Here is a 55,434-nt window from a genome sequence, read left to right on the forward strand (position 1 = left end):
CTTCCTGAGGAGTGGCTATGACCTGGATGTGGCCGCGGCCTTCTTCCGGGTGCGCTTCTTCGGCGTGGTCGGTTGAGCGGCTCCGCGACCGGCGAGCATCGGCTTGAGGAACTGCCCCGTGTAGCTCGACGCGACCGCAGCGATGTCCTCGGGCGTGCCCTCGGCCAGCACCGTGCCACCCCGCGATCCACCCTCGGGTCCCATGTCGATGATCCAGTCCGCGGTCTTGATGACATCGAGGTTGTGCTCGATCACCAGCACCGTATTGCCCTTGTCGACCAGGCTCGACAGCACGCCGAGGAGCTTGCGGATGTCCTCGAAGTGCAGGCCGGTGGTCGGCTCGTCCAGGACGTAGACGGTGCGCCCGGTCGACCTCTTCTGGAGCTCGGCGGCCAGCTTGACGCGCTGGGCCTCGCCGCCGGACAGGGTCGTCGCCGGCTGCCCCAGCCGGACGTAGCCGAGACCCACCTCGACGAGCGTCTTCATGTGCCGCGCGATCGCCGGGACCGCTCCGAAGAACTCGAGCGCCTCCTCGATCGGCATGTCGAGGATCTCCGCGATGGTCTTGCCCTTGTAATGGACCTCGAGCGTCTCGCGGTTGTAGCGGGCGCCGTGGCAGACCTCGCACGGGACGTAGACGTCCGGCAGGAAGTTCATCTCGATCTTGATGGTTCCGTCACCGGCGCAGGCCTCGCAGCGTCCGCCCTTGACGTTGAAGGAGAAACGGCCCTGCTGGTAGCCACGCATCTTCGCCTCGGGCGTCTGCGCGAACAGCTTGCGCACGTGGTCGAAGACGCCGGTGTACGTCGCCGGGTTGGAGCGCGGGGTCCGACCGATCGGTGACTGGTCGACGTGGATGACCTTGTCGACGTGGTCGAGGCCGGTGATCTTCTGGTGCCGACCCGGAATCGCCCGGGCGTTGTAGATCTGCTTGGCGAGCGAGGTGTAGAGGATGTCGTTGACCAGCGTGGACTTCCCGGAGCCGGAGACCCCGGTCACCGCACAGAAGACGCCGAGCGGGAAGCTGACGTCGACGTCCTGGAGGTTGTGCTCGCGGGCGCCGTGGACGGTGAGCTCGCGACCGGCGGTCCGCGGACGGCGTACCTCCGGGACGGGGATCTCGCGGCGACCGGAGAGGTACTGCCCGGTCAGCGAGTCCGGGTGCTCGAGGAGCCCCTTCACCGTGCCGGAATGGACCACCTGTCCGCCGTGCTCGCCGGCGCCGGGGCCGATGTCGACGACCCAGTCGGCGACCTTGATGGTGTCCTCGTCGTGCTCGACGACGATCAGGGTGTTGCCGAGGTCCTTGAGCCGGACCAGGGTCTCGATCAGCTTCTGGTTGTCGCGCTGGTGCAGGCCGATGGAGGGCTCGTCCAGGACGTAGAGGACGCCGACCAGCCCGGCACCGATCTGGGTGGCGAGCCGGATCCGCTGCGCCTCGCCACCGGAGAGTGACCCCGAGGGACGGTCCAGCGAGAGGTAGTCGAGCCCGACGTCGAGCAGGAAGTTGAGCCGCTCCTGGATCTCCTTGAGCACCCGCTCACCGATCTGGCGCTCCCGGGAGGACAGGTCGAGGTCGCTGAGGTAGGCGGCGGCCTCGTTGATCGGCAGCGCGCAGACCTCGGCGATGTTCTTGCCACCGGCCTCACGAGCGCCGAGGGTCACCGACATCGAGACCGGCTTGAGCCGACTCCCGGCGCAGACCGGGCAGGGCACCTCGCGCATGAAGCCCTCGAAGCGCTCCCTGCTGGTGTCGCTCTCGGCCTCGCGGTGACGACGCTCGACGTACTTGCGGACGCCCTCGAACTCGGCGTAGTAGGAGCGCTCGCGGCCGTAGCGGTTCTTGGTGACGACGTGGACCTTGGTCGAGTGGCCCTCGAGGATCGCCTTCTGCGACTTCGCGGACAGCTGCTCCCACGGGGTGTCGACGTCGAAGCCCAGCTCCTCCCCGAGCGCGATCAGCAGCCGGCCGAAGTAGTCGGCGACGTGCGCGTGGCTCCAGGGCTGCAGGGCACCCTCGGCGAGGGTCGCGGTCTCGTCGGGGACGACCAGCTCGGGGTCGACCTCCATCCGGGTGCCGAGGCCGACGCAGGACGGGCAGGCACCGAAGGGTGAGTTGAAGGAGAACGAGCGGGGCTCGAGGTCGTCGGTCTCGATCGCGTGCTCGTTGGGGCACGCCATCTTCTCGGAGAACTTCAGCTCCTGGCCGGTGTCGACCATGTCGAAGACGACCAGCCCGCCGGCCAGGCCGAGGGCGGTCTCGACCGAGTCCGTCAGACGCCGCTTGGCGGAGGACTTGACCGCGAGCCGGTCGATCACGACGTCGATGCTGTGCTTGAGCTTCTTGTCCAGCGTCGGGGGGGTGTCGAGGTTGTGTGTCTCGCCGTCGACCCGGGCCCGGGAGAAGCCCTGCGACTGGAGCTGGCGGAAGAGCTCGACGTACTCGCCCTTGCGACCGCGCACGACGGGGGCCAGGACCTGGAAACGGGTGCCCTCCTCGAGGTCGAGCATCCGGTCGACGATCTGTTGAGGGGTCTGCCGCTCGATCGGGGCACCGCAGGTCGGGCAGTGCGCGCGCCCGGCGCGGGCGTAGAGGAGGCGGAGGTAGTCGTAGACCTCGGTGATCGTGCCGACGGTGGAGCGCGGGTTCTTCGAGGTGGACTTCTGGTCGATCGACACCGCCGGCGAGAGGCCCTCGATGAAGTCGACGTCGGGCTTGTCCATCTGCCCGAGGAACTGGCGCGCGTAGGCCGACAGCGACTCGACGTAGCGGCGCTGGCCCTCCGCGAAGATCGTGTCGAACGCCAGGCTCGACTTCCCCGAACCGGAGAGCCCTGTGAAGACGATCAGGGAGTCCCTGGGAAGGTCGATCGAGACGTCCTTGAGGTTGTGCTCGCGCGCCCCTCGGATGATCAACTGCTCCTGCACGACCGGTCCCTTGCTGTGTGTCGAGTTCGAACAAACGTTCGCCATGGTACGTCGCGGAGACAAGCCCCCACGCCCGGGATCCACCCTCTCACCCGGCGCCGACAGTCACCGTTTCGCGGGCATGATGGGGAGGTGACTTCCGAACTCGAGGCCGCCACCGGGCGCCTGCTCGCCACGGTCGACGCCCTTCCCCACCCCGACTGGACCGGTGCCAGCCACTGCACCGGGTGGAGCCGTGCCCACGTCATCGCCCACCTGGCGCTCAACGCGGAGGGGCTCGCCGGTGTGCTGCGCGGCATCGCGGACGGCGTGCCGACGACGATGTACGCCTCCGACGCGAGCCGTGACGACGACATCGACGAGCTCGCGCACGCCGGTCCAGCCGAGGTGCAGGAGAGGTTGCGCTCGTCGGCGGAGCTCTTCGACGCAGCGCTGGCCGCGGCGGGCGCAGTGCCCCGGGGCGCCACCTTCGAACGGACTCCGGGCGGCCGGGTGATGCCGGCAGACGCCGTTCCCTTCCTGAGGCTGCGGGAGGTCGAGATCCACCACGCCGACCTCGACGCGGGCTACACCGCCGCCGACTGGCCGACCGAGACGGCCAGGTCCTTCCTGAAGAACGACTCCCGGCAGTACCGCGGCCCCGGCATCCACGTCGTGGCCACCGATCACGACGCGCGCTGGTCGTTCGGCGACACCGGCGCCGACTCGCCGACCGTGAGTGGACCGCTGGGCGCCCTCGCGTGGTGGGCGACTGGCCGCGACCCGGGACCAGTACTGTCCAGCACCGAAGGAACGTTGCCGACCTTGGAGGGCCGATGAGCTACACCGGAGAGGTGACGCCGGGCGGCGCCGCCGACGTACGCGAACTCTCGACGCTGACAATCACCAAGGTCGCCGTCGACGACAAGATGTCGAACAACTGCTACCTCCTGCGGTGCAACGCCACGGGCGACCAGGTCCTGATCGACGCCGCGGACTCCCCCGACACCCTGCTCCCGCTGATCGGCTCCGCCGGGTTGACCTCCGTGGTCACGACCCACCAGCACTGGGACCACCACCGCGCGCTGGCGGCGGTGCGGGAGGCGACCGGCGCGATCGTGGTCGCCGGCGAGCCCGACGCCGACGCGATCACCGAGCAGACCGGCGTGCCCGTCGACCGCCGCGTCTCGGACGGCGACGTCGTCAACGTCGGTGCCTGCGAGCTCGAGGTCATCCGGATCACCGGCCACACCCCCGGTTCGATCTGCCTGGTCCACCGCGACCCCGCTGGCACGGCCCACCTCTTCACCGGCGACTCCCTCTTCCCGGGAGGCGTCGGCAACACCTTCGGCGATGCCGACGCCTTCGTCAGCCTGGTCAACGACGTCGAGGCGAAGATCTTCGGCACGCTGGGTGACGACACGTGGTTCTACCCCGGGCACGGCAACGACTCGACCCTGGGCGAGCAGCGGCCGCACGTGGCGGAGTGGCGCGAACGCGGCTGGTAGCCGGAGGGACCGAAGCCGACCTAGGCCGGTGGCGTGAACGCAGCCCGCGCCTTCGCCACCTGCTCTCGGGTCACGCACCCGACGACGTGGTCGTTCACCAACCCCATCGCCTGCATGAACGCGAAGGCGGTGGTCGGGCCAACGAACTTCCAGCCTCGCTTCCTCAGGTCCTTCGACAGGGCGATCGCGGCGGGAGTGGTCGTGAGGGTCTGGGGCTCCCCCAGCTCGTCGAGAGACGGCTCGAAGGTCCAGAAGTACGCCGCGAGGGAGCCGCGCTCCGCGATCAGGTCGATCGCCCGCCCGGCGTTGGTGACGACGGCCTCGATCTTGCCCCGATGCCGCACGATGCCCGCGTCACCGAGGAGTCGCTGGACGTCGGCCTCGTCGTAGCCGGCGACGGCCTGCAGGTCGAAGTCCGCGAAGGCCGCGCGGAAGGCGGGACGCTTCACCAGGATCGTGCGCCAGCTCAGGCCCGACTGGAAGCCCTCGAGGCTGACCTTCTCGAACAACCGCACGTCGTCGACGACCGGGAAGCCCCACTCGGCGTCGTGGTAGGCGGGGAACTCAGGAGCGCTCACGGCCCAGGGACAGCGAGGGAGCCCATCGGGACCCGGCACGGCGATGCTCATGGCCGAAGCCTCCCAGAGCCCACCGACACCGTGCGCGAGGGGAAATGGCCGACGGCCTCGCGGCAGGGCCGCGAGGCCGTCGTACACAGATGCCCTGACGGGCAGGCGATCAGATCGCGCGGACGTTCTCCGCCTGCAGGCCCTTCGGGCCCTGGGTGACGTCGAACTCCACGCGCTGCTCCTCGGCGAGGGTCTTGAAACCCGAGCCCGCGATGCCGGTGTGGTGAACGAAGACGTCGCCGTCGCCACCGTCCTGGGCGATGAAGCCGAAGCCCTTGGTGTCGTTGAACCACTTCACGGTGCCAACTGCCATTTTCTTGCTCCTTGTGTCTGTCCTGCGAGCCGCGACGGCACTGCGCCGACGCGGGCTGAAACCAACTGAATACCGCGCCTCGAGGATTGACCAGGTGGAGCTACAACAGTGAACCGGATCCAGCCTTTTCAGGCCGGGTTCGGGAGGACCGTGGAACACGAGCCCCTTCAACAACACCAACGCTACCACCGCGTCCCTCCCGTGAGCGCATCCGAACCCCTAGAGTCCACGCATGTCCTTCTCAGCGCGGCAGGTCAGGGCGATGGGACTCATCGCCGACACGTTCGCCACAGGCGGCGACGGAGTCCCCTCACCGACCGAGGTGGGCTCCCACGAGCTGGCCCTGAAGATCGCGGCAACCAATCCGCGTGTCGGCGAGGTCCGCCAGCTCAAGGGCCTCCTGGACCTGTGGGACACGCGGTCGCTGGGTCTCGCGCTGACCGGGAGGCCCCGGCGCTTCTCCGATCTCAGCCAGGTCGAGCGCGAGCAGGTCCTGCTGTCCTTGTCGGACTCCTCGGTCGGCGCGAAGCGCGCGCTGTTCCAGGGACTCAAGACCGCGTCGCTGTTCCCCTACTACATGACGGGCGGCGCAGCAGTCTGGGACGAGATGGGTTATCCCGGCCCGCTCGGTGCGCGCACGGACGCCCCCGCCCCGGTCATCACCCCCCTGCCGATCGCGCGGGACACGACCCTCACCTGTGACGTCGTGATCGTCGGCTCCGGTGCCGGCGGGGGTACGGCGGCAGGCGTCCTGGCAGCGGCCGGGCTCGACGTCGTCGTGCTCGAGGCCGGCGGGCAGCACGACGAGCGCCACTTCGACGGCGGCGAGGAGACCGGCTTCCTCGACCTGTACACACTGAGCCCCCAGATGACGACGGAGGGCCAGGTCGCGCTGGTCGCGGGTCGCGGCTTGGGAGGCGGCACGGTCGTGAACTACACGACGTCCTTCCGCACACCGGACCACGTTCGCGAGGAGTGGGCCTCGATCGGAGCGACCCAGTTCGCGACGGAGGAGTACACCGCCTCCATGGACGCGGTCTGCAATCGGCTGGGGGTCAACACCGACCACGACAAGGCTGCTCCCCGCGATGCGATCCTCGAACGCGGCGCCCGGGCACTGGGCTGGGACGTCGAGGCCATGCCCCGCAACGTCCTGGGCTGCGACCAGGACATCGAGTGCGGCCGGTGCGGCATGGGCTGCCGGATCGGTGCGAAGCAGTCGACCGCGAAGACCTGGCTCGAGGACGCGGCGGCAGCCGGTGGCCGGGTCTGCACCGACGTCACGGTCCGCACCGTCACGACGAGCTTCGGCCGGGCGACGGGGGTCGAGGGCGTCACGTCCGGCGGCCACCACGTCACCGTCCGGGCCCGCGCGATCGTCGTGGCGGCGGGCTCCATCCAGACTCCTGCCCTGCTGCAGCGCAGCGGTCTCACCAACCCCAATGTCGGTCGCTACCTCCGCCTCCATCCCGCGACCGCGGTCTGGGGCCGGATGGAGGAGCCGGTCGACGGATGGGTCGGTGCCATGCAGAGCCGGTACGTCGACAAGATGACCGATCTCGACGGCAACGGCTACGGCGTCCTCTACGAGACGGCGCCACTCACTCCGGGCTTCGGCACCGGGTTCGTCAACTGGCGTGGCGCCGCGGACTTCCGTCGGCGGATGGTGGAGCTGGAGCACACCCTCGGCGTGGCACTGATCGTTCGGGACCGCGACCCGGGCGGCACCGTCCGCATCGGTCGCGACGGTGAGCCGGTCGTCCGCTACCAGCTCTCACCGGGCGACACCGACCACCTCATCCAGGGACTCGTCGGCGGCGCGCGCATCGCGGAGGCCGCCGGTGCGAACTGGATCGCCTCCACCCACCACCGCACGGTGAGCTACGAGCCCGGCAAGCGAGGCTCGATCGACACCTTCGAGAAGGATCTGCGCACGGCCGGCGCTGCGCCCGCGACGATGGCGATCGCCGCCCTGCACATCATGGGCAGCGCCCGGATGGGCGGCTCGGCCGCCAACTCCGCCGTGGACCCGAACGGGCAGACCTGGGACGTGCCGGGCCTCTACGTCGCCGACGCGTCCTGCTTCCCCACGGCGTCAGGGGTCAACCCGATGATATCGATCGAGTCGATCGCGCACATGATCGCGACCCGGCTGGCCGGGAAGCTCGCCTGACGCGACCACCCGGTGTCAGAGCTTGAGCAGGTGCTCCTCGAGGCTGTCGGCGACCTTGGACCCCAGCACCTGGATCCCACCGGCGATGACCGGGTTCGCCAGCTTGGCCGCGCCGTGCGGCGAGAACTCGGCGCGATAGGTGACCGTCGTGGTCCCCTGCCCCGCCTCGAACGTGATCGTGTCCCGCAGGCTGACCCCGTTGCCTTCTCCGGTGAGCTCGAAGACGTCGTACGGCTCGAAGCGGACGACCTCGTAGTCGACCTCCGCCTCGCGGCCGAGGAGCTTGGAGACGTTGTGGTAGGTCGTGCCGACTCCCCCGTCACCCGAGGTGCGCTCGGTCGACACCGTCGGCGGGTCCCACTGCTCGGTCGTGCAGAAGTCGGTGAGGTAGGCCCAGACGGCTTCGACGGGGCGGTCGACGGTGATCGTGCGTTCGACGGTAGGCATGCCCGTGCGTTACCCGGTCCGCGGGTGGACACACCGGGCCGCGTGGGCAGCGGTCAGGAGTAGGTGACCTTGACCGTGTCCGTGAGCGGCACTGCCTGGCAGCCGAGGCGGATGCCCTCGTCGAGGTCGTCCTTGTCGAGCACGTCGTTGTGCAGCATCTTGACGTCGCCCTCGAGCAGGCGGATGGCGCAGGCGGAGCACTCTCCCTCGCGGCAGGAGTACGGCGCCTTGACGCCCTTGCTCTCGAGGAAGTCGAGCAGCTTGGTGCGCGGGTCCCAGTCGTCGAAGGTGAACTCGTCGCCGTCCAGCTCGACCTCGAGCTTGACCGGGCCAGCGGGGGCGTCGGCGAACACGTCGGCGGCGGAGCCGTCCTCGTCGGACTCGGCGAGGGCGATCTCCTCCTCGGCCTGCTGGAGCTCGGCGAGGTCGCCGAAGGGGTTGCCGCCGAGGGAGACGAACTTCTCCTGGTGGCGCAGGCTGCGCGGGATCTCGAGGTTCTTCAGGACGGTGGTGACCATCTTCATGAAGGGCGCCGGACCACACACGAAGGAGTCGAAGCCGCCGTACTGGCTGCAGAACGCCTTCATCTGCTCCTCGTTGGGCAGGCCCTGCACCGACTCGAGCCAGTGGATGACCTGCAGGCGGTCGGGGTTCTCGGCTGCGAGACGGGTGAACTCGTCGGCGAAGATCACCGACGTCTCGTCCCGGTTCGCGTAGAACACCACGATGCGACCCTTGCCGTGCGCGAGCGCGGTCCGGGTGATCGACATGATCGGCGTGACCCCCGAGCCGCCGGCCAGGAGCAGCAGGTCGGCGTCGATCGAGGCGGGGGTGAAGATGCCCGACGGAGGCAGCACGCGCAGCGTGTCGCCGACCGAGAGGTTGTCGCAGATCCAGTTGGACGCGAAGCCCTCAGCAGTGCGCTTCACGGTGACGGTGAGCGGACCTCCGTCGTGCGGGCTGCTCGAGAGCGAGTAGCACCGCGCGGCGATCCCGGTCTGGTCGCTGGGGACCGCGACCGTCAGGAACTGGCCGGGCTTGTAGTCGAACCTCTCCTCCGCGCCGGCGGGCACGGCGAAGCTGATCGACTTGGCGTCGGCGGTCTCCTCGACCACACCGACGACATCCAGAACGAAGGACTCGATGTCCACGAAACTCCCTACAAGACTGTGCTGCTGAGCTGGGCTGCTGACAGGCGATCAGTAGCCGTCGAACGCACCGATCGGGACTTCTCCGGCCCGAACTGCGTCGTCGATGCTAGCCATCATGCGCGGGCACGGCTTGTGCACGTCCCGCCTTCCGGGCTGCTGCCCTCGTCGCTGGAACTCTTGACAATCACCCTGGGCGTCCGAGCTCCACTGCACGGAGGTCTGGTGCTCGCTGTTCTTCTTGACCCGCACCTTCGCGAGACAGTCGAGGCAGGCGACCTCCACGAGGCGCGCCTCGGTGTAGAGACGCTGGTCCTCGGTGGTGTCGGGACTGGTGGGGACGAAGGACGCCATCGCGGGACCTCAGTGCCCGACGGACTCGCCGTCGGCGGCCATCTTGGCGAGGTTGTCCGCCACCTCCGCCTGCCAGAACTCGTTGGCCTTGGTGGTGTCGACCTCGAACTCGAAGCGGTCCACCATCTCGGGGACGATGTCGGCGGCGTCGACGTAGAACTGCTCGTACCAGCGACGCAGCTGGTAGACCGGGCCGTCCTCCTCGCACAGCAGAGGGTTCTGGACCGGCACCTTGTTCTTCCAGATGTGCACGTCCTGGAGGAAGCCCGAGCCGAACATCTCGGCGTACTTCTCGGCGATGAAGTTGGCCGTGGCGTCGTCCATGCCCTCGGGCTTCTTCACCGTGATGCCATACTGCAGCAGGAACGAGTCCTGGCTGGTCGGGATGTGGGTGTTGATCAGGACGACCTCGGTCTCGAAGCCCTTGTAGTCGACGTCGAGCCAGTTGATCATGTACGACGGTCCGTAGTACGTCGCCTCGGACTTGAGGAACAGCTCGGCGGAGCCGTAGCCGCCGGCCTTGTCCGGGCGGCCCTTGGACTCCATGAACTGGGTCGCGACGTGACCTTCGAAGACGTTGCGGAAGCTCGTCGGGAACGAGAAGTGCACGTAGTAGAAGTGCGCCATGTCCACGACGTTGTCGATCAGCTCACGACAGTTGGAGCCCTCGATGTGCTCGGCGTTCCACACCCAGTCGGTGTAGAGGCCCTCGTCCAGACCGGGCAGCTGCAGCGGCAGGATGTCGCGATCGGCCGCCGAGCCCTCCGGGTCGTGCCAGATGAAGAGCTGGTCGTTGACGATCGCCGTCTCGTACCGCTGGGTGCGCGCGCGCAGCGGGACCCGCCGCGCGTAGGGGATCTGCTTGCACTTGCCGTCGCCGCCCCAGCGCCAGTCGTGGAACGGGCAGGCGATCTCGTCGCCCTTGACCTCACCCTGGGTCAGGTCACCGCCCATGTGACGGCAGTACCCGTCGAGGACGTTGAGCTCACCCTTCGAGTCCTGCCAGACGACGAGCTTCGTCTCGAACCCCTGGATCGCGTGCGGCTTGCCGTCACGGAAGCCCTCGGCGAGGCCGAGGCAGTGCCAACCGCGGGCGTAGCGGTTCGGCGCGGTGCCCTGATCCAGAAGTCGCGAGTCGGTCATGTAGAACACGTTACAGTTTTGGCGTTAGGCTGACAACAACCCAGCCCTTCGAGGAGACCCGATGCACATCGACCTGGAGCCGCAGCAGGTAGCGCTGCGCGAGGAGCTCCGCGAGTACTTCGCGCAGCTCGTCACCCCCGAGATCCGCGCCGGGCTCGCCTCGGCGACCGGAGAGTTCGGCGAGGCGGGCGTCTACCGCGACGTCATCCGCCAGATCGGGAGCGACGGGTGGCTCGGGATCGGCTGGCCCAAGGAGTACGGTGGCCAGGCCCGGTCGATGGTCGAACAGCTCATCTTCACCGACGCGGCCGCCAACGCCGGCGTACCGATCCCCTACCTGACGCTCAACACCGTCGGTCCGACGATCATGCGCTTCGGCAGCGAGGAGCAGAAGGAGTACTTCCTCCCCAAGATCCTCGCCGGTGACCTGCACTTCTCGATCGGCTACTCCGAGCCCGGCTCCGGCACCGACCTGGCCTCGCTGAAGACGAAGGCGACGCTCGAGGGCGACGAGTGGGTCATCAACGGCCAGAAGATGTGGACCTCGCTCATCCAGTACGCCGACTGGCTCTGGCTCGCGGTGCGCACCGAGCCGGACGCGTCGCGCCACAAGGGCCTCTCGATGATCCTGGTGCCCGCGGACGCTCCCGGGGTGTCCTACACGCCCGTGCACACCGTCGCCGGCGTCGGTACGTCGGCGACGTACTACTCCGACGTGCGCGTGCCCGCCAGCAACCTGATCAGCGAGCGCGGCGGCGGCTGGGCGCTGATGACCAACCAGCTCAACCACGAGCGGGTCGCGCTGACGTCCGCCGCGCCGCTCCAGCTCTCGCTCAAGCTGGTCAAGGACTGGGCCGCCGAGACGCTCGAGGCCGACGGCTCCCGCGTCATCGACACGGAGTGGGTGCAGATCGCGCTCGGCCGCGCGCACGCCCGGATCGAGGCCCTCACGCTCGTCAACTGGAAGCTCGCGGCGGACGCCGACCACGGCGTGGCGCTCTCCCCCGCCGAGGCATCGGCGACGAAGATCTACGGCTCCGAGCTCGCGACCGAGATCTACCGCTCGCTGATGGAGATCGTCGGGCCGAACGCCGGCGTCACCGGCGACTCCCCCGGCGCCGTCCTGGCCGGGCGTCTCGAGAGGTACTACCGCTCCGCCCTGGTGATGACCTTCGGCGGCGGCACCAACGAGATCCAGCGCGACATCATCGGCTACATCGGACTCGGCCTCCCGGCCGCCAAGCGGTAAGGCGACGACATGGACTTCCTCTTCACTCCCGAGCAGGACGAGGCCGCCGAGCTCGCCGCCCGGATCCTGGGCGACAAGACGGCCAACGACCGGCTCAAGCAGGTCGAGGCCGGTGGCGACCGCTTCGACCGCGACCTGTGGGCTGACCTGTCCGACGCCGGGCTCCTGACCCTGCACCTCCCCGAGGAGCAGGGCGGGGCCGGTCTCGGCCTGATCGAGCTCGCTCGGGTGCTGGTCGAGGTCGGCAAACGCGTGGCCCCGGTCCCGCTCGCGGTCCACGGCGCCGTCACCGCGGTGCTCGCCGAGCAAGGTGTCGACGTCGGCGACCGGTTGTACGCCGCCGCCGTGGCCGAGGAACGCGCCCACCTGCCCGCCGCCCCGACCGTCGCCGCTGACGCGTCCGGCGCCCTCACCGGCGTGAAGACGCTCGTGCGGGCCGGGATGTCTGCCGACGCGCTCCTCGTGACCGCGACCGGACCCGACGGACCCGGCGTCTTCCTCGTCGAGGTCACCGCCGACGGCGTGGACCGCATCGCCCAGAAGACGAGCGACGGCGACGTCGCCGCACTCGTGACCCTCACCGGAGCACCCTCCACCCGGATCGGTGGCGCGGACGTCGCCGAGCGGCTCGGCCACCTGTTGGTCACGCTCGCGGCGGCCGAGCAGGTCGGGGTCACCGAGGGCGCGCTGCGGCTCACCGCCGAGTACGCCAAGACCCGCGAGCAGTTCGGGCGACCGATCGGCACCTTCCAGGCGGTCTCGCAGCGCCTCGCCGACGGGTTCATCGACGTCCTGGGCCAGCGCCTGACGCTCTGGCAGGCCGTGTGGCGACTGCAGGAGGGGTTGCCCGCCGCGACCGAGGTGGCGACCGCCAAGCTCTGGGCCGCCGATGCCGGACACCGCCTCGCGCACACGACCGTGCACGTCCACGGTGGCGTCGGCATCGACCTCGACGGGGAGGCGCACCGCTACTTCACCACCGGCAAGCGCTTCGAGTTCCTCTTCGGAGGAGCCACCGAGCAGGCGCTGGCCATCGGCCGCTCCTTCGCCTGACCATGACCGTCCGCGAGCACCTGCTCGCACGTGCCGACGACCCACGACCGGGCCTCCTCTTCGAGGACCGGTCGTGGTCGTGGGCCGAGGTGGTGGCACAGAGCAACACCGTCGGCGCGGCCGTGTCCTCGTTGCTGGATCCCCAGCGACCGGCACACGTCGCCGTGCTGCTCGACAACGTGCCGGAGTTCCTCCTCGTCCTCGGCGGTGCGGCGCTGCACGGCCAGGTCGTCGTCGGCCTCAACAGCACCCGTCGCGGAGCCGCCCTGGCCGGTGACGTGGCGCGCACCGATGTCCAGCTGGTGCTCACGTCTGCGGACCTGCGCCATCTCCTGCCCGACGACCTGCCGGTGCCCGTGCTGGAGATCGACGGCGAACGCTGGGCAGCACTGCTGGCGGCGCATGCGGCGGACGTCGTACCTGACGGGGAGGCGGAGCCCGACGACCTGCTCATGTTGATCTTCACCTCCGGCACCTCCGGTGATCCCAAGGCCGTCCGGGTGACCCACCAGAAGATCGCCGGACCCGGCACCCTGCTCGGCGAACGGTTCGGGCTGAGCGCGGCCGAGACGCAGGACGTCGCCTACGTCGCCATGCCGCTGTTCCACTCCAACGCCGTGATGGCCGGCTGGGCGCCGGCGCTGGCGACCGGGTCGACCGTCGCCCTCGCCCGGAAGTTCAGCGCCTCCGGCTTCCTGCCCGACGTGCGGAGGTACGCCGCGACGTACGCCAACTACGTCGGCAAGCCGCTCACCTACATCCTCGAGACGCCAGAACGACCCGACGATGCGGACAACCCGTTGCGCCTGATGTTCGGCAACGAGGCGAACGAGCGCGACATCACCGCCTTCGCGACCAGGTTCGGCTGCGACGTCGTGGACTCCTACTCCTCCACGGAGAACGCCGTCATCGTCCAGCGCCGACCGGGGATGCCAGCCGGCAGCCTCGGCATGCCGCTCGACGGCATCAAGGTGCTCTCGTCGGACTCGCACGACGAGACACCCGACGCGGTGTTCGACGCCACCGGGCGGCTGACGAACCCCGACGAGGCGATCGGCGAGCTGGTCAACACCGCCGGCGCCGGCGCCTTCGCCGGCTACTACAAGGACGACGACGCCGAGGCCGACCGGATGCGGGGCGGGATGTACTGGTCCGGCGACCTCGCCTACCGCGACGCCGACGGCTGGGTCTACTTCGCCGGCCGCACGGGCGACTGGCTCCGGGTCGACGGCGAGAACCTCGCGGCCGCACCCATCGAACGCGTGCTGCTGCGCCATCCTGCAGTCTCAGAGGCCGCCGTGTACGCGGTCCCCGACGACAAGGTCGGCGACCAGGTCGCCTGCGCCCTCGTCCTGCGCTCCGAGCTCACCCCTGTCGACCTGGAGGCCTTCCTGTCCGCCCAGGCCGACCTGTCCGGCAAGGCCTGGCCGCGCTACGTGCAGGTCGTCGACACGCTCCCGCGCACCGCCACCAACAAGGTGCTCAAGAGGTCGCTGGCGGCCGCGGGCGTTCCGGCGCCGGGCACCGCGTGGGTGCGGGCGGCCCGCGGGACGTCGTACGGCTGATCCGTTGGTCGAGGAGGTCGCGCAGCGACCGTCTCGAGACCCGGTGACGGACCGTTGGTCGAGGAGGCCGCCCGCGGCCGTCTCGAGACCAGGTGACCTACCGTTGGTCGAGGAGGCCGCCCGCGGCCGTCTCGAGACCCGGTGACGGACCGTTGGTCGAGGAGGCCGCCCGCGGCCGTCTCGAGACCCGGTGACCGACCGTTGGTCGAGGAGGCCGCCCGCGGCCGTCTCGAGACCCGGTGACCCGGTGCCGGAACCAGCCACTCCCCATCCACAACGGGCCCTGGGGCGGGCGCTTTCCACAGCCCTGTTCGTTAGTGCCCCTTTCAGTCGGACCCCTCTGGTCCAATACCCGTATGAACACGCCGGTGCTCGAGCAGATGTCCAGGACCGACGTCCTGGACTACGCCGAGTCCGAGCACGCCCACCGCTTGCAGGCTGAGCGCAACCTCATGGCGGCCGCGTACCAGTGGGCGATGCTGCACCACCCCGACAGGTCCGCGTCGGTGTCGAAACGAGCCCGCGACCGCTCAATGCCGGCCGGTGCGGTCGGGACACCGCTGATCACCGAGTACGCCGCCTCAGCGTTCGCAGCCCGCATCCAGACCTCTCCCTATGGGGCGAAGAAACTCATCGCGGACGCCGTCGACATCCACCACCGCCTCCCCCGACTCGCCGCAGGGTTGAAGGCAGGGACCACCCGTGCCGGGCACGCCCGCCGCGTCGCCGAAGCGACCCGGGAACTCACCGAAGCTCAAGCAGCGTGGGTCGATGGCGAGGTCCACGAGATCACCGACGGGCGTCTGGCGTGGTCCCGGTTCCTTGCGGTCCTGGACGGCAAGGTCGCCGCCGCGTCCCCCGACCTCGCACAGACCAAAGAGCGTGCCGCGGCGTTGGAGCGGGGGATCCGGATGACCCGGATCAACAAGCACGGTGTCGCGACCCTGACCATCCGCGACCACATCACGACCCTGATGGCCACCGACATCGCCATCACCGCAGTCGCGAAGGCGTTGGAAGACACGATGCCTGCGGTTGATCTGCGTGAACGCAAGCTCGCCGCGTTCGCGATCATGACCAACCCCGACGCCCACCTCGACCTCGCAGTCGGACCCATCAAGCCCAAGGTCAGGATCGATCTGCACCTGACCCCCGACTCCGAGATCGCCCGCATGGAAGACCACGGACCCGTCACCATCGCCTGGGCGAGGCAGATGATCGCCCACGTCACCGGCCACGTCACCGGGCAGGTCACCGTCCTGCCGGTCATCAACCTCGCCAACCAGGCACCCGTCGACGCCTACGAGATCCCCAACGCGATGCGACAAGCCGTCCACCTCATCCACGGCGGCGACATCTTCCCCTACGCGGCGAACACCACCCGTCGGGTCGACCTCGACCACAACCTCCCCTACTCCGAAGGCGGGAAGACCGAGCCCGGGAACCTCGGACCGATGACCCGCACCCACCACCGNACCACCCGTCGGGTCGACCTCGACCACAACCTCCCCTACTCCGAAGGCGGGAAGACCGAGCCCGGGAACCTCGGACCGATGACCCGCACCCACCACCGGATCAAGACCCACCACCACGAAGACGGCCAACGCTGGGAGTGTCGACAACCCTTCCCCGGGATCATCATCTGGCGAGATCCCCACGGGGCCCACTACCTCGTCGACAACACCGGAACCCGCAAGCTCACGACACCCCGCGAGCGGCCACGACCACGCCCCGAGATCGGGTTCCACACCATCAACCTCGTCCTCGACGACGCCGCCTGACAGCACCCAGATTCACAGCGCCGATCCGCCCGGATCTGCCGATGAGCGAGCGTCGTCGGTGCGTCCTGAGACGATGCGTAGGTGGTTGATCCTCCGACGTCGATGTGGCGCCTCCAAAGCCGGGATGGCCAACTGATTGCTCAACTGATCGTTCGGTCCGTAGGCATGCCCTGGATCGAAGCCAACGTCGTCGCGGGTCCCGTATGGGACGAGCACGCCGACCTCCTCATTTCAGAGTTCGAGGCGAACGAGCGAGCCATCGAGACCGACGATTGGAATGAGGCCGATCGGCTCTATGGGAAGGTCCGCAGTGTCACGGTCCTCTTGAACCCCGACGGCATTGTGGTTCCTGAGTATCTCCTCCACACGGACGGCACTACCGCGAGGTGGCGCTGGCACGACGAGCCCTTCGACTGAAAACTATGGGCGCCGCTCGCCACGATCGGTCCTGCCGAGTTCGCGCTGTCGTGCCGAGGAGCGGTCGAGTTGACGTATCGTTGGTTCGTGCCCGAAGACGCTTTACCGAGGTTGTTAGCCGAGGCGCTTCGTGACCTTGTCCTGTTCATCGAGAACCGTCCGGACGATGCGACGGCCGACGACGACATGCGTGCACTCGAAGATGTCGCCTACGTCCTTAACCAAGTGGCGGCAGCGGACAGGACCCGTGCGCGAGACCTGCTCGGAGACGAGGTCATCGCGATGTTCGGCTGGGAGTGACACCGCTCGCCCATGCCGCTGTGCAACTGTTCCCCCATGACTGATCCGGACCGTGCGTTTCGATTGGCCAGCGCCGTGGAGCGAAATCGCGAGGAACCCGAGGACTTCCTCATTCCAAGTCGGGTCGAACGGGAGTCGCTCAAGCGCGGCTGGCTGGCCAAACTGATCTTCGAACCCGGTGCAAGCGCACGCGAGGGCGAGTCCCCCGAGCGGATGTTTGTCGAGGTCACGCGGGTGCTCGAAGACAGGTACCTCGGAAGGCTGGTCAACGACCCCATGTCGCTGTCGGCACCCGCCTATGGCGACCTCATCGAGTTTGGACCAGAGAACGTCATCGACTTCATGCGGCTCGGCCCACTTCGCAAGATGCTGCTGAAACGCCAAGCGTCTCGTCGAGGCTGATCCGCCCGACTCTGCCGCTGTCGGAGCGCAAGCGCCCGACCATGCCGCTGTCGGAGCGGAACGCCCGACCATGCCGCGGATGGTGTGTCTCGACGACTGTTCAGCCTGTTTCCCGGCCTGGCAGCGGTGCGCCGGCGAGGAACTCCTCGTAGGCCTCACGAGCGTCGCCGTCGACCGAGGTAGTGCTTGGGCCGTAGCGGGTGTCTGATCGATCGCGCTTCGGACCAGATAGCCAGAAGTCCTCGCGCGTGTCGACGTCGTAGAAGTTGGAATCTCGTCGGCCACCGGACTTGCGAAGCTCGCGGCCTCGGTATCGCGCGGTGTTCCAGGAGCCGTTGAACTCGACCCAGCCGATCCATGACGGGCCTCGATCGATGTCGAAGCCGGTCTTCAGTTGAACGAACATGAGTCGGCGCGCCATGGATCAATCTTCTCCCCTCAGCCGCACGCGAACCGCTGGGCGCTGTCAGCAGGCGCTGGAAGTCCACCGAGGGATACTTGTAGTCATGACCGAGCGATCGCATCGAGATGCCTGCGACGCAGCGATGCCTCAGCTTGCCGAGGGGGCGAGTTTCAACGTTCCGCAGGTCGCTCATCAGAAGACTTGGACAGACCCTGACGGTGTGACCTGGCGCGCTCGCGGACAGGGACCTCTCGCGCCGCGTGCGGCACGAAGGCTTTTCGATCGTCCCGAAGTCCGGATCATGCATATTGACGGCGGCGATGCCCACGAGCATGCGGGCCGCGACCGAGAAGGACTCATCGCCGAGGTCACCAACTACTGGGCTGCCCGAGCCGACCCGATGACCTCGTTCGAGATCCGAGAGTTCCGCAATGAGAGCCGCGCTGTCTTGGTCGTGATTCAGCAGCACTGCTAGGTCCCCGCCGCCAAGGAGCGGCATCCCATCGAACAGCGCAGAACTCAGAAACGCAGCACGGGACCCGTACCTGAACGCCCGACCATGCCGCTGAGAGGCGACCGCGCCATACTTCGCCTATGCAGGCGATGTCGCTCAGGAAGCTCCTGAGGCCACGCCCGAGATTCAGCGCCCACATCCCGAAGCAACTGGTTGCGTCCGCTCTCTGGGACTACGGCGAGGATGCGCTCGCTGAGCGAGCGCGCACCATGTCCGAGAAAGAGCGACTGCAGGTCGAGACGATCGCAGCCTGGTACGAGATACCTGAATACCCGCTGCCGATGGCGGGGCAACGCATCACTCACAACCACGTGGCGGCATTCTCGGCCATCACTTTGTTCGAAGGCTCGGTTCGCCCATTGGCTCGCACCCGGCGCAGACCAGCGAAGGACCGACCTGCCGACCTGGCGGAGTAACCCGGTACGCAACGCCCGCACCGCTGTCGGGACGGAACGCCCGACCATGCCGCTGTTGGGGCGAAGCACCCACGAGCACATCCGGTTTCGGAGGCACCGGACGGTTCGTCTGACTAGGCTGCCAAGCATGGCTGACCCTGGCGGTTTCCCTGCTGTCTTCGACCGATACGACGGTGCAGACCTCAGGATTGGGCCGGACAGTCAGTTCGCTTGGGCCGGTGCGGTCTTCTGGTCGACGAGGTTCTTCCCGGTCTGGATAGTCCTTGCGACGATAGCCACTGCCACAGGCGAGTTGGATCCCCTGACTGCCTACCTCGGGCTCCTCGTCCTCATCCTGCCGTGTGCCTTCTTGATGTGCGGCGTCACTTCGCTGTGGTGGCTGCTTGGGCCGGGACGCATCTCGTATGTCGTAAGCGACGGAACGCTGATGGTCTGTCGCGGGCAAAGGGTGCTCAGGCGCTTTTCGTGCGCAGAGATCACCCGCCTAGACCTGGATGGCACCATGACATGGAAGCGCCTGTTGTTGCGGAGACGTATCCCCGACTGGCCGACTCTCTCAGTCGATCGAACTAACTGGCCAACGACCCGCCTGCTTGTGGGTCCGCAAACCCAGCGCCGGATTCTGCTGTGGGGCGAGGATCGCGTTCGCCGCGCGGAGGCCGACCTCCGCCGAGCGGTTACCTCGTGTGGCGCGAATCTGATCGATACGGGAGACCGCTAGCCCGATGGCGCAAGATGACGCTGAGCGAGGCTGATCCGCCCGGTACATGCGGGAGCGCCCGACCGGGCTCTGGTGGAGCGATCCGCCCGACGATGCCGCTGTCAGTGCTCGATCCTGCCGGAGCGCGGTTCACCGACATCTGGAGCACGATGTGGTGTCGACACCTGCCAATGTGAGACCCATCGGGCACGCTTGGACAGGTGAGCATTGGCGGATGGGACCCACTCCCGGCGCCACAGCTCCGTCCCAGCCCGGACCCGCCCCGCTCTCGCGCCGTACCAATCGCAATCGCACTGACGGTTGCTCTGCTGCTGGGCGCTGGCGCCGTCGTGGCGGTAACGCTCTTTCGCTACGCCGACGCTGATCACTTGGGGGTGCTCGACGACCGTGACGTCGCCGAGGCGGCCGACGCCGCCTGCAGCCGAATGGAGGCGTCAGTTCGGTCCTCAGCCCCGTCGCCGAACGACTCAGCAACCGCGATAGCTTCCGCGATGCGCAACCAGAACTCTGCGATCGCCGAAATGATTGACGACATCCGCTCGATCGGAACCGACAAGCTGGCCGGCGATCACCCGGCAGAGGACTGGCTCGCTGACTGGGAGAACCTGATCGACCTACGGGAGGACTATGCCGACGCCCTGACCCGCGGCGAACAGCCAGTCCTGACCATCCCAATGACAGACGGCATGCCCATCATCGCCCGCATGGATGACACCGCCGACTGCAGCGTCGCCGCCGAACTCGCGCAACCACCGGTTCCAGGCTCGTGATCGCGAGGCACCATGTGACGCCCTCATCTGCAGCTGTCGGTGTGAAACTGATCGGCCAGGTCAGTCGAGTGGAGTCGGGACAACCCTTCGCTGCGTCTTGGTCTCGGCAACGTCACCCGCGGGTGCGTCGCCACCCGATGCCGCAAAGTCCGGCCGCGACGACCAAGACCACGGAGAGAGCATCGAATGGCCAGCTGTCTTGATTTGTCGCGACCGCGTAGATCCACCAAGCCATCGCTGCCGTTGCGGCGCCGCCGAAGATGAAAAGTCCCATCTTCGTTAGTTCAGGAGCCGTGAAGCCTAGCTCCTGCGCAAATGCCGCGGCCCGTGAAATTCGAGCTTTCCGCGGTTGTTCCGAGCGCCGCCAAGCGCGAGCCAGTGAGACCAACAGAGCCGATCCGAGCAAGATCGCGCCGACGACCTTGGCCCAAGTCCAAGGTGCAAAGAAGGCTGCGATCAGAGCCGCAACCACCATCCACTTTAAGATTTGGGTGTAACCAGTTGAGGTTGCAGATCGATCACGTGACACGCGCTAACTGTCCCACCTCATATGTCGGGACGGAGCGCCCGACCATGCCGCTGTCGGAGCGGAACGCCCGACCATGCCGCGGTTCGCTCGATTGTGCCGAGTTGGGTGCGTTCACAACTGAAGGCAGGACCATGCGGAAGAATGCACTCCCATGATCCGCGTGCGGCTTTTCATGGTTTGCATCACGACTTTCGGAGCAGCTCTGCTAAGCGCTTGTGGGACGGGTCAAACAGCGTCGGACGTCAAGCCCACGGGAACCGATGCTTCGGACGTGAACACTCCTCTGTGCGCCGAACTTGTGGGGCTGCGAATGCCCGCGGCCCTCGCGGGTTGCGAGACCAGCACCGGCGAGTTTGCCCCGGCTGACGAACGGCAGTGTGATGACGGCCGAGTGTTCATCGCAACCTTTCCGGACAAGTCGGAACAGGCAGATGAGTTGATTTACGGTTTCGTCGGGGAACCGATCGCCGCGAACGTCGGCGACGGGGAGATGATGAGTGTGTTGGCCCAATGCAGTGAATTTTGAGCGCCCCGAGTCCGATGCGTGCGCGACTCTGCCGATGGGCGCGCGGTCCTACCGCTGAGCGTTTATCTCGCTAGCCTGCGTACATGCCTCGGAGCGTCGTAGTCCTCAGCAGCGATCCGGACCTGTTCGACAACGTGCGTGCCCTCCTGGCGACGGACCCCCGCTTCGTCGACGCTGGCAACACGGTGCACTGCGACGGCTCGCTGGCACCCCTGACGAACATCTACCCCGTAGAGACTCACCCGGTGGAATGGGACGACTGGGATGCCGCAACGAGCGGAATGCCGGACCCGCGGACGTCCTCACTCCTCATCTTCGAGAGCCGCTCCCATGAGTGGGTCGCCGAGGTCGGCAGGGTCCTAGCCGAAGGGCTCACCTCCCCGGTGTGGATCGTGGACTCCGCGGACACGGTCTGGCCCGCCGACCAGATCGACTCAGCGCGAGTCGCGCTGGCCTGAACCGCCCGACCATGCCGCTGTCAGGGCGCGATTGCGCCGAGCATTGGGGCGCTCGACCTCATTGGTTCAAGCGGGAGGCTTTCACTTCTCGATGAACCCCGTCAGTGTTAAAGATGTACTTGACCTTGAACTGGTCAAGGCCGAGTTCGGTCTGCAGTTCCTGACTGAGCGCGTATCCACGCCGATCGTGATCCAGATCCTTGAAACCCATGCGATCACTGATCGACGCCGTGTACTCGTCTACCCAGCCGCGGATGCGGTGACGCAGTGCGGGCGTGATCGGCAGGAGGTCCTCCGGTTCGCGTTCCGACAGGAAGAGGTACTCGAACTTGGAGCCTGGGTCGTCCTGACCGAAGTCGAGCCAGAGAGCCACGCCGCTTACGTCGTCGGTCATGAGCCGAATCGTCATTCGATCACCGCGCACATGGTGATGCTTGCACGTCCCCGGAGGTGAGCGCTCATGCCGCTGTCGGACTGGGACGCTTCCTGGCTGCACCACCTCGTCAAAGGTCGAAGCGCTCGCTCACGAGAACGTCACCACTGTCGAAGCGATAAATGATCTCCAAATCCGAGGTGACCTGGTCGGTGGACACGGCCACCTCGAAGTGCTGCTCGCGTCCGCCCCCGGTATATCCGCCGTTCTGAGGACGCAGTTGCCGCTCTTCCGAGCGGAGCGTGATGAACCGCTCTAACGGCGGTGGCCAGGGTTCGTCGATGTCAGGTTGATCATCGCCTTCTTCCAGGGCTGCGTCGACCTCTTCGTCGTAAGCCTCGTAGCGCTCGATCTCCGAGTCAGGGATTCTGGTGCGAACGAATCGCAACCAGTAAGCACCGCCGGCGACGCCGATCGGAAGCCGCTCGATGACTGATCCGTCCGGCAAGTCCACTCGGTGCTGGCCCTCTGTGGCGGCCGGATCTACGAAGACCGACTCCCGCACCAAAGTCCCACCGTCCCCGCTGTAGGTGAACTCCAGCTCGCAGGGTTTCGCGAGGCGAAGCTGAACAGTCCACTCGGCGCTGCTTTCTGAAGCACCCCCGCCCCCGCTGACGATGTCAGCCACACCTGCTCGCGCGTCGATACCGACCGAACGCCACGGCGACGGACCTCTTTCCGAAAACCGAAACTCACGGCCGGGAGCAGGGCTGAACACGAACAAGACGAAGGTCTTGCCCGTCTCGATCGCGTTCCCGATCGGCAGACGTTCAACCAAGACAGAGTCCGTCAACGTGTGCTGACTCTGGCTCAGTCTGGAAGAGCTCGAAGGGGACATTGCCCGAGACTACGACCCGGCCCAGCTATCCACGCCCGACCATGCCGCCGTCCGCGCGTGCTACAGGGCTGTGCGAATGCTTGGGATAGAACTCGAATGGCCATTCAGTCTGAGGCGGACCTCCCCGCGAGATGACAGGATGGCCCCTATGGGGCGCCGGGCCATCGCACTGCTTGTGATCGGAAGTGTCCTGATCGGCGTTATCGGCTGCACTTCACCGGGTGACCGAGCAGACGACGCCCACTCGGAACATGATGGAGGAGAAGACTCCGTGGTTAGTGAATTCGACCGAATGGCGATCGGCCAACTCGAATCTCTCTCGTCGCTCACGCTTTGGCGGGTCGGTTCGCATGCTGTCGGTCCCGGCCGCGAGCCCACCGAGGGCATCGCCGCTTACGCGGCTGACAACAACCTGCCGTGGGCCTTCAGCATCGATGGCGACGGGCGGTTTGACGGGACGCGCCTGCCTGTCTCTGTTGATGCCTCTCCAAGTGAAGCTCAGTTGGCGGTCGTTCGAGTGGTTGAGACCTCTACCGAGCGTCAGGTTGAAGCGTCCTGGCGACTGGTTGACGCGGACACCTGGAGCGCCACGGCGCGATTCGCTGAATAGGGTCAGCCTCGAAGGCCCAGCCGCCCGCTCGTGCCGCGATCCACGCGCGGTCGTGTCGATGGGCGTCCGCCTGTCGTCGACGTACAGTCCTGCAATGGGAAGCGGCGAGCGACGACTTGTGGACAACTTCTGGGATCTCCGCGACGACGCTTATGACCATCCCGACCGATGGCAAGGAGTCACCGCCGAAGGCCTGTTCCAGCGACTGGCCGAGTACATCGAAGCGGCTGAGGAGCGCAGCGAGCCGATCGACTGGCGTCGAGATGTCACGGACCGACTGATTGCCTGGCGAGTGGCCGAAGCGGAGGGCTGACCCGCTCGCTCATGCCGCTGTCGGGCGGGCATCTTTCGGGGCCGGCCGAGCTCGTTAGAGCGTGTGAATCAAGAATGTCGACTCGGAGCGGGAGTCGGGATCCATTCGACGGCGGTGTCCTCCTCCATGGGCAATCCCGGCCCAACTACGTGCTCGGTGCCGATCCCAAGCTCGCGGCAGAAGTCATACACGTGCTCGGTTGCGAGCCTCTCGCGCAGCGAGCTCAAGTGAATGGTGGCGTCTTCGACCTTGTCGTAGTCGAAGCGGAGCACTGCGGTGCGGTTGTCTCGTCGAAACAGGACGACGTCGCAGAAGCGCTTCTCTTCGTACCAAAGCAGACTTAGGCCGAGGGTGGCGAACATGAGGAAGGTGGTCTTGATGCCCGTCCAGACCGTCCAAGTCCAGTTGGTCTCCTGGTAGAGCGCGCGCACGTCGAACCAGCAGCCCGCGCTGGAGGCTGCGAAACCGTCCACCTCACGCACCTCGCTCTGAGAACAACTCTTTGGTAACGACTCAACGAAGCGGCCCGGGGTCAGGTTCCAGAGGTTGCGTTCCCGCGGGGATCACTGGGAGGCAGGCAAGCCGACCATGCCGCTGTCGGGGCGGTACGCCCGACCATGCCGCTGTAAAGAGCGGGACGCCCGACTCTGCCGCTGGAATCACCCAGCCCACTTGCGTGGGCGTCGGCCGCTAGGCCCCCGCATCAGGAGGTAAGCAAGGCGCCCGAGCCGCGAGCTAGGAAGGTACCGACCGGCGGCATCTCGATCACCACCCCACATGCCCCCATCGGCGAGTGATCGAGCGAGCAGCGCCCTGGCCCTGTCAGGATCCGCCCGCAGAAACGACGTGTCGAGGACCTGCTGGCCTTCGCACGACTCGAACCCTGCGACCCCCAGAAGTGGGTTGTCCAGATCGGTCACGACCACCGTGGCGCCCTTTTCCGCAGCAGTGTGAGCGGCGAAGTAGGCCAAGTCAAGCATCACTGATTCCGGGACACTAGGTGCTACCTCGAGAAACTCGAGACGCGCATCGCCACTCGGGTCTTTAGAAATGACGGCTTGACCGACATCGGGCGCGCCGGTCGAGTTGTTCTCGTAGGCGACCAACCATGCAATCTGGGTTCCAGATTTCAGACACTCCAAGGCAGGTTTAGGATCGAGCCCGTCGTGCCGAAGACAATTCGCTCGTCCTTCATCGAAGTTTTCTTCGAACGAGGACAGATAGAAGCGGTCGTCGTTCGGCCACCCGCCTAGGTCGCGGAGCTCGATGTAGTCGCCGACTTGGCGCCGCCGTGCGCGCGCACGGAAGCCCGTGTCGAGCATGACCATGACACCGAGCCCGATTGAATCGAGCCACTCGTCATCACTCTCGACCGGACGCTTGTAGTAGAACTCGCGACGCGGGTCGACCAATCTGATCGGAATGCCGTAAACCCGTTCGTCGCCGCCCCAACGGACAAGCGGAACCACTTCGTCGGGATCGTGTCGCACATCAAGAACAACACCCTGGCTGAAGCCGGGGACAGGGTGACCGACGGGAAACATCTCCGCGACGCGCTGGGCGAGTGAACGTAGGCCAGACTCCGTCATCCCTCAAGTCTGGCAGCAGGGACCCACGGCAATCATGCCCTTTGGGATCCCGGCCGAATCTGCACGCCCATGCCGCTGTCGGGACGGAACGCCCGACCATGCCGCTGTGAGCACACCCGCTCACGATCCTGCACGTCCAGTTCAGACCCGGGGCGCTGATCGAAAGGGATGTCCGTCCTGCAGATACCAGGCGGTCCATGCGACCGGGAAGGCCAATCCCGCCAAGGCCGCAATCATCAAGCCGGACCCCCTACTCCGCTGACCGATCATGGTCAAGGCGACCAGTGCCCCGGAACCGAGAATTGCAATGGCCAAGGCGATCAGCATCAACCCAGTGTCCGGTGCTGACGCCAGATCCGCCAGTGCCATGTCATGCCGCGATGATTTCTGGCAAGGCCCATCGGGTGTGGCAGTCGGGCGAGCACTCGCCCCGACGGATGACGTCCGCGAAAAAGACGCTAGATCACCTGCTCGCGCGTCCAACCTCGGCGCCGGTGTCGAAGAAGTGATCGAGGTACTCAGGCGCATCGAGGGTGCTTCGCCTCAACAGGGAGAAGACTTCGGTCCCCTGCTTCGGCTTGTCGTCGAACCTGAACGCCTGGGCCAGTCCCGTGTATTCACATTCGAGGTTCTCCGCGTAAATGCGAGCTTCCACCTCGGCAAGTGCGATGGCCTTCTTGAAGGACTTCGCGTGCCAGAGCGTGACCCTCTCTTCGTAGAAACGCTCCTGTGGCTGCAAGTCGCGGGGACCCCAAGGCTTGTCGTGCGCCGCGGCGAAAACACACCGGACCCCGTACCAGGATTTCGTGCTCGGCTTCTTGGCCACGCCACCACCTTAGGGAGTTGGGGTGAACCGCCGGTCCGCCAGACGCACGCGCCGATCGCGATGCTGCTGAAGCTGCGCCCGACAATGCCGCGCACACCGCCGTCGCGCCGATGAGCGCTCGAGCGCACAGAGCATTCACGCCGAGGTTCTCAGCCGGAGGGGTGGCGCGGGTGCGAGACTGGCTGTGTGACCGACGAGTGGTACCGGCTTCCGGATTGGGACGAGGAGGCTCGCGCCGAGTTTGAACGTCGGTTGAGAAAGGCGCGTTCTTTCAACCGGGCGCAGTACCTGCGAATCAAGGGCTTGGTCCTCAAAGAGGCAGGCGAGTTGGCGGGAGCGCGAGAGTTATGGCGTCGCGTATTCGACGAGGATGGCGAGTTCGCTGAGATGGACGCATGGGCAGCAGCCGAGCACCTGGGCGACTCATATGTGGATCACGATCCTGACCTCGCGATCACGTTCTACCGACGTTCGATGAAGCGCAACAATTCTCTGAACATGACCACGGCAACGCAACCGATCAAACTCGCTGAACTGCTTCACCAACGGGGTCTTCCGAAGGATCTGGCCGAAGCAAAGAGGCTGCTAATGGACTGGCCGAAAATGGCGGACATGCCCATGCCCAGTGCGCACTTCCGGTGCAACGCTGCACTGGCGGAGGTCCTTGACGCAGCCGGCGATCGACAAGAAGCCCGTCAAGCCGCGATCCGTGCCTTGGCATTGGTCGACGCCTCTGCTCCGTTTCCGCGTCACAAGGAGCTTGGCGTCGTAAGAGCCGACCGACGGACACTCAAACGATTGAATCAGATGGCGAGTCGCCAGTAGTCCTTTCGTCTGGTGGGTCAACCGCCCGACCCTGCCGATGTCGGGGCTTGGCTTGCGCGTGGACACTTCACCTCGGGTGCGTCGTCACCGTTCTTCTGGTGTGGTGCGGGACGATGTTGCAGCGGGTGAGGTACTCCGCGCAATGGGGTTCGGAGGTTGAACGTGCTGGAGCGTCAAGCGGTGATGGACACCAGCGAGCAGGTGCTCGCGGTGCGATCCTTGGAACAAGGCCCTCTTGAAGCTGCCGCGTGGGACTGGTCCGACAACACCCTGGTCCAACTGAGTGACGACCTGCTCGCCGAAGGTGAGTTCTGGATCAGAGCAGGCAATGGTTTCGCGACTGCGCTGGTCACGTCGCGACTGTTGGACGCCGCGCCTGGCGAGCCTGACAGTGAGTGGGAAGACGTTGTTGAGCTCAGCCTCAGATGTTCGGGCCCGGTAGGCGTCACGGACCTGGTCGAGAATGATCCGTGGGTCGAGCTGATCGACGAACCGGGCAGGTATCGACTTCGATTCAGCGTCCGCGGACGTCTTCTCGAGCAGGACCCCGAAGCGGAACTGGACGATGACGACCAGGACCTGGACTCACCGGAACCTGTCGAGTTCTACCTCTTGGAAGCCTGGCCAGAGCCCAATAGCCAACCGGCGGCGGTCCTGCGTCTGACGAGTGCATTCTCGCGGCACAACGATGACAACCCAAGGCCCTTGGCCCTTCCGGAGGTCGAGCCCGGTCTGGCGGCCTCGATCCGAATTGGTCGCGACGTCGACCGGGCCCCGGGGGCCCGCACCCTCAGTGGTCAGACCTGCTCGGTGGAGGTTGACCGTACGGTCCGCGGCACCCGACGGCGTCTGTTCCTCACCTGTGCACGCCTGACCTCGTGGAGTCAGTTTGTCACTGCAGAGTCGAGTTGGACCTGGGGCGGTTACCCGACCGAAGAACCCGGGCGGTTGCAGTGGGCCGAGTCCGGTGGACACGCCGACCAGTTGTCAGGCGCGACCGGCGTCATCCAGTACTCCTTCGTCGAGGTCGAGAAGCCCGGGCACGCGGTTCGACAATGGAACTGGCTCGCTCACCCCTCACCAGGCACGCCCTACATCCCCTACGAGCAGTGGATTCCGGTCCTTGCCGAAAATGCGACCGTGACCATGAGGCTCTCCCAATCGAACGACTCCGAAGGCCAACCATGGACAGAGATCAGGTATCGGTTCGAAGGCATCCCCGTCGAGTGGATCGATGACATGCGGGACTGGCTCTCATTGCAGCTCGCGATTGCCGACCACCTCGAGTTCGGAGTCGCGAAGCAGTAACGCCCGCCAATCCACCTGCTGCCCGGCCTTGCCGAGGCGCGAGCGTTGTCGGGGACTGCACGCAGACGCCGCTGCGATCGCCGGACGCCCGGGGATGTGCCTGGTTAAGGTTCGCGAGTGAGAGACCCTCTGCCGCGTGCCTGGCGTCGGCTGGCGTCAGTGAGTGTGGCGATCTGTCTGTTCTGGACCGTCACTGCGTGTTCGGGCCTGGCCGACGACGTGAAGGGCATGCCGGGCGTCGTCGACGTCAAGGTCACCGAGGCTGATGGCGACGATCTGGGGCGGCCAGCCAAGCTCGTCGCGGTGACGATGCGCGATGACGCCACCGCCGAGCAGATCGAGAGCGTGCTCGCCGAGTACGACGAGGAGCGAGCTGGCCAATCCGTACAGCTCGTGACCGTCACCCTCGAAGGGCTCGCGTCCTCGTCGCTGTCCATCGGGCAGACAGCCACCCGGACCACGGAGTCCGTGGCAACGCTTCTGGCCGTCGCAAAGGAGCCCGACGTCGAAGGAATCGAGCTCGAGGTCTCCGCCGAGGACCTTGACGCCCGTATCGATATGCGCGCCGGCGGCCTGAACAGGGTCGACGCGATGGTGACGAGATACTGGGACGAACTAGCTGCGACCACCGACTCCATGTCCCGCGCGACCTTGATCGTCCAAGCGGACGGCTTCCTCATCGCCCGCGACAAGGGATCAGACGAGTCGCTGAGAGCGAAGGTTGCAGTTGCCGAGAAGGTCGATCGGAACCAACCCCTGGTTGGTGTCCAGATCAGCCGCAGCCAGCTCGAACTGCGAGTTCGATCCGATGCCGAGAAGATCGCGGTGCGTCAGATCGTCCGGCGCACACCATCGGCTGAATCCGTCGGTCGCGTGCGAGTGGTGACGGAGTCCGTCGACCTGTCCGACGCCGCAGGGCGCTTGCGCGAAACTGCCCGCCGCGTGGTGAACAAGATCCGCCACGACGAGTACTTCCGGTTCGCTCGCATCGAGGGCGACGAGCTGCACATCGGCGCCGCAAACATGGAGGAAGCCCTGACGCTTGAGGGTTACTTCGGCACCGGCATCGATCCCGTTCATCGGCCGATCGCGGTTCGTTTCGTACTCGACGGTGGTAGCGACTTCGGAAAGCTTGCCGGCGTCAACTTCCACCTCTACACCGCGAGCGCACTGTCAGAGCAAGACGAATGGTCGCGCTTCTCAGTGACCACACGAGGTAGCGGTCGTACCGCACAAGTGGACGTCGTTGCGAGGCCTGGTGTGACCTATGGCGACGCAGCCGAAGCGCTCGCTGCCCTTGGCGCAGCGTCCACTGTCACGTGGACAGACGACCGACCCGAGATCACCCTGACACCAGCGGGACCTGACTGGCGTGAGGTGGCCATTGAGGGCGATGTCAGCGATCAGCAACGCGCCGACATCATCGCCGGATGGTCCCAAGGTGCTGACTGACTTGATGCGACGCAGAAGGCCCTCGAACCTCCCTGTCGCCGTGTCCCTGGCCGTGTGCCTCGGTCTGGTCGCCTTTTCCTTCGCTTGGTCAGCTTGGCAAGCCAGCTGCTACGACGACAGCGATCCCAGCTACTACGTCGGCGGCATCGTGCTCCTGCTCGCGGCGCCTGGCACTTTGTTTGGGGGCTTCGTCGCGGTCCTGCGGATGTTCGGCAGCGCTCGAAGCGACTTGTGGAACGTGCTCTCCTGGCTGGTCGTCGTCCTGTACCTCGCGCTCGCCATCCTTGTCGGCCTCGAGGTCTGGTCGACAAGGGGCGACAGGGTCTATTGCGGTGGTGTTTCACCCTACGGGGACTGATGAACCGGCACGCTCCCCCGGACCTGCCGCTCTGCGGCAACCCGCGATTCGCCCCGGCCGAGTCGCGAGGACACTTCCGAACCATGCCTCGCTAGACGTTCAAATTCCTGCGGCGTGACCTGAGATCGCCAACAGCGCCGAGGAGAAGCATCAAGCCTCCGGCCAATGACAGGAGCAGGGCAAGCACGCCACTGGCGACTGCGGCGTTGGACCTGCTGCTGTTCGCGGCGTAGCACTTCTCGGCCACCTCGTCGCGAAAGGCCTCAGCATGATCGCCCCCTGGGCCATCGCTGTTGTTGTTGAGTGCCGCGTCCCACGGAGCGATGGTGCACTCGACCTTGCCAGCCGGTCCTTCGTCGTTGAGATCGGACGCGGTGATGTCGACCGTCGGGTTGTCGAGCCACAGCAACAAGCCGACGGCAAGGGCGAGGAACGCACCCACGAACAGGCTCGCCAGGCAGACTCTGTGCTGCATCAACCGATCCTATGTCGGTGGCTCGAGGAGCTCCCGACTTGTCGTACCTCAGCCCTCGTACGGAACCTCGGTGCGCCAGTCCGACTCGTCCTGGTCGATCGCAGCGCGCAGTGCCTGGGCGACGTTGTCAGGGGCGAACGGGCCTTCCTTGGCGAGCATCCCGCGGACGGTGACCGACACGGCCCGGATGCCGTCGTCCTTCAGCGTCGCGTCGATGCTGTGCACCAGGTTCTGCAGGCCGGCCTTCTGCACACCCAGGGAGGCGGCGCCGTTCCACGGCTGGTCGGCGGCCATGCTGCCCGTGGCGGTGACGCGGCCTCCGGAGCCCAGGAACGGGCGCGCGGCCTGGACCAGGCTCAGCAGGGCGCCGACGCCGAGCCGGACGTCCTCCAGGAGCTCGTCGGGCGTCAGGCTGAGCGGGTTCTTCTCCCGGTACGCCGACGGGTTGAAGTGGACGACGTCGAGGTGGCCGAAGCGCTCCGCCAGCCGGGTGACGGCGGCGCGGGTGGCCACGTCATCGGTCAGGTCGACAACGAGCCCCTGGGCTCGACCGCCGGCCGACTCGATCTCTCCGATGAGCGTCTGGAGTACGCCGTCGTCCGCACCCAGCAGTCCGACCTGGGCACCGTCCGCGGCGTACAGGCGAGCGAGCGAACCACTCACGCCCGGTCCGGCACCGGCGATCAGCACGTTGCGTGTCATGCCGCCAGCCTAGGCCCGACCCGGTGCCGCTCAGTCGAGCAGGTCCTCGACCCCGTTGGTGAGCTTGACGACGAAGAAGCCGCCGGTGCCGTCGGTGTACCAGACAGTGTCGTTGTCCGGATCCCACGCGGGCTGGGAGAGCGCGCTCGCCCCGCCCTTCGACGGCTTGTTGAAGTAGGCCACCTCGACAGGGTGCTGGACGTCGCTGATGTCGAAGATCCGAAGTCCGGAACCCACCATCGAGCAGGCGGCGAGATCTGGAGCGTCGCGGGTGGGCACCGAGCAGTAGTGCGCCGAGTAGCCACCGATCGGGAGCGCCGAGCCCGGGTCCGAGAGGACCTCCTTGGTCCGGTTCTCCTTCTGGTGGACGGCGAGCCGAATGTCCGACACGAGGGCCGGCGTCTCCGGGTCCGTGACGTCGATGATCCGCGCGGCGCCGACAGGGCTGTTCTTGAAGTCGACCGTGAACCCGTCGCCGAACCAGTCGGTGAACTCGTCGACCTCGAGGACGTAGGAACGACCGTCGCGCTGGAAGGGCTCGGCGACCTGCGGGATGGAGATCCCGGGCCAGTCGATCTCACCGAGGAGTGCTGCCTTCGGGGACCTCGCCCTCGCCTGCACCTGGGAGACGTCGTAGATCTGGAGACTCGGGTCGTCCAGGATCGCCTTGCTCGACGGGATGCCCATGTTGGCGACGTACATCGTGTTGCCGTCGTCAGAGAAGCGCAGACCGTGGGCAACCACGCCGCTCTTCACCATCAGCACCCGCGGCCTGCGGGGCTCGGCGAGGTCGACGGCAGTGATCGTGAAGCCCGCGGCGCCAGCGGTCCAGAAGGTCTGACCGTCCGGAGAGAACCCGCTCTCGTGACCGAAGACGCCGGCCAGCGTGGTGGAGAGGAGCTTGGGCTTGCGGCAGTCCGTGCGGACGTCGTACACGTCGAGCACGCCGGGCGCGGTGGCGAGGGTGCCCATCACGCCGACGAGCAGTCCGCGTTCCTGGTTCACCAGCAACGACTCGTGCGGGCTGAGCATCGCGGGCGTGATCAGGTTGGCGGTCTTGCGGGGCTGCGCAGGGTTGGTCATGTCGAGGACGACCACGCCCAGCCCGGTGCCGTTCAGCAGGTTGCCGATCACGTCCAGCCCGATGATCCGGGTGGAGTCGTAGAAGGCACAGGTGTGCCCCTGGGAGTCCGTGTAGCGCAGGGTCTTGAAGCCGCCCGTGGTGCCGTGGCGGCCCACCTGCTCGGTGTTGCAGGTGTAGCCGAGCTGGGCGCGACCGGAGTCGAAGTCGGCCTTCGGGACCCGGCCCTGCAGCGAGGTGGTCTCGGGCCGGGAGCCCGGACCGCAGTCGGCCGCGGGCACCGCCTGCGGCGGGACGGGGTCCTCTGCGGTCGCGACGAACGCGCCTCCGACGACCATCCCTGCCGTGACGACGGCCAGACCGATCCTGCGTTGCAGAGCCCCCATGTGCCCCAACCTTCCTTCGGACGACTCAGATTCCGGCGATGCCGCTCAGCTTCTTGACTGTGTCCTCGAACTCGGAGACCAGGTCTGCCATCACCTCGGCGACGGGCCGGACCTCGTTCATCCTGCCGACGATCTGGCCGATCGGCATGGAGATCACGTCGGGATCGCCGGAAGCATTGATCCGGCTGTGGGCGTCAGCGACCAGGAGGTTCTGCAGCGGCATCGGGAGCGGGGCCGGGGCGTCCTCCTCGGTCCAGGCCTCGGTCCACTTTGTCTTGAGCAGGCGAGCCGGCTTGCCGGTGTAGATCCGGGTCCGGACCGTGTCGGACGAGGTCGCCCGCAGGAAGGCGGTCTCCCAGCCCTGGTTCGAGGCGAGGTTGCGGTACTCCTCGGTGCCGAGCCAGATCGAGCCGGTCCAGACACCCTGCGCACCGAGGCCCAGGGACGCCGCGATCTGGCGTCCCGAGCCGATGCCGCCGGCGCCGAGCACCGGGACGTCCGGGCCGACCGCGTCGACGATGTCGGGGGTGAGCACCATGCTGGCGATCTCGCCGGTGTGGCCGCCGGCCTCGTAGCCCTGCGCGATGATGATGTCCACGCCGTTGGCGACGTGGCTCTGGGCGTGCTTGGGAGCACCGGCGAGGGCGGCGACCTTGAGGCCTGCGGCCTGGCACTCGGCGATCACGTCCTTCGGCGGGGTGCCCAGCGCGTTGGCGATCAGGACCGGCCGGTGCTGCAGGGCGACGTCGACGTGCGAGCGGGCCATCGAGTGCAGCCAGCCGAGCACGCCCTCACGGCCCTCGCCCTCCGGGAGCGGCGGGACGCCGAGCTTGAGGAGCGTCTCATCGACGAACCTCTTGTGCTCGTCCGGGATGTACGACGACAGGTCGGCCGAGGTGCCCTCGGTCGGCACCTTCATCGGCATGACCACGTCGACGCCGTACGGCTTGCCGTCGGTGTTCTCATCCATCCACGTGAGAACCCGGTCGAGCTCGTCCGGGTCGTTGAACCGGACACAGCCGAGGACGCCCAGTCCGCCGGCGCGGGACACCGCCGCAGCGACGTGCTCGGACGGGGTGAAGGCGAAGATCGGGTAGTCGATCCCGAACGCCTCGCAGAGGGGGGTACGCATCAGAGGTTCGCTCCTACGGTCGTGCGCTCGGCGAGTGCGAGCTCCTTGGCCTTGGGGTACTGCGCCTTGCCGGTGGCATTGCGCGGGACCTCCGGGACGATGGTGAGGGCGCGCGGCAGCTTGTAGCCGGACAGGTGCGCCCGCAGGAAGGTGCGCAGCTCCTCCAGCTCGACGACCTGGCCCGGGCGCTGCTCGACGACGGCGGCCACGGCCTGGCCGTACTTCTCGTCAGGCAGTCCGACGACGAGGGCGTCGTACACGCCGGGGTGGGCCTTGATGGCCTGCTCCACCTCTTCCGGGTAGACCTTCTCGCCGCCGGTGTTGATGCAGTTGGAGCCGCGGCCGAGCAGCGTGATCCGGTTGCCCTCCTCGATCCGAGCGTTGTCGCCGGGGATGGAGTAGCGGACGCCGTCGATCTCGATGAAGGTCTTCGCGGACTTCTCGGGGTCCTTGTAGTAGCCGACCGGAACGTTGCCCGAGCGAGCAGTGCGGCCGACCTTGCCGACGTCCGCGACCGGGTCGAGGACCTGGTTGTCGTCGCCGAGGATGACGGTGGTCGACGGGATCGACACGACCGGGCCGTCGGTGGACAGTGCGCTGGCGTCCTGCAGGCCGGTGCCCTGGAAGCCGGTCTCCGAGGAGCCGATGGAGTCGGTGAAGACGGCGTTCGGGAAGTGCTTCATCCAGCGCTCCTTCACCGACTTGGAGAAGATCGCGGCGCTGGAGGCGATGGCGAACAGTGTCTGGCCGTCGTACCCACCGGCCTCGTAGGCGTCGATGAGCGGGACGGCCATGGCGTCACCGGTCATGAACATCATCTGGACGCCGTGCTTGTCGACGAGGTCCCACGTGCGGACGGGGTCGAACTTCGGCTCGAGGATGGTGACCTGGCCGGCGAACAGGTGCATGAGCAGGGATGCCTGGGCGCCACCGTGCATCAGGGGGCTGAGCGGGAGTGTGACCAGCCCGGCCTCGAGGGCCTTCTTCGACTGGTCGAACTCCTCGAGCGGCTCGCCGCTCATGAAGTCGATGCCGCCGCCGAGCACCCGCCAGAAGTCCTCGTGGCGCCACATGACGCCCTTCGGGAAGCCGGTGGTGCCGCCGGTGTAGATGATGTGGATGTCGTCAGGGCTGCGCTCACCGAAGTCACGGGCGTCGGACTGGCCGGCGACGGCCTCCTCGAGCGTCACGCCACCGTAGGCGGACAGGTCGCTCGCGTCGTCGGGCTCGAGCGGGTTCGACACGGCGACGACGGCCTTCATCGCGCTGACCTTGGGCAGCACCTCGGCGACCAGGTCGGCGTAGACGCGGTCGTGGACCAGACCCACCAGGTCGGCGTTGTCGAAGAGGTACTCGAGCTCGCCGGCGACGTAGCGGAAGTTGACGTTGATCGACACGGCGCGCACCTTGAGGATCGCGATCAGGGCGATCACGTGCTCGATGCTGTTCTTGGCATAGAGACCGACGTGGTCTCCCTTGCCGATGCCTTGTGCCTGCAGGTAGTGCGCGAGCTTGTTGGACTCCGATTCCAGCTCGGCGAAGGTGATGACGCGGTCCCCCACCTGCACGGCAGGCTTGTCCGGGACGGCGTCGACGGCGTGTTCGAAGAGATCGGCGATGTTCAAGGCCACGGAGCCGAGACTAGAACACGTTTCACTTTTTCGCTAGCGTGGTTCGCATGTCCTCCACTGACACGCCCGTCCGCACCACTCCCGACTGCCTCGTCGAGCAGGACGGCCACAAGCTGATCGTCACCATGAACCGGCCCGAGCGCCGCAATGCGCTCTCCTCCGAGATGCTGCGGATCATGGAGGACGCCTGGGACCGGGTGAACTCCGATCCCGAGATCCGGGTGTGCATCCTGACCGGTGCGGGTGGCTACTTCTGCGCAGGCATGGACCTGCAGAAGGCCAACGAGAAGCCACCGTCGGAGAGCTTCGAGTCGGGCGAGTACGACCCCACCGTCATCAAGGGCCTGCTCAAGGGCTTCCGGCTCACCAAGCCGCTCATCGCAGCCGTCGAGGGCCCCGCGATCGCCGGCGGCACCGAGATCCTGCAGGGCACCGACATCCGCGTCGCGGGTGAGTCGGCCAAGTTCGGCGTCGCCGAGGCGCGCTGGAGCCTCTACCCGATGGGCGGGTCCGCCGTGCGGCTCCCCCGCCAGATCCCGTACACCGTCGCCGCCGAGCTGCTGCTCACGGGCAGGACCCTGCTCGCCCCCGAGGCCAAGGAGCTGGGTCTCATCGGACACGTCGTCCCCGACGGCGAGGCGCTTGCGAAGGCGCACGAGATCGCGGACCTGATCGCCGCCAACGGGCCGCTCGCCGTCCAGGCGATCCTCAAGACGATGCGCGACTCCGAGGGCAAGCACGAGGAGGACTGCTGGGCCGAGGACGCGAAGGTCGGCGCCGCGGTGTTCTCCTCGGAGGACGCCAAGGAGGGTCCGCGCGCGTTCATGGAGAAGCGGGCGCCGCAGTTCAAGGGCCGGTAGCCCCAGGCCGCCCGAGTCAGGAGCGGGCCGCCACCACGTGGCGGTCGAGCCACTCCGAGAAGTCCTCCAGGCTCGCCAGGACTGCGTGCGTGCCGGCCGCGCGCAGCTCCTCCTCAGTGCAACCACCGGTCAGCACCGAGACGCTGACGACCTCGGCTGCGAGCGCACCCTCGACGTCGTGGACGTGGTCACCGACGTAGAGCGACGCGCCTTCGCGACGCAGCGCGTCAGCCTTGCCCACGCCCCACACCCAGCCCTCGAGCACGTCCACGTCGAGGCCCGTGTGCTCGAGGTGAAGGCGGGCGTTGTCGGGGAACTTGCCGGTCACCACGACCACCCGGCCACCGTGGCGTCGTACGGCGGCGATCGCCTCGTGCGCACCGGGCAGGACCGGCACGCTCGTGATGGCGTGCTCGGGGTACAGCGCGCGGAACCGGTCCCCCGCCGCCGGGATCTGCTCGGGCGGCAGGTACGGCGCGAGCAGCATGTCCAGCGGCGGCCCGAGACGCGCGGTCATCTCCGCGACGGGGAACTCCACGCCGAGCTCGGCGCCGAGCGCCTCCAGCACCTGCCGGAAGCCCGGCGCGGTGTCGATGAGGGTGAGGTCGAGATCGAATCCGACGACGAGTTGCGCCACGACGCCACCCTAGGCCGCGCGCGGGTCAGCCGACTGAGCGGTCTCCGGTCCAGTACTTCGCGCGCAATGCCTTCTTGTCCGGCTTCCCGAGTCCGGTCAAGGGGAGCGCGTCGACCGCGAACACGTCCTTGGGTGCCTGCACGGCACCCTTGCGCTGCTTGACGGCGTCCTTGATCTCCGCGATGACCTCCTCGGTCAGCTCGTGGCCGTCACGCAGCACGACGACCGCGGTCACTGCCTCGCCGAACTTCTCGTGCGGGGTCCCGATGACGCCGACCTGGGCAATCGCCGGGTGCTCGGCGATGACGTCCTCGACCTCGCGGGGGAAGACGTTGAACCCACCCGTCACGATCATGTCCTTGGTGCGGTCGACGATGTACCAGAGGCCGTTCTCGTCCTCGCGCGCCACGTCGCCGGTGTGCATCCAGCCGTCACGGAAGGTCTCGGCCGTCGCCTCGGGCAGCTGCCAGTAGCCCGCGGAGAGCAGCGGTCCCGCGACGCAGATCTCTCCCGGCTCGCCCTGGGGCACCGGGTTGCCGTCCTCACCGAGCAGCGCGGTGCGGAGGTACGCCGACGGGCGGCCGCACGACGTCAGCCGGGACTCGATGGGCTTGCCGTCGGCGTCGACGTGGTCGCCCTTGGGGAAGTAGCTGATCACCATCGGCGCCTCGGACTGCCCATAGTACTGCGCGAAGATCGGGCCGAACCTCTCGATCGCCTCCTTGAGGCGCACCGGGTTGATCGCCGACGCGCCGTAGTAGACGGTCTCGAGGGAGGACAGGTCGCGGGTGTGCGAGTCCGGGTGGTCCATCAGCGCGTAGAGCATCGTCGGCACGAGCATCAGGGAGTTGATCTTCTTCTCCTCGATGGTCTTCAGCACGTCGGCCGGGTCGAAGCGCGACGACACGAACAGGGTGCCGCCCTTGAGTACGACCGGGACGAAGAAGGCCGCGCCGGCGTGCGAGAGCGGGGTGCACATCAGGAAGCGCGGCTCGTCGGGCCACTCCCACTCGGCCATCTGGATCTGCGCCATGGTCGAGAACGCGCGCACGTTGCCGATCACGCCCTTGGGCTTGCCGGTGGTGCCACCGGTGTAGGTGATCGAGGTGATGTGGTCGGGCTCGAGGATCGCCGCCTGGACCGGCTTCGGCTCGAAGGTCGCTGCGACCTCGGTCAGGTCGGTGCCGACGTCGGCGAGCTGCTCCGGAACGGGGCCGATGGTCAGCACCTGCTTGAGACCCGGGCACTTGCCGAGCAGTTCGACGGCACGCTCGACGAAGTAGGGGTCGATCACGAGCGTGGTGATGCCCGCGTCGTTGATGACGTAGGCGTGGTCGTCGGCCGAGCCGAGCGGGTGCAGGGACGTCCGCTGGAAGCCCTGGGTCTGTCCGGCTCCGAGGATGAACAGCACCTCGGGCCGGTTGAGCGCGAGGAGCGCACCGGGCGTTCCCCGACCGGCGCCGAGCGCCTCGAATGCCTGGATGTACTGGGAGATCCGGTCCGCGGTCTCCCGGCCGGTCAGGGTCACCTCGCCCAGATGGACGATCGGACGGTCGGCGTGGCGCTTGAGCGCCGCGACCATCAGGTGGCCGTTGTGGGCAGGGGTCCGGAGCTGGTCGGTCACAGTCGCAGAGTAGAACGTGTTCTAACTCTGGACAAGAGATCTCACCCGGCGTGGCGCTCGACCGGCGCCATCAGGGGCCGTACGCCGCCGAGTCGACGATGGAATCGGACCTGCTCCGCGTGCGTGTCGAGCACGTCCCACAGGGCACGGTGGGCCGACCAGGGCAGCGGGTCCGCCCCGGACCACCACCGCTCGCCGAAGCTGATCCAGACCGGGATCCATCCCGCAGCACCGTCCCACGCCCCGCGCTGCGCCTCGAGCAGACGCCGGCGGACCTGGAACGCCGTACGCGGTCCGTCGACGCAGATCGGCGCCGTGCGGACCGGCCAGACCCACAGGTCCAGCTCCATCAGCTCCAGCTCGAGGTCACGGAGCAGGGCAGGATCGACCAGCACCGTGGCGACGTTCTCGTGCGGCTCCCGCCTCATGGCCCGAACGCTAGCCCGCGGCGCCGACAACGACCAGCGCCACGGGATGACGATCAGGTGAGCAGCTCGGCGACCTGCCGGATCTCGGCGGCACTGCGCGCGGAGAGCAGCAGGGTCGTCACGCCGGTCTCCTCCCACTGCGCCACCCGCTCCTTGACCTCACCGGGCGTGCCGATGATGTGCATGTCGTCGACGAGCTCGTCCGGGATGAGCGCGGTCGCCTTGTCCTTGTCCCCCGCGAGGTACAGGTCCTGCACCTGGTCGGCCAGGTCGCCGTACCCCATCCGCGTGAAGACCTGGGTGTGGAAGTTCTGCTCCTTGGCACCCATGCCGCCCATGTAGAGCGCCACCACAGGCTTCATCCCGTCGAGGACGGCCTGCTTCTGCTCGGCGTTCTCCACGATCTGGAGGTGGCAGGTCGCGGAGATCTCGAAGTCGGCGCGGGTACGACGCGCGCCCTCCCGGGCGAACCCCTCGTCGAGCCACGGCTGGTACATCGCGGCGCTCTTCGGCGTGTAGAAGATCGGGATCCAGCCGTCGGCGATCTCCGCGGTCTGCGCGACGTTCTTCGGACCCTCCGCGCCCAGCCAGATCGGCAGGTCGGACCGCAGGGGATGCACGATCGGCTTGAGCGGCTTGCCCAGGTGCACCGCACCCGGGCCGTTGTAGGGCAGCGGGTGGTGCGGACCGGCGTTGATGACCGGCTCCTCGCGGGCCAGCACCTTGCGGATGATCTCGACGACCTCACGCGTCCGCGCCAGCGGCTTCGAGAACGGCTGGCCGTACCAGCCCTCGACGACCTGCGGGCCGCTCACTCCCATGCCCAGGATGACCCGACCACCGGTGAGATGGTCGAGCGTCAGCGCGTGCATGGCGATCGAGGTCGGCGTGCGGCCCGACATCTGCACGATCGAGGTTCCGAGCCGGACCCGGCTGGTCTCCCGACCCCACCAGGCCAGCGGGGTGAACGCGTCGCTCCCCCACGCCTCGGCCGTGAAGATCGCGTCGAACCCCGACTCCTCGGCCGCGGCGACGAGCTCGCCGACACCCTGCGGAGGCTGCGCGCCCCAGTAACCCAGCTGCAGTCCCAGTTTCATGGCTCGAATCATGCCCTGACGGCGCGCCGCATTTCTAGAACATGTTTCACTTTTGGGCAGAACATGTTTCACTTTCGCCCATGAGCCGCACCCTCCAGGCGCCCGTGACGGTCGCCTTCGACTACACGCGATCGACCGGCCCCGTGGTCGGCCGATTCCTCACCGGACTGCGCGACGGGGTGGTCGTCGGCGGACGGACCTCGGCCGGTCAGGTCGTCGTCCCGCCGCTCGAGTTCGACCCCGTCACCCACGAGGCAACCACCGAGTTCGTGGAGGTCTCCTCCGTCGGCACGGTCACGTCGTGGACCTGGGTCCCCGAGCCGGTGAAGGGTCAGCCGTTCGACCGACCGTTCGCCTACGCCCTCGTCACCCTCGACGGCGCCGACGTACCCCTCCTGCACGCTCTCGACGTCGCCTCGCCTGCGGAGGTCACCACGGGCATGCGGGTCCGCGTGCGGTGGGCCACGGACCGGGTCGGCCACATCAACGACATCGCGGGTTTCGAGCCGCTGGCGCCCGGCGAGGCCGAGGTCACCGCCCCGGCTGCGACGTCCGAAGCGCCGGTCACCGGCGTCGTCACGACGGTCTCCCTCGACTACAACTACGCGGCCTCCCCCGAGGAGTCGCTGTTCTACCGCGGCCTCAACGAGGGCCGGATCATGGGCCAGCGCTGCCCCACCTGCCTCAAGGTCTACGTCCCGCCGCGGAGTGCCTGCCCCACCGACGGGACGCCGACCGAGGAAGAGGTCGAGCTCTCGCAGACCGGCACCATCACGACGTTCTGCATCGTCAACGTGCCCTTCCTCGGCCAGAAGATCACCCCGCCCTACGTCTCGGCCTACGTCCTCCTCGACGGCGCCGACATCGCGGTCCTGCACCTCATCCTCGGCGTGCCCGCCGACGAGGTGCGGATGGGCATGCGCGTCAAGGCGGTCTGGAAGCCCAAGGACGAGTGGGCGTACTCCCTGGAGAACATCGACCACTTCGCGCCGACCGGTGATCCGGACGCCGAATTCGACACCTACAAGCAACACCTCTGAGACGGGATACAGAACAGATGCGTGACGTCGCCGTCGTCGGGTTCGCCCAGCGACAGATGCCAGAGTTCGACGGGTCCCCGACCTGTGTCGAGCTCCTCGTTCCGGTCTTCAAGGAGCTCTACGAGCAGACCGGCTGGACCCGCAGGGACGTCGGGTTCTGGTGCTCCGGCTCCTCCGACTACCTCGCCGGACGTTCGTTCTCGTTCGTCCAGGCGGTCGACGCGATCGGCGTCATCCCGCCCGTGAACGAGTCGCACGTGGAGATGGACCTCGCGTGGGCCATGTACGAGGCGTGGATCAAGATCCAGACGGGCGAGGTCGACACCGCCCTCGTCTACGCGTTCGGCAAGAGCTCGGCCGGCGTCCTGCGCCGTACCCTCGCGCTCCAGCTCGACCCCTACACGATGACGCCGCTGTGGCCCGACACCGTGTCCCTCGCCGGCCTCCAGGCCCGCGCGGGCATCGACGCCGGCGTCTGGGACGAGCGCGCCATGGCCGAGGTCGCGAACCGCTCGCTCACCGACGCCGAGAAGAACGAGTACGCCATCCGCAAGGGCGGCTCCTCGGTCGACGAGCTGCTCGCGCGCCCGATGTACGCCGACCCGCTGCGCAAGCACGACTGCTCCCCCGTCACCGACGGCGTGGCAGCCCTCGTGCTGGCCGCTGGCGACAAGGCCCGCGAGGTCCGCGAACGGCCCGCCTGGCTCACCGGGATCTCGCACTACGTCGACCCGATGGGCATGGGCGTGCGCGACCTGACCCGGTCGCCGTCGGCCCAGCGGGCCGGTGCCGCGCTCGACCTCGGCGGAGTCGAGGTGGCCGAGCTGCACGCGCCGTTCAGCCACCAGGAGCTCATCCTGCGCAAGGAGCTCGGACTCGGCGACGACGTCCTCATCAACCCGTCCGGCGGCGCGCTGGCCAGCAACCCGATGTTCTCGGGCGGCGGCATCCGCGTCGGCGAGGCCGCGACGCGGATCTGGTCGGGCCAGGCCGACAAGACGCTCGCCCACGCGACCAGTGGCCCCGCCCTGCAGCAGAACCTCGTCTGCACGCTGTCCGGGTCGATCGAAGGGAAGAACAACTGATGGGCAAGCAGCCTGCAGCAATCATCGGCATCGGGCAGACGCACCACCGCGCGAAGCGCGAGGACGTCTCGATGGCAGGTCTGTGCCGCGAGGCCATCGACCGTGCGCTCCTCGACGCCAACATGACGCTCGACGACATCGACGCGATCGTCGTCGGCAAGGCGCCGGACCTGTTCGAGGGCGTCATGATGCCCGAACTGTTCCTCGCCGAGGCGCTCGGCGCGGCGGGCAAGCCGCTCCTGCGCGTCCACACCGCGGGCTCCGTCGGCGGTTCCACCGCCATCGTCGCGTCGTCGCTGGTCCAGGCAGGCGTCCACAAGCGGGTGCTGACCGTGGCCTACGAGAAGCAGTCCGAGTCCAACGCGATGTGGGCACTCTCGGTGCCGCTGCCGTTCAACATGCCTGTCCACGCCGGCGCCGGCGGCTACTTCGCGCCGCACGTGCGCTCCTACATCCGCCGATCCGGCGCGCCGACCCACATCGGTGCGATCGTCGCCGCCAAGGACCGCAACAACGCGCTGAAGAACCCGTACGCGCACCTCCACAACGAGGGCACGACCGTCGAGTCGGTGATGGCGTCGCAGATGCTGTGGGACCCGATCCGGTACGACGAGACGTGCCCCTCGAGCGACGGCGCCTGCGCGCTGGTCATCGTCGACGAGGACACCGCCAAGTCGTCGCCGAACCCGGCCTGGATCCACGGCACGGTGATGCGGTCGGAGGCCACCACGGCCGCCGAGCGCGACCAGGTCAACCCGCAGGCCGGTCGCGACGCCGCGGCGGCACTGTGGAAGCAGGCCGGGATCATCAACCCGATCGAGGAGATCGACGCAGCCGAGATCTACGTGCCCTTCTCCTGGTTCGAGCCGATGTGGCTGGAGAACCTCGGGTTCGCTGCTCCGGGCGAGGGTTGGAAGCTGACCGAGGCCGGGGAGACCGCGATGACGGGCCGGATCCCGGTCAACTGCTCCGGCGGCGTGCTGTCCTCCAACCCGATCGGAGCCTCCGGGATGCTGCGCTTCGGCGAGGCAGCGCTCCAGGTGCGGGGCGCGGCGGGCGAGCACCAGGTCGACGGTGTACGACGGGCACTGGGCCACGCCTACGGCGGCGGCTCCCAGTTCTTCGCCATGTGGGTCGTCGGCGCCGAGAAGCCGACGAACTAGGCCAGAGCGCCCTAGGGTCGTTTCGTGAGCGACTTCTCGGGCCCCTACCCGCCTGCCCCGCCGACGCCGTACGGCGGGCCGGCGGGTCCGCCGCCGCCGGGCAACGGTCTGGCGGTGACGGGGTTGGTGCTCGGCATCTCGGCACTCGTGCTGTCCCCGATCCCGATCGTCAACCTGCTCGGCATCATGTTGGCCCTGCCCGGTCTGGTGTTCGCCGGGTTCGGCATCAGGCGTGGCCGCACGATCGGGCGCGGAACAGCGATGGCGGGCTGGGGTGCTGGTCTGTCCTGCGTCGCGCTGGTCGTGTCGTCAGTGGTCGGCTTCCTCACCTTCCGCTACCTCGGTGACCTCCTCGACTTCGTCGAGCCGCCCGATCCCAGTGCCGAGATCGGCGAGGAGTTCGACACCGACGACGGTGACCTGACGGTGACCGTCACCTCCGCCGAGTGCGCGCCGAGCGCATCGGCGAGCGAGAGCGGCTCCCGCAGCTGCACGTTCGTGTTCACGGCCCGCTACAACGGCTCGAGCACGCTCTACCTCGACAGCATCAAGGTCAAGGCCGTCATCGCAGGTGCCTGGCAGGACCCGAGCCTGGACGGGGAGACGACGTTGGGCGCGGGTGAGTCCAGCACCATCACCGGCACGGTCACCGTGTACGGCGAGGACCTCGAGGGCCTGGCCTTCGACGCGGACGACGCCTCGAGCCACAGCGCGGTCGTGGTGGACGTCCGCTCCGCCAACTCACGGACCGCCGACCCGGCGCCGTAGGCTGGGACCGTGATCGAGCTCCGTACCCCCACCCAGATCGAGCAGATGCGGCCCGCGGGCCGCTTCGTCGCGTCCGTCATCACGGCCCTCTCGGAGAAGGCCGCCGTCGGCGTGAACCTGCTCGAGCTCGACGAGCTCGCCCATCGCATGATCAAGGATGCCGGCGCGGAGTCCTGCTACATCGACTACCACCCGTCGTTCGGCGCCAGCCCGTTCGGCAAGGTCCTGTGCACGTCGGTCAACGACGCGGTGCTGCACGGCCTTCCGTTCGACTACACGCTGCAGGACGGCGACCTGCTGTCCGTCGACTTCGCGGCCTCCGTCGACGGCTGGGTCTCCGACTCGGCCCTCTCGGTCGTCGTCGGCACGCCGCGCGAGGCGGACCTGCGCCTGATCGGGGTCACCGAGAAGGCCCTTGCCGCCGGCATCGCGGCCGCGAAGCCCGGCGGCCGGCTCGGCGACATCTCCGCTGCCATCGGTGCGGTCGCCCACGAGGCCGACCTCAAGGTGAACCTGCAGTTCGGCGGCCACGGTGTCGGCCGCACGATGCACGGCGAGCCGCACGTCGCCAACGACGGCCGCGCCGGTCGCGGCCTCAAGCTGCGTCCCGGCCTGGTGATCGCCATCGAGCCGTGGTTCCTGCACACGACCGACGAGATCGTGTTCGACCCGGACGGCTGGACCATCCGGAGCGCGGACGGCTCGCGCGGCGCGCACGCGGAGCACACGGTGGCCATCACGATCGACGGCCCGCTGGTGCTCACCGCCCGCGACTGACGCTCTCGACGGCGGGTACCACCCCGCCATGACGCACAGGACGGTCGGCGTCGAAGAGGAGCTCCTCCTCGTCGACCCCGAGACCCGGGAGGCGTCCCCGAGCTCCCAGCAGGTCCTCAAGTACGCCGCCGAGCACCACCTGGGCGGGGCAGGCGACCTCGAGCACGAGCTCTACCGCCACCAACTCGAGACCCGGACCTCACCGACCACCGACCTCGGAGACCTCCGCGAGGACCTGCTCCGCGGACGACGGACCGCCGCCGAGGCCGCTGCCGGGGCAGGTCTGCTGACCGCCGCCGTCGGCGCGATCCCGCTCGGTGACCTCGGTCCGCGGACCACCCGCGACGACCGCTACCTCGACATGGTCGACTCCTACGGCGAGCTCGCCCGGCCGGGCGGCACCTGTGGGATGCATGTCCACGTCTCGATTGCCTCGGCCGAGGAGGGCGTCCGGGTGATCGACGGTCTCCGCCCCTGGCTGGCAGTCCTCCTGGCCATCAGCGCGAACTCGCCGTTCCACCACGATCGGGACACTCGCCACGCCTCCTGGCGCGCCCAGGCGTGGGGCCAGTGGCCGAGCGCGGGGCCGACCGAGCGCTTCGGCGATCTCGACACCTATCGTCGGGTCGGCCGCGCGCTCGTCGCGTCCGGCGCCGCGCGGGACGAGGGCATGCTCTACTACGACGCCCGGTTGGCGCGTCGCTTCCCGACCGTCGAGGTACGCATCGCCGACGTGTGCACCGATCCCGACGACGCCGTACTGGTCGCGGCGATCACGCGGGCGCTGGTCCACCACTGCGCGGCGTCGACCGAGGACGCAGACTCATCGGCCCGGTGGCGAGCCGAGCTGGTGGGGGCGGCGAGGTGGAGAGCGGCGAGGTACGGCGTGGCCGGCAAGCTGCTCGACCCGGCCTCCGGTGACCTCCGGCCCGCCCGGGAGGTGCTGGAGCTGCTGCTCGCCACCCTGCGCGAGACGCTGGAGTCCTACGGCGACGTCGACCTGGTGTCCGACGGGATCAACCGGGTGCTGACAGAGGGTGGCGCCGTCCGGCAACGAGCGGCCTTCGAGCGCAGCGGGAGCCTGGTGGCCGTGGTCGACGACCTGGTGGCACGCACCAATCTCGACGACGGACGCAACGCCCGGTGAGGCCGACTACTGGCTGAGGCCGTAGAAGAACCCGAAGAGTCCCGCACCGACACCGAGCACGATGATCGTCCACAGGGAGATCCACGCCAGCGTGTGCATCCCGTGCTGGTAGTGGTTGTCCGAGAAACCCTGGAACTGCTCTGCATTGGCGTCGCTCACTGCGACCTCCTTCGATTCAGCCTGCTTGAGGGGCCCAACGCTACTGCACGCTGACGCGCAACGGCCCGCCTCCACGCGGGAGACGGGCCGTCGAGCAGGTGCGGGTTGATCAGCGGTCGGCGTACTTCCCGACCACGACGAACGAGGCATCGAGGTCGATGTCCCACTCGAGGCCCTGGGCGTCACGGACCTCGACCTCGTAGGCGACACCGCGGTCGTCACTGGCGTCCACGTCGACGACCGTGCTGCCCGGGACCTCGGCCAGCGCGGCCTTCTCGGCCGAGGTGCGTTCAGCGTCGGTCAGGACCCGGTCATCGGCGTCCCGGTCGTCGCTGTCGTTGCGGTCGTCCCGGTCGTCATCCCGGTCGTTGCGGTCGTCCCGGTCGTTGCGGTCGTCGTCCCGGTCGGTGGTCACGACGTCGAGGTTCTCGTCGAGCGTCACGTCGACCTCGGAGCCGTCGGCCAGGCGGACCTCGACGTCGTACGCCTCGCCGGCGTCGTCACTGGTCTCGACGTCGACGGCCTCGCCACCTCCTGCGGCGGACGTGGCGGCTGCGGCCACCCGGTCACGCTCGTCACCGGTGACGTCGTCGGCCGATGCGGCCCAGACGGTGCCGCCGACGGCGAGCACGGCGACCGCAGCGATGGCGGGAAGGACGACCTTCTTCTTGCGGAGCACGGTGGTGTTCATGGGAGTTCCTCTCGGTGGGGCCAGGGCTCTTCGTCCTGATGAGAGAAGACTGCCGGGAGGTCGCTGAAGCCAACCTGAAGGCGCCTGAAGGGATCTTCAGGAACGTCTGGTCAGCGGCGCAGTCGTACGACGAAGCGGGCTCCACCGAGGGTCGAGGCCTCTGCTGCGACGGTGCCACCGTGGGCACGCACGACCTCGCGCACGATGGCCAGTCCGAGACCACTGCCACCGACGTCCCGGGCGCGCGCATCATCGAGTCGGACGAAACGCTCGAAGACCCGCTCGCGGTCGGCGGGGGCGATGCCCGGGCCGTCGTCCTCGACCACGAGGACGACCTCGCCCGCCGTCTCCGTGACGGACACCGCAACGGTCGCGGTGGCGTGACGGGAGGCATTGTCGACCAGGTTGCGCACGACCTGGCCCAGGGCAACCACGTCGCCCTGCACCCGGCCGGCTGCCACGCCGGAGGCGTCCACCTCGAGGTCGGTACGCCGCGCCCGGCGTACCTCGATCAGGACGAGGTCGTCGACGTCGACGTCCTCCCGCGGCGCCTGCGCGCTGCCGTCGGACGCCCGGGTGAGGACGAGCAGCTGGTCGACCAGCGCCTGCATCCGGATCGTCTCCTCCAGGACCGTGTCGGCCAGCTCGCCCTCGTCCATGGCGCCCGGGTGCGCCACGGCGACCTCAGCGGCCTGACGGACGCTCGCCAGCGGCGACCTGAGCTCGTGGGAGGCATCGGCCACGAACTGTTGCTGCCGGTCGCGTGAGTCCTGCAGGCGCTCCAGCATCCGGTTCATGGTGCGCGCGAGCCGACCGATCTCGTCGTTGGCCTCGGGCTCGGGAACCCGGCGTTCCAGCCGGGATCCGGTGATCTGGTCGACCTCGCGGCGGATCTGCTCCACCGGGCGCAGGGCCCGCGAGGCGACCAGCCAGGTGGTGCCGCCCACCACGAGCAGCAGCAGGGGCAGGCCGACGAGCAACGGGGTCGCGAGCGCCGAGGTGGCCTCGTCGACGTCCTCGAGGGAGACGGCCACGACCACGACCGATCCGTCTCCGACGTCGGCCGTGGACAGCACGTAGTCGTGCTCGCCACCGGGCAGCGACACGACCTCGCCGTCGTCCAACCGAAGAGGGCGGTCGAGGGCCTGGGAGGATCCCAGGACGTTGCCGGATCCGTCGACGACCTGCCAGACGACGTCTTCCGGCTCGGTGTCGTCGCCGTCGCCATCCCGATCACCGTCGCCGTCACCATCCCGGTCACCGTCGTCCCGGTCGACGGGCACCGGAACACCACTGGAGGCCACCTGGGCGGCCAGGTCGTCGGCACGGTTCTCAGCGGTGTTCTCCGCACCGTCCTGCAGCGAGGACCGGACGGTCATCACCAGCACCGCGCCGCCCACCAGGAGCGCGAGCGCCACGACGACGACCGCAGCAAGCGTGGTCCGGGTCCGGACCGACGTACGGTTCCAGCGCATCTCAGCCTCCGTCACTCGCGAGCCGATAACCGGCGCCGCGCAGGGTCTGGATCGCATCCCTGTCGAAGGGGCGGTCCACCTTGTTGCGCAGGTGGCGGACGTAGACCTCGACGATGTTGGGGTCCCCCTCGAAGTCGCCGTCCCACACCGCTTCGAGGATCTGGCGCTTGGAGACGACATCACCCTTGTGCCGGGCGAGGAACGCCAGCACGGCGAACTCGCGGGCGGTGAGGCTGATCTCGGTCGCTCCCCGGTGGACGCGGCGGGCGGCCACGTCGATGCGCAGGTCGCCGATCTCGAGCGACGTCGGCCGCTCCCGGGCTCCCCGGCGCGCCACGGCCCGCAACCGGGCCACGAGGACGGGGAAGGAGAAGGGCTTGGTGAGGTAGTCGTCGGCGCCGGTGTCCAGGCCCTCGACCTGGTCCCACTCGCCGTCCTTGGCGGTCAGCATGAGGATCGGCGTCCAGTCCTCCTCCGAGCGCAACGTCTCGCAGACCTTGTAGCCGTTGATGCCCGGCAGCATCAGGTCGAGCACGATCGCGTCGTACACGTTCTCGCGCGCCAGCCAGAGCCCGTCGGTGCCGTCGTTGGCGACATCGACCGCGAATCCCTCCGCCTCCAGCCCGACCTTGAGGGATCGGGCAAGACGTCGCTCGTCGTCGACGACCAGGACACGCATGGGACCTCCAGCAGCACCGCGGGGAGAAAAACAGTTCAGGGCGGCCCCATTGTCGTGGAACCACCCTGAACCTGTGCTGAAGCCTCAGGCGTACTTGACCTGCATCTCCTTGATGGCGTTGAGCCAGCCGGAGCGCAGGCGCTTCGGCTCCTCGGCCAGCTGGATGTCCGGCGCGAGGTCGGCGAGTGCGTCGAAGATCAGCTTGATCTCCATGCGGGCCAGGTTGGCGCCGATGCAGTAGTGCGCACCGTGGCCACCGAACGCGACGTGCGGGTTCTTCTCGCGGGTGATGTCGAAGGTGAACGGGTCGTCGAAGACCGTCTCGTCGAAGTTGGCCGAGGCGTAGAAGATGCCGACCCGGGCGCCCTTCTTGACCTCCTGGCCCGCGACGACGACGTCGTTCTTGGCCGTGCGCTGGAAGACCGTGACCGGCGTCGACCAGCGGATGATCTCGTCGATCATCGTGTCGGGGCGGTCCTTCTTCCACAGCTCCCACTGGTCGGGGTGCTGGAAGAACGCGTGCATGCCGTGACTGATCGCGTTGCGGGTGGTCTCGTTGCCGGCCACGGCCAGCAGGATGACGAAGAACCCGAACTCGTCGTTGGTCAGCGAGCCGTGGTCGTCGTCCTTGCCGACACTCACCAGCTTGGTGACGATGTCGTCCTGCGGATTGGCGCGACGCTCGTTGGCGAGGGCGTCGAAGTAGACGAGGAGCTCCATCGACGCGGTGGCCGGGTCGGAGGTGTTGTCCGGGTCGTCGTAGCCCATCATCGAGTTGGACCACTCGAAGATCTTCTTGCGGTCCTCCTGCGGCACGCCGAGGAAGTCGGCGATGGCCTGCAGCGGGAGCTCGGCAGCGAGGTCCTCGACGAAGTCGCCGGTGCCGCGGTCCACGGACTCCTGGACGATCTCGTAGGCGCGGTCGCGCAGGTTCTCCTTGAGGCCCGCGATCGCACGAGGCGTGAAGCCGCGGGACACGATGCCGCGCATCTTGGTGTGGTCCGGCGGGTCGTGGTGGATCAGCATCGCGCGCTGGACCTCGACCTGGTCGCGCGTCATGTCCTCGGCGAACCGGATGATCACGCCGTTCTCGGCGGTGGACCAGTTCTCGTTGTCCTTGGAGATCTCGCGGACCTCCTGGTGCCGGGTGCAGGCCCAGTAGCCGGTGTCGAGGAAGCCTGCCCGCGCGTGCGGGGGCTGCTCGATCCAGCGGATCGGCTCGTTCGCCCGCAGCGACCTGAACTCGTCGTGCGGCAGGGCGACAGCGTTGATGTCGGGATTGGTGGGATCCCATCCCTCGGGAAGGAGGAGCTCGGTCACGCGGCGAACCTTTCACTGCAGCGGATCCGGGAGATCCGTCCATGGGGGTGGAACACGTTCTAGAGCCACAGTACAAAGCATCGCGTGATTACGAAAGGGTTTCGTTCGGCGATTCTTCGAGCCACCGGAATCGAACGAGAACGTGTTCTAGTTCGGTGCTATTCTGCGGCCATGGGTACCCCCGTCATCGTCGAAGCCGTCCGCACTCCTCTCGGCAAGCGGAAGGGCTGGCTGGCCGGCCTCCATCCCGCCCAGACCCTCGGGTTCGTCCAGGCCGAGGTCCTGCGCCGGGCCGGCGTCGACCCCGCCCTCGTCGAGCAGGTCATCGGCGGCTGCGTGACCCAGGCGGGTGAGCAGTCGAACGACGCCGTACGCCGTGCCTGGCTCTACGCCGGACTGCCGATCGCCACCGCCGGGACCGCGCTGGACGCCCAGTGCGGCTCGGGCCAGCAGGCCACCCACCTGGTCAACGACATGGTCGCCGCCGGCACCATCGACGTCGGCATCGCCTGCGGCGTCGAGATGATGTCGCGCATCCCGCTTGGTGCCAACGTCCCGGCCGGGATGGGCGACCCCCGTCCCGCCGACTGGTCCATCGACATGCCCAACCAGTTCGAGGCCGCCGACCGCATCGCCCGCCACCGCGGCCTGAGCCGCGCCGACCTCGAGGTGCTCGGCCTCGCGTCGCAGACGAAGGCGCGCACCGCGGTCGACGAGGGCCGGTTCAAGCGCGAGATCGCCGCCATCGAGGCGCCGGTCCTCGGTGACGACGGCCAGCCCACCGGCGAGACCCGGCTCGTCGACACCGACCAGGGCCTGCGCGACACCACCGCCGAGGGCCTCGCCGGACTCAGGAACGTCATCGAGGACGGCCTCCACACCGCCGGCACCTCCTCGCAGATCTCCGACGGCGCTGCTGCGCTGCTGATCATGGACGAGTCGAAGGCCCGGGCCCTGGGCCTCACGCCGCGGGCCCGGATCGTGTCCCAGTGCCTGGTCGGCTCCGACCCGTACTTCCACCTCGACGGCCCCGTCGACGCCACCCAGCGCCTGCTCGACCGCACCGGCATGGCAATCAGTGACTTCGACATCTTCGAGGTGAACGAGGCCTTCGCCTCCGTCGTCCTGTCGTGGGCGCAGGTGCACCGCGTCGACATGGACAAGGTCAACGTCAACGGCGGTGCCATCGCCCTCGGCCACCCCGTCGGCGCCACCGGCGTCCGCCTGATCACCACCGCCCTGCACGAGCTGGAGCGTCGTGACGCCTCGACCGCCCTGATCTCCATGTGTGCTGGTGGGGCGATGGCGACCGGGACGATCATCGAGCGGATCTGAGGTGGGTGGCAGTTTCACCGCTTAGGCGGTGAAACTGCCGCTGGGCACACGGAATTTCATGCGCCCAGAGGGAGATTCGTGCGCCCAGTCAGGGGCATTCGACCGACCGCGACACGGTTGTCCACAGGTGACGGGCGGCTCGGCTGCGCGTTGAGCCCGATTGGGGCAGCCTCCTCCCATGATCGAATGGCTCGCCGACGACAACGGCATCCTCCTTCGTCGCGATGTGATTGCGTCCGGTTGCGAGGACAAGGACATTGCCCGAGCCGTCCGAGGCGGACGACTGATTCGGCTCCGCCAGGGCGCCTACTCGCTCCGCAACGTCTGGGAACAGGCCGATCCAGGCGGCCGCCACCGTCTCCTCAGCACAGCCGTTCGTCAGCAGTACGGCGATGGCGTCGCGTTGTCGCACACCAGTGGCCATCTCGAGTACGCCGGCCCGGACTGGGGCCTCGACCTGACCTCGGCCCACCTGACCCACCTCGACGGCGTCGGGGGCCGGCGAGCTGCGAAGGTGATCCACCATCACGGCGTCTGCATCGCAGACGACATCACCCGCGACGACGTGGGTTGGCGCACGGCCCCGACCCGAACAGCACTCGACACGGCGAGCCTCGCACCCCGCGATCCTGCGGTTGCCGTACTCGACTGGTACCTGAACCAGGGGCTGACCACCCCGGAACTGTTGCAACAGACCTTCGAGCGGATGACCAGTTGGCCCAACACACTGGCGCTCCAGATCGTGTTGCGTCTGGCGGACGGGCTGGCCGAGTCGGTCGCGGAGACCAGGGCGCGGCTGTTGTTCATGGACCAGCGCATCCCACGGCCGGTGTCCCAGTTCGAGGTCTTCCGGCCGGACGGTCGCCTCGGCGGTCGGGTCGACTTCGCATGGCCGGAGCGCCGGACACTGCTGGAGGTGGACGGCGCGGTCAAGTACCACCGGTTGCGCCGGCCCGGCGAGAGCATCGAGGAGATGGTGATGCGGGAGAAGGCGCGCGAGGACCTGCTGCGGGAGCTGACCGGCTGGACCCTGATCCGGCTCATCTGGGCGGACCTGGCTCGCCCGAGGACCACGGCGGAGCGGATCCTGCGGGCCTTCCAGATGGCCGCCTGAGCTGCGCGGCCGCTGACTGGGCGCAGGAAACTGCCTCTGGGCACACGGAGTTTCATGTGCCCAGAGGCAGTTTCACCGCCTAAGCGGTGAAACTGCCACCGCCTCAGGCGCCGTAGACCGGCTCCGGAGCAGGAGCGTCGGCGAGGAGGTCACGCAGGGCACCACCGACGGCGGCGGCGTCCCAGCGGGAGCCGGCGTCGCGGGACGGGCCGTGCGACCAGCCGTTCTCGACGGTGATCACCGAGCCGTCGATCTCGATGACGCGGCCGGTGACGTCGGCGGACTCCTCGGAGGCGAGCCAGGCGACGATCGGGGAGTTGTCCTCGGGCAGGGCCATGGCGGAGGTGTCGAAGGCGCCCTCGGTCATCCGGGTCCGCGCGACGGGGGCGATCGCGTTGACGGTGACGCCGTACCTGCCCATCTCCTGCGCGGCGACGAGGGTGAGGCCAGCGATCCCGGCCTTGGCGGCGGAGTACGTCGCCTGGCCGACCGAGCCCTGGAGGCCCGCGCCGGAGGAGGTGTTGATGACGCGCGCGACGCGTTGGCGGCCCTCCTTGGCCTCGGCCCGCCAGTACGCACCGGCGTGACGCAGCGGCGCGAAGTGGCCCTTGAGGTGGACCCGGACGACGGCGTCCCACTCCTCCTCGGAGGTGTTGACGAGCATCCGGTCACGCACGAAGCCGGCGTTGTTGACCAGGATGTCGAGCCCACCGAAGGTCGTGATCGCCTGCTGGACCATCGCCTCCGCGGCGGCGAAGTCCGCGACGTCGGCGCCGTTGACGACGGCGGAACCGCCGAGTGCCTCGATCTCGGCGACGACCTGGTGGGCGGGCGACTCGTCGGTGCCCTCCCCCGCGATCGACACACCGAAGTCGTTGACGACGACCTTCGCCCCGTGGCGGGCCAGCTCCAGGGCATGCGCCCGACCGATGCCCCGGCCGGCGCCGGTCACGATCGCGACCCGGCCCTCCAACAACCTGCTCATGACGATTCTCCTTGCTCGATCTGTGCGTTCTGGGCTGCGTTCTGGGCGATGTGAAGGAAGACCGGCTGCTCGCCGCCGCCGTGACAGGCGACCTGGGCACCGGAGACGTACGACGCCAGGTCGCTGGCCAGGAAGGCGACGACCCGCCCGATCTCGGCGACGTCGGCCATCCGGCCGGCCGGGATGGTGCGCTCGATGGCCGCGACGGTCGCGTCGCCGCCGTAGTGGTCGGCGGTGTCGGCGGTGCGGACGAGGCCGACGTCGACCGCGTTGACCCGGACCCGCGGCCCCCACTCCTGGGCCAGGGACGTGGTCAGTGAGTCCACGCCGGCCTTCGCGGCGCCGTAGGCGGCGGTCCCCGGCGAGGGGCGCAGCGCCGACACGGAGGAGATGTTGATGATCGATCCCCCGCCACCCTGCCCCTGCATGACGCGGTTGGCGGCCTGGCTGACGAGCAACGACGACATCAGGTTGAGGCCGATGATCTTGTCGTGGAAGCGGGGCGACGCCTCCGCCGCCAGCGCGTACGGCGCCCCGCCGGCGTTGTTGACCACGACGTCGAGCCGTCCGTGGTCGGCCACGATGGCGGCCACGAGCGCGTCGACCGCCTCGGCGTCACGGACGTCGCAGGTGAGGTGGGTGGCGCCCTCCGGCGGCGTCGCCTCCGAACGACCGCAGGTCACGACGCTCGCGCCGGCGTCGAGGAGCACCTCGGTGATCCCGCGACCGATCCCGCGGGCCCCTCCGGTGACGAGGGCGACCCGGTCGGTCAGGTCCAGTGTCAGTGACATGCCCGCACCATACCAAGCAAATGCTTGGTAGGGTGCCGTCATGCCCATCACCAGCGAGCTCCGGGACGACGGCATCCGCGTCATCACGATGAGCGCTCCCCCGGTCAACGCCCTCACCGTCCAGGGATGGTTCGACGTCGCGACGGCCCTCGACGAGGCCAGCGCCGACCAGGCGACGAAGGTCGTGGTCCTGCGCGCTGAGGGCAAGGGCTTCAACGCCGGCGTCGACATCAAGGAGATGCAGAACACGACGGGCTTCGACGCCCTGATCGGTGCCAACAAGGGCTGCTTCGCTGCCTTCAAGGCGGTCTACGAGTGCTCGGTCCCCGTCATCGCCGCGGTCAACGGCTTCTGCGTCGGTGGCGGCGTCGGCCTGGTCGGCAACGCTGACATCGTGGTGGCCAGCGACGACGCGTACTTCGGCGTCCCCGAGGTCAAGCAGGGCGCGCTCGGCGCCGCGACCCACATGGCCCGGATGGTCCCCCAACAGATGATGCGCGCGCTGTACTTCACCGCCGCGACGATCTCCGCCGTCGACCTGCACCGCCTCGGGTCGGTCTACCGGCTCGCCCCG

Annotated in this window: 61 protein-coding genes (1 of these 61 only partly in view); 32 read left to right on the top strand and 29 right to left on the bottom strand. The window is 67.9% G+C overall.

Annotation, left to right across the window (positions count from 1 at the left end):
* Window positions 1-15: 15 nt before the first annotated feature.
* Complete coding sequence (uvrA, locus tag ASE01_RS19490; protein WP_414858540.1) at window positions 16-2,973, bottom strand: excinuclease ABC subunit UvrA; 2,958 nt, start codon at window positions 2,971-2,973, stop codon at window positions 16-18.
* An 87-nt stretch (window positions 2,974-3,060) separates the two neighbouring features.
* Here uvrA and ASE01_RS19495 point away from each other — a divergent pair, with 87 nt between their 5' ends.
* Both ASE01_RS19495 and ASE01_RS19500 read left to right on the top strand, forming a co-directional pair.
* Window positions 3,061-3,747, top strand: a complete 687-nt coding sequence (locus ASE01_RS19495; RefSeq protein ID WP_056756325.1) for a maleylpyruvate isomerase family mycothiol-dependent enzyme — start codon at window positions 3,061-3,063, stop codon at window positions 3,745-3,747.
* Window positions 3,744-4,415 (top strand): MBL fold metallo-hydrolase, encoded by a 672-nt coding sequence (locus ASE01_RS19500; protein ID WP_056756327.1) that lies wholly within the window; start codon window positions 3,744-3,746, stop codon window positions 4,413-4,415. Before ASE01_RS19495 ends, ASE01_RS19500 begins: the two co-directional genes overlap by 4 nt.
* A 20-nt stretch (window positions 4,416-4,435) precedes the next feature.
* Here ASE01_RS19500 and ASE01_RS19505 read toward each other — a convergent pair whose 3' ends face one another.
* Window positions 4,436-5,044: a DNA-3-methyladenine glycosylase I gene (locus ASE01_RS19505; RefSeq protein WP_056756329.1), complete on the bottom strand. Its 609-nt coding sequence runs from the start codon at window positions 5,042-5,044 to the stop codon at window positions 4,436-4,438.
* A 109-nt stretch (window positions 5,045-5,153) separates the two neighbouring features.
* Entirely contained in the window at window positions 5,154-5,357 is a 204-nt protein-coding gene (locus ASE01_RS19510; RefSeq protein ID WP_056756331.1) for a cold-shock protein, read from the bottom strand.
* 232 nt (window positions 5,358-5,589) lie between these two features.
* Here ASE01_RS19510 and ASE01_RS19515 point away from each other — a divergent pair, with 232 nt between their 5' ends.
* On the top strand, window positions 5,590-7,530 hold the full coding sequence (locus tag ASE01_RS19515; protein WP_056756334.1) for a GMC family oxidoreductase: 1,941 nt from the start codon (window positions 5,590-5,592) through the stop codon (window positions 7,528-7,530).
* Window positions 7,531-7,545: 15 nt separating this feature from the next.
* Here the strand turns inward: ASE01_RS19515 and ASE01_RS19520 are convergent, their stop codons facing one another.
* From ASE01_RS19520 to ASE01_RS19535, 4 genes are read right to left on the bottom strand one after another with little or no spacing between them, the layout of a single operon-like run.
* Window positions 7,546-7,977 (bottom strand): SRPBCC family protein, encoded by a 432-nt coding sequence (locus ASE01_RS19520; protein ID WP_056756337.1) that lies wholly within the window; start codon window positions 7,975-7,977, stop codon window positions 7,546-7,548.
* Window positions 7,978-8,030: 53 nt separating this feature from the next.
* Window positions 8,031-9,128 carry a ferredoxin--NADP reductase gene (locus ASE01_RS19525; protein ID WP_157537573.1) on the bottom strand — a complete coding sequence of 366 codons (1,098 nt, stop codon included), beginning with the start codon at window positions 9,126-9,128 and terminating at the stop codon, window positions 8,031-8,033.
* A 48-nt stretch (window positions 9,129-9,176) separates the two neighbouring features.
* Window positions 9,177-9,479: a hypothetical protein gene (locus tag ASE01_RS19530; RefSeq protein ID WP_056756339.1), complete on the bottom strand. Its 303-nt coding sequence runs from the start codon at window positions 9,477-9,479 to the stop codon at window positions 9,177-9,179.
* A 9-nt stretch (window positions 9,480-9,488) separates the two neighbouring features.
* Window positions 9,489-10,622, bottom strand: coding sequence for a Rieske 2Fe-2S domain-containing protein (locus ASE01_RS19535; protein WP_056756342.1), 1,134 nt, complete (start codon window positions 10,620-10,622; stop codon window positions 9,489-9,491).
* A gap of 61 nt (window positions 10,623-10,683) precedes the next feature.
* Between ASE01_RS19535 and ASE01_RS19540 the strand changes: the two genes are divergently transcribed.
* The 7 genes from ASE01_RS19540 (at window position 10,684) to ASE01_RS19570 (ending at window position 17,389) form a co-directional block, all read left to right on the top strand.
* Window positions 10,684-11,871: an acyl-CoA dehydrogenase family protein gene (locus tag ASE01_RS19540; RefSeq protein ID WP_056756344.1), complete on the top strand. Its 1,188-nt coding sequence runs from the start codon at window positions 10,684-10,686 to the stop codon at window positions 11,869-11,871.
* Between the two features lie 9 nt (window positions 11,872-11,880).
* Window positions 11,881-12,924 (top strand): acyl-CoA dehydrogenase family protein, encoded by a 1,044-nt coding sequence (locus ASE01_RS19545; protein ID WP_056756348.1) that lies wholly within the window; start codon window positions 11,881-11,883, stop codon window positions 12,922-12,924.
* Window positions 12,925-12,926: 2 nt separating this feature from the next.
* Window positions 12,927-14,489, top strand: coding sequence for an AMP-binding protein (locus tag ASE01_RS19550; RefSeq protein WP_056756351.1), 1,563 nt, complete (start codon window positions 12,927-12,929; stop codon window positions 14,487-14,489).
* A 533-nt stretch (window positions 14,490-15,022) separates the two neighbouring features.
* Window positions 15,023-15,963: DUF222 domain-containing protein (locus ASE01_RS25605; RefSeq protein ID WP_414858541.1), on the top strand; the 941-nt coding region annotated here is incomplete at its 3' end.
* Window positions 15,964-16,435: 472 nt separating this feature from the next.
* Entirely contained in the window at window positions 16,436-16,687 is a 252-nt protein-coding gene (locus ASE01_RS19560) for a hypothetical protein (RefSeq protein WP_157537575.1), read from the top strand.
* Window positions 16,688-16,774: 87 nt separating this feature from the next.
* On the top strand, window positions 16,775-16,987 hold the full coding sequence (locus tag ASE01_RS19565) for a hypothetical protein (protein WP_056756363.1): 213 nt from the start codon (window positions 16,775-16,777) through the stop codon (window positions 16,985-16,987).
* A gap of 36 nt (window positions 16,988-17,023) precedes the next feature.
* Entirely contained in the window at window positions 17,024-17,389 is a 366-nt protein-coding gene (locus ASE01_RS19570) for a DUF2314 domain-containing protein (RefSeq protein WP_162260320.1), read from the top strand.
* Between the two features lie 100 nt (window positions 17,390-17,489).
* Here the strand turns inward: ASE01_RS19570 and ASE01_RS19575 are convergent, their stop codons facing one another.
* On the bottom strand, window positions 17,490-17,810 hold the full coding sequence (locus ASE01_RS19575; protein ID WP_056756370.1) for a hypothetical protein: 321 nt from the start codon (window positions 17,808-17,810) through the stop codon (window positions 17,490-17,492).
* A gap of 85 nt (window positions 17,811-17,895) precedes the next feature.
* On the opposite strand from ASE01_RS19575, the gene ASE01_RS24545 reads away from it, so the two are divergent.
* From ASE01_RS24545 to ASE01_RS19600, 6 genes are all read left to right on the top strand, one after another.
* Entirely contained in the window at window positions 17,896-18,267 is a 372-nt protein-coding gene (locus tag ASE01_RS24545) for a hypothetical protein (protein WP_157537579.1), read from the top strand.
* A 119-nt stretch (window positions 18,268-18,386) separates the two neighbouring features.
* Window positions 18,387-18,722, top strand: a complete 336-nt coding sequence (locus tag ASE01_RS19580; RefSeq protein ID WP_056756372.1) for a hypothetical protein — start codon at window positions 18,387-18,389, stop codon at window positions 18,720-18,722.
* A 127-nt stretch (window positions 18,723-18,849) separates the two neighbouring features.
* Entirely contained in the window at window positions 18,850-19,443 is a 594-nt protein-coding gene (locus ASE01_RS19585; RefSeq protein WP_157537581.1) for a hypothetical protein, read from the top strand.
* 491 nt (window positions 19,444-19,934) lie between these two features.
* The gene (locus ASE01_RS24550; protein WP_157537583.1) at window positions 19,935-20,213 is read left to right on the top strand and encodes a hypothetical protein; all 279 of its coding nucleotides are present in this window, start codon (window positions 19,935-19,937) and stop codon (window positions 20,211-20,213) included.
* Window positions 20,214-21,013: 800 nt separating this feature from the next.
* Entirely contained in the window at window positions 21,014-21,268 is a 255-nt protein-coding gene (locus ASE01_RS19595; protein ID WP_157537585.1) for a hypothetical protein, read from the top strand.
* A gap of 83 nt (window positions 21,269-21,351) precedes the next feature.
* Window positions 21,352-21,726: a hypothetical protein gene (locus ASE01_RS19600; protein WP_056756384.1), complete on the top strand. Its 375-nt coding sequence runs from the start codon at window positions 21,352-21,354 to the stop codon at window positions 21,724-21,726.
* Window positions 21,727-21,784: 58 nt separating this feature from the next.
* Here ASE01_RS19600 and ASE01_RS19605 read toward each other — a convergent pair whose 3' ends face one another.
* Window positions 21,785-22,120: a hypothetical protein gene (locus ASE01_RS19605; RefSeq protein ID WP_157537588.1), complete on the bottom strand. Its 336-nt coding sequence runs from the start codon at window positions 22,118-22,120 to the stop codon at window positions 21,785-21,787.
* Window positions 22,121-22,229: 109 nt separating this feature from the next.
* Window positions 22,230-22,937 carry a hypothetical protein gene (locus tag ASE01_RS19610; RefSeq protein ID WP_157537590.1) on the bottom strand — a complete coding sequence of 236 codons (708 nt, stop codon included), beginning with the start codon at window positions 22,935-22,937 and terminating at the stop codon, window positions 22,230-22,232.
* Between the two features lie 208 nt (window positions 22,938-23,145).
* Here ASE01_RS19610 and ASE01_RS24555 point away from each other — a divergent pair, with 208 nt between their 5' ends.
* Both ASE01_RS24555 and ASE01_RS19615 read left to right on the top strand, forming a co-directional pair.
* A complete protein-coding gene (locus ASE01_RS24555) occupies window positions 23,146-23,607 on the top strand; it encodes a hypothetical protein (RefSeq protein ID WP_157537592.1) in 462 nt (153 codons plus the stop codon).
* A 94-nt stretch (window positions 23,608-23,701) separates the two neighbouring features.
* Entirely contained in the window at window positions 23,702-23,920 is a 219-nt protein-coding gene (locus tag ASE01_RS19615; protein WP_157537594.1) for a hypothetical protein, read from the top strand.
* Between the two features lie 68 nt (window positions 23,921-23,988).
* Here ASE01_RS19615 and ASE01_RS19620 read toward each other — a convergent pair whose 3' ends face one another.
* The 3 genes from ASE01_RS19620 to ASE01_RS19635 form a co-directional block, all read right to left on the bottom strand.
* Window positions 23,989-24,393, bottom strand: a complete 405-nt coding sequence (locus ASE01_RS19620) for a hypothetical protein (protein WP_056756397.1) — start codon at window positions 24,391-24,393, stop codon at window positions 23,989-23,991.
* A gap of 186 nt (window positions 24,394-24,579) precedes the next feature.
* Complete coding sequence (locus ASE01_RS19625; RefSeq protein WP_056756400.1) at window positions 24,580-25,509, bottom strand: hypothetical protein; 930 nt, start codon at window positions 25,507-25,509, stop codon at window positions 24,580-24,582.
* Window positions 25,510-25,972: 463 nt separating this feature from the next.
* Window positions 25,973-26,335 carry a hypothetical protein gene (locus ASE01_RS19635; protein WP_056756405.1) on the bottom strand — a complete coding sequence of 121 codons (363 nt, stop codon included), beginning with the start codon at window positions 26,333-26,335 and terminating at the stop codon, window positions 25,973-25,975.
* A gap of 186 nt (window positions 26,336-26,521) precedes the next feature.
* Here ASE01_RS19635 and ASE01_RS24560 point away from each other — a divergent pair, with 186 nt between their 5' ends.
* From ASE01_RS24560 to ASE01_RS19650, 4 genes are all read left to right on the top strand, one after another.
* Complete coding sequence (locus tag ASE01_RS24560) at window positions 26,522-27,160, top strand: tetratricopeptide repeat protein (RefSeq protein ID WP_157537596.1); 639 nt, start codon at window positions 26,522-26,524, stop codon at window positions 27,158-27,160.
* A gap of 156 nt (window positions 27,161-27,316) precedes the next feature.
* A complete protein-coding gene (locus ASE01_RS19640) occupies window positions 27,317-28,468 on the top strand; it encodes a hypothetical protein (protein WP_157537598.1) in 1,152 nt (383 codons plus the stop codon).
* A gap of 159 nt (window positions 28,469-28,627) precedes the next feature.
* The gene (locus ASE01_RS19645; protein ID WP_157537600.1) at window positions 28,628-29,920 is read left to right on the top strand and encodes a hypothetical protein; all 1,293 of its coding nucleotides are present in this window, start codon (window positions 28,628-28,630) and stop codon (window positions 29,918-29,920) included.
* A 40-nt stretch (window positions 29,921-29,960) separates the two neighbouring features.
* Entirely contained in the window at window positions 29,961-30,278 is a 318-nt protein-coding gene (locus ASE01_RS19650; protein WP_056756413.1) for a hypothetical protein, read from the top strand.
* A 91-nt stretch (window positions 30,279-30,369) separates the two neighbouring features.
* On the opposite strand, the gene ASE01_RS19655 is transcribed toward ASE01_RS19650, so the two are convergent.
* From ASE01_RS19655 to ASE01_RS19675, 5 genes are read right to left on the bottom strand one after another with little or no spacing between them, the layout of a single operon-like run.
* Window positions 30,370-30,753, bottom strand: coding sequence for a hypothetical protein (locus ASE01_RS19655; protein ID WP_056756417.1), 384 nt, complete (start codon window positions 30,751-30,753; stop codon window positions 30,370-30,372).
* A gap of 48 nt (window positions 30,754-30,801) precedes the next feature.
* A complete protein-coding gene (locus tag ASE01_RS19660; protein ID WP_056756421.1) occupies window positions 30,802-31,455 on the bottom strand; it encodes an SDR family oxidoreductase in 654 nt (217 codons plus the stop codon).
* Between the two features lie 30 nt (window positions 31,456-31,485).
* On the bottom strand, window positions 31,486-32,922 hold the full coding sequence (locus ASE01_RS19665) for an LVIVD repeat-containing protein (RefSeq protein WP_056756424.1): 1,437 nt from the start codon (window positions 32,920-32,922) through the stop codon (window positions 31,486-31,488).
* A 25-nt stretch (window positions 32,923-32,947) separates the two neighbouring features.
* Window positions 32,948-34,054: an NAD(P)H-dependent flavin oxidoreductase gene (locus tag ASE01_RS19670; protein ID WP_056756426.1), complete on the bottom strand. Its 1,107-nt coding sequence runs from the start codon at window positions 34,052-34,054 to the stop codon at window positions 32,948-32,950.
* Window positions 34,054-35,685 (bottom strand): acyl-CoA synthetase, encoded by a 1,632-nt coding sequence (locus ASE01_RS19675; protein ID WP_056756429.1) that lies wholly within the window; start codon window positions 35,683-35,685, stop codon window positions 34,054-34,056. Before ASE01_RS19675 ends, ASE01_RS19670 begins: the two co-directional genes overlap by 1 nt.
* Before the next feature lie 47 nt (window positions 35,686-35,732).
* Here ASE01_RS19675 and ASE01_RS19680 point away from each other — a divergent pair, with 47 nt between their 5' ends.
* Window positions 35,733-36,545, top strand: a complete 813-nt coding sequence (locus ASE01_RS19680) for a crotonase/enoyl-CoA hydratase family protein (protein WP_056756432.1) — start codon at window positions 35,733-35,735, stop codon at window positions 36,543-36,545.
* Window positions 36,546-36,561: 16 nt separating this feature from the next.
* Here ASE01_RS19680 and ASE01_RS19685 read toward each other — a convergent pair whose 3' ends face one another.
* From ASE01_RS19685 to ASE01_RS19700, 4 genes are read right to left on the bottom strand one after another with little or no spacing between them, the layout of a single operon-like run.
* Complete coding sequence (locus ASE01_RS19685; protein WP_056756437.1) at window positions 36,562-37,182, bottom strand: HAD family hydrolase; 621 nt, start codon at window positions 37,180-37,182, stop codon at window positions 36,562-36,564.
* 25 nt (window positions 37,183-37,207) lie between these two features.
* A complete protein-coding gene (fadD8, locus tag ASE01_RS19690) occupies window positions 37,208-38,806 on the bottom strand; it encodes a fatty-acid--CoA ligase FadD8 (RefSeq protein ID WP_056756439.1) in 1,599 nt (532 codons plus the stop codon).
* A gap of 41 nt (window positions 38,807-38,847) precedes the next feature.
* A complete protein-coding gene (locus ASE01_RS19695) occupies window positions 38,848-39,234 on the bottom strand; it encodes a hypothetical protein (protein WP_056756442.1) in 387 nt (128 codons plus the stop codon).
* A gap of 53 nt (window positions 39,235-39,287) precedes the next feature.
* Window positions 39,288-40,331 carry an LLM class F420-dependent oxidoreductase gene (locus ASE01_RS19700; RefSeq protein WP_056756445.1) on the bottom strand — a complete coding sequence of 348 codons (1,044 nt, stop codon included), beginning with the start codon at window positions 40,329-40,331 and terminating at the stop codon, window positions 39,288-39,290.
* Window positions 40,332-40,411: 80 nt separating this feature from the next.
* On the opposite strand from ASE01_RS19700, the gene ASE01_RS19705 reads away from it, so the two are divergent.
* Genes ASE01_RS19705 through ASE01_RS19730 form a run of 6 tightly spaced genes read left to right on the top strand, consistent with a single transcriptional unit; the run spans window position 40,412 to window position 46,311 of the window.
* Window positions 40,412-41,371: a Zn-ribbon domain-containing OB-fold protein gene (locus ASE01_RS19705; RefSeq protein ID WP_056756447.1), complete on the top strand. Its 960-nt coding sequence runs from the start codon at window positions 40,412-40,414 to the stop codon at window positions 41,369-41,371.
* 17 nt (window positions 41,372-41,388) lie between these two features.
* Window positions 41,389-42,456 carry a thiolase domain-containing protein gene (locus ASE01_RS19710; RefSeq protein ID WP_056756450.1) on the top strand — a complete coding sequence of 356 codons (1,068 nt, stop codon included), beginning with the start codon at window positions 41,389-41,391 and terminating at the stop codon, window positions 42,454-42,456.
* Window positions 42,456-43,619, top strand: coding sequence for a thiolase domain-containing protein (locus tag ASE01_RS19715; protein ID WP_056756451.1), 1,164 nt, complete (start codon window positions 42,456-42,458; stop codon window positions 43,617-43,619). Before ASE01_RS19710 ends, ASE01_RS19715 begins: the two co-directional genes overlap by 1 nt.
* A 24-nt stretch (window positions 43,620-43,643) precedes the next feature.
* Complete coding sequence (locus ASE01_RS19720) at window positions 43,644-44,387, top strand: hypothetical protein (RefSeq protein ID WP_056756453.1); 744 nt, start codon at window positions 43,644-43,646, stop codon at window positions 44,385-44,387.
* Between the two features lie 9 nt (window positions 44,388-44,396).
* Complete coding sequence (gene map, locus ASE01_RS19725; RefSeq protein WP_056756456.1) at window positions 44,397-45,164, top strand: type I methionyl aminopeptidase; 768 nt, start codon at window positions 44,397-44,399, stop codon at window positions 45,162-45,164.
* Between the two features lie 28 nt (window positions 45,165-45,192).
* A complete protein-coding gene (locus ASE01_RS19730) occupies window positions 45,193-46,311 on the top strand; it encodes a glutamate--cysteine ligase (protein WP_056756458.1) in 1,119 nt (372 codons plus the stop codon).
* Between the two features lie 6 nt (window positions 46,312-46,317).
* On the opposite strand, the gene ASE01_RS24565 is transcribed toward ASE01_RS19730, so the two are convergent.
* From ASE01_RS24565 to ASE01_RS19750, 5 genes are all read right to left on the bottom strand, one after another.
* On the bottom strand, window positions 46,318-46,470 hold the full coding sequence (locus ASE01_RS24565; protein ID WP_157537602.1) for a hypothetical protein: 153 nt from the start codon (window positions 46,468-46,470) through the stop codon (window positions 46,318-46,320).
* Between the two features lie 109 nt (window positions 46,471-46,579).
* Entirely contained in the window at window positions 46,580-47,161 is a 582-nt protein-coding gene (locus ASE01_RS19735; protein WP_056756460.1) for a PepSY domain-containing protein, read from the bottom strand.
* A gap of 110 nt (window positions 47,162-47,271) precedes the next feature.
* Complete coding sequence (locus ASE01_RS19740) at window positions 47,272-48,636, bottom strand: sensor histidine kinase (RefSeq protein WP_082606245.1); 1,365 nt, start codon at window positions 48,634-48,636, stop codon at window positions 47,272-47,274.
* Between the two features lies 1 nt (window position 48,637).
* Window positions 48,638-49,315: a response regulator transcription factor gene (locus ASE01_RS19745; protein WP_056756463.1), complete on the bottom strand. Its 678-nt coding sequence runs from the start codon at window positions 49,313-49,315 to the stop codon at window positions 48,638-48,640.
* 84 nt (window positions 49,316-49,399) lie between these two features.
* A complete protein-coding gene (locus ASE01_RS19750; protein ID WP_056756468.1) occupies window positions 49,400-50,635 on the bottom strand; it encodes a cytochrome P450 in 1,236 nt (411 codons plus the stop codon).
* Window positions 50,636-50,806: 171 nt separating this feature from the next.
* Between ASE01_RS19750 and ASE01_RS19755 the strand changes: the two genes are divergently transcribed.
* Both ASE01_RS19755 and ASE01_RS19760 read left to right on the top strand, forming a co-directional pair.
* The gene (locus ASE01_RS19755) at window positions 50,807-51,970 is read left to right on the top strand and encodes a steroid 3-ketoacyl-CoA thiolase (RefSeq protein ID WP_056756471.1); all 1,164 of its coding nucleotides are present in this window, start codon (window positions 50,807-50,809) and stop codon (window positions 51,968-51,970) included.
* 178 nt (window positions 51,971-52,148) lie between these two features.
* Complete coding sequence (locus ASE01_RS19760) at window positions 52,149-53,084, top strand: type IV toxin-antitoxin system AbiEi family antitoxin domain-containing protein (RefSeq protein WP_056756474.1); 936 nt, start codon at window positions 52,149-52,151, stop codon at window positions 53,082-53,084.
* Between the two features lie 103 nt (window positions 53,085-53,187).
* On the opposite strand, the gene ASE01_RS19765 is transcribed toward ASE01_RS19760, so the two are convergent.
* Together ASE01_RS19765 and ASE01_RS19770 are read right to left on the bottom strand one after the other, a co-directional pair.
* Window positions 53,188-54,069 (bottom strand): SDR family oxidoreductase, encoded by an 882-nt coding sequence (locus ASE01_RS19765; protein WP_056756476.1) that lies wholly within the window; start codon window positions 54,067-54,069, stop codon window positions 53,188-53,190.
* The gene (locus ASE01_RS19770; RefSeq protein ID WP_056756478.1) at window positions 54,066-54,860 is read right to left on the bottom strand and encodes an SDR family oxidoreductase; all 795 of its coding nucleotides are present in this window, start codon (window positions 54,858-54,860) and stop codon (window positions 54,066-54,068) included. Before ASE01_RS19770 ends, ASE01_RS19765 begins: the two co-directional genes overlap by 4 nt.
* Before the next feature lie 40 nt (window positions 54,861-54,900).
* On the opposite strand from ASE01_RS19770, the gene ASE01_RS19775 reads away from it, so the two are divergent.
* Window positions 54,901-55,434, top strand: partial view of an enoyl-CoA hydratase family protein gene (locus tag ASE01_RS19775; protein ID WP_056756480.1) — the 5' portion only. 225 nt of this gene lie beyond the right edge of the window; the window shows 534 of its 759 coding nt (coding positions 1-534); its start codon is at window positions 54,901-54,903; the stop codon falls past the right edge of the window.

Source organism: Nocardioides sp. Root190 (assembly GCF_001428565.1).
Taxonomy (GTDB): Bacteria; Actinomycetota; Actinomycetes; order Propionibacteriales; family Nocardioidaceae; genus Nocardioides.

What these genes read in the sequence shown, in the direction of transcription:
- uvrA (WP_414858540.1), bottom strand. Translation starts at nt 2,973, where the DNA reads ATGGCGAACGTTTGTTCGAACTCGACACACAGCAAGGGACCGGTCGTG.
- ASE01_RS19500 (WP_056756327.1), top strand. Translation starts at nt 3,744, where the DNA reads ATGAGCTACACCGGAGAGGTGACGCCGGGCGGCGCCGCCGACGTACGC.
- ASE01_RS19505 (WP_056756329.1), bottom strand. Translation starts at nt 5,044, where the DNA reads ATGAGCATCGCCGTGCCGGGTCCCGATGGGCTCCCTCGCTGTCCCTGG.
- ASE01_RS19510 (WP_056756331.1), bottom strand. Translation starts at nt 5,357, where the DNA reads ATGGCAGTTGGCACCGTGAAGTGGTTCAACGACACCAAGGGCTTCGGC.
- ASE01_RS19515 (WP_056756334.1), top strand. Translation starts at nt 5,590, where the DNA reads ATGTCCTTCTCAGCGCGGCAGGTCAGGGCGATGGGACTCATCGCCGAC.
- ASE01_RS19520 (WP_056756337.1), bottom strand. Translation starts at nt 7,977, where the DNA reads ATGCCTACCGTCGAACGCACGATCACCGTCGACCGCCCCGTCGAAGCC.
- ASE01_RS19530 (WP_056756339.1), bottom strand. Translation starts at nt 9,479, where the DNA reads ATGGCGTCCTTCGTCCCCACCAGTCCCGACACCACCGAGGACCAGCGT.
- ASE01_RS19535 (WP_056756342.1), bottom strand. Translation starts at nt 10,622, where the DNA reads ATGACCGACTCGCGACTTCTGGATCAGGGCACCGCGCCGAACCGCTAC.
- ASE01_RS19540 (WP_056756344.1), top strand. Translation starts at nt 10,684, where the DNA reads ATGCACATCGACCTGGAGCCGCAGCAGGTAGCGCTGCGCGAGGAGCTC.
- ASE01_RS19545 (WP_056756348.1), top strand. Translation starts at nt 11,881, where the DNA reads ATGGACTTCCTCTTCACTCCCGAGCAGGACGAGGCCGCCGAGCTCGCC.
- ASE01_RS19550 (WP_056756351.1), top strand. Translation starts at nt 12,927, where the DNA reads ATGACCGTCCGCGAGCACCTGCTCGCACGTGCCGACGACCCACGACCG.
- ASE01_RS19560 (WP_157537575.1), top strand. Translation starts at nt 16,436, where the DNA reads ATGCCCTGGATCGAAGCCAACGTCGTCGCGGGTCCCGTATGGGACGAG.
- ASE01_RS19570 (WP_162260320.1), top strand. Translation starts at nt 17,024, where the DNA reads ATGACTGATCCGGACCGTGCGTTTCGATTGGCCAGCGCCGTGGAGCGA.
- ASE01_RS19575 (WP_056756370.1), bottom strand. Translation starts at nt 17,810, where the DNA reads ATGGCGCGCCGACTCATGTTCGTTCAACTGAAGACCGGCTTCGACATC.
- ASE01_RS24545 (WP_157537579.1), top strand. Translation starts at nt 17,896, where the DNA reads ATGACCGAGCGATCGCATCGAGATGCCTGCGACGCAGCGATGCCTCAG.
- ASE01_RS19580 (WP_056756372.1), top strand. Translation starts at nt 18,387, where the DNA reads ATGCAGGCGATGTCGCTCAGGAAGCTCCTGAGGCCACGCCCGAGATTC.
- ASE01_RS19585 (WP_157537581.1), top strand. Translation starts at nt 18,850, where the DNA reads ATGGCTGACCCTGGCGGTTTCCCTGCTGTCTTCGACCGATACGACGGT.
- ASE01_RS24550 (WP_157537583.1), top strand. Translation starts at nt 19,935, where the DNA reads ATGCGCAACCAGAACTCTGCGATCGCCGAAATGATTGACGACATCCGC.
- ASE01_RS19600 (WP_056756384.1), top strand. Translation starts at nt 21,352, where the DNA reads ATGCCTCGGAGCGTCGTAGTCCTCAGCAGCGATCCGGACCTGTTCGAC.
- ASE01_RS19605 (WP_157537588.1), bottom strand. Translation starts at nt 22,120, where the DNA reads ATGACCGACGACGTAAGCGGCGTGGCTCTCTGGCTCGACTTCGGTCAG.
- ASE01_RS24555 (WP_157537592.1), top strand. Translation starts at nt 23,146, where the DNA reads ATGGGGCGCCGGGCCATCGCACTGCTTGTGATCGGAAGTGTCCTGATC.
- ASE01_RS19615 (WP_157537594.1), top strand. Translation starts at nt 23,702, where the DNA reads ATGGGAAGCGGCGAGCGACGACTTGTGGACAACTTCTGGGATCTCCGC.
- ASE01_RS19625 (WP_056756400.1), bottom strand. Translation starts at nt 25,509, where the DNA reads ATGACGGAGTCTGGCCTACGTTCACTCGCCCAGCGCGTCGCGGAGATG.
- ASE01_RS19655 (WP_056756417.1), bottom strand. Translation starts at nt 30,753, where the DNA reads ATGCAGCACAGAGTCTGCCTGGCGAGCCTGTTCGTGGGTGCGTTCCTC.
- ASE01_RS19660 (WP_056756421.1), bottom strand. Translation starts at nt 31,455, where the DNA reads ATGACACGCAACGTGCTGATCGCCGGTGCCGGACCGGGCGTGAGTGGT.
- ASE01_RS19665 (WP_056756424.1), bottom strand. Translation starts at nt 32,922, where the DNA reads ATGGGGGCTCTGCAACGCAGGATCGGTCTGGCCGTCGTCACGGCAGGG.
- ASE01_RS19670 (WP_056756426.1), bottom strand. Translation starts at nt 34,054, where the DNA reads ATGCGTACCCCCCTCTGCGAGGCGTTCGGGATCGACTACCCGATCTTC.
- ASE01_RS19680 (WP_056756432.1), top strand. Translation starts at nt 35,733, where the DNA reads ATGTCCTCCACTGACACGCCCGTCCGCACCACTCCCGACTGCCTCGTC.
- ASE01_RS19695 (WP_056756442.1), bottom strand. Translation starts at nt 39,234, where the DNA reads ATGAGGCGGGAGCCGCACGAGAACGTCGCCACGGTGCTGGTCGATCCT.
- ASE01_RS19700 (WP_056756445.1), bottom strand. Translation starts at nt 40,331, where the DNA reads ATGAAACTGGGACTGCAGCTGGGTTACTGGGGCGCGCAGCCTCCGCAG.
- ASE01_RS19705 (WP_056756447.1), top strand. Translation starts at nt 40,412, where the DNA reads ATGAGCCGCACCCTCCAGGCGCCCGTGACGGTCGCCTTCGACTACACG.
- ASE01_RS19710 (WP_056756450.1), top strand. Translation starts at nt 41,389, where the DNA reads ATGCGTGACGTCGCCGTCGTCGGGTTCGCCCAGCGACAGATGCCAGAG.
- ASE01_RS19715 (WP_056756451.1), top strand. Translation starts at nt 42,456, where the DNA reads ATGGGCAAGCAGCCTGCAGCAATCATCGGCATCGGGCAGACGCACCAC.
- ASE01_RS19730 (WP_056756458.1), top strand. Translation starts at nt 45,193, where the DNA reads ATGACGCACAGGACGGTCGGCGTCGAAGAGGAGCTCCTCCTCGTCGAC.
- ASE01_RS19735 (WP_056756460.1), bottom strand. Translation starts at nt 47,161, where the DNA reads ATGAACACCACCGTGCTCCGCAAGAAGAAGGTCGTCCTTCCCGCCATC.
- ASE01_RS19740 (WP_082606245.1), bottom strand. Translation starts at nt 48,636, where the DNA reads ATGCGCTGGAACCGTACGTCGGTCCGGACCCGGACCACGCTTGCTGCG.
- ASE01_RS19745 (WP_056756463.1), bottom strand. Translation starts at nt 49,315, where the DNA reads ATGCGTGTCCTGGTCGTCGACGACGAGCGACGTCTTGCCCGATCCCTC.
- ASE01_RS19755 (WP_056756471.1), top strand. Translation starts at nt 50,807, where the DNA reads ATGGGTACCCCCGTCATCGTCGAAGCCGTCCGCACTCCTCTCGGCAAG.
- ASE01_RS19760 (WP_056756474.1), top strand. Translation starts at nt 52,149, where the DNA reads ATGATCGAATGGCTCGCCGACGACAACGGCATCCTCCTTCGTCGCGAT.
- ASE01_RS19765 (WP_056756476.1), bottom strand. Translation starts at nt 54,069, where the DNA reads ATGAGCAGGTTGTTGGAGGGCCGGGTCGCGATCGTGACCGGCGCCGGC.
- ASE01_RS19770 (WP_056756478.1), bottom strand. Translation starts at nt 54,860, where the DNA reads ATGTCACTGACACTGGACCTGACCGACCGGGTCGCCCTCGTCACCGGA.